Origin of the sequence: Novosphingobium cyanobacteriorum, from assembly GCF_029436685.1 — a bacterium.
GTDB lineage: Bacteria > Pseudomonadota > Alphaproteobacteria > Sphingomonadales > Sphingomonadaceae > Novosphingobium > Novosphingobium cyanobacteriorum.
Genome location: NZ_JAROCY010000003.1, coordinates 115,344 through 171,115, shown reverse-complemented (window position 1 = coordinate 171,115; position 55,772 = coordinate 115,344). Strand labels below are relative to the sequence as shown.

Genomic DNA, 55,772 nt, shown 5'->3' with positions numbered 1-55,772 from the left:
TCACCAAGTTCTCGGGCGGAGCAGGCCGGGCTGACAGTGGCGATCAGCCGATGCAGATGGCCGCGCAGATGGACGAGAGCAACCGGCAGCCGCCGCGCAACTGGGGTGGGGCCGACTACTGAGATTGTGAGCGCCGCAAGGCAAGGGCCCCGGCAATGCGAACTGCCGGGGCCCTCCTTTGTCCTTGATCGGCCGGATCAGTAGCCGCGGCGGTAGTCGCCATAGTCGCGCCCGTCATAGCCGCGACGCTCGTAGTAGTCGCGGTCATAGCGGTCGTCGCCGCGATAGCCGTCGTTGCGGTAGGCGCGGTCGTTCCGGTAATACCCGTTGTTGTAGTTGTAATACCGACCGTCGCGGTCATAGCGGTCGTTGCGATGGTTGTTGCCGCTTGATGCGATGATCGCGCCCAGCGCCAGCCCGATGATGCCCCCGGCGATCGCCGCGCCTGCGGTGTCACCACCGCTGCGGTGATGGCCGTAGTAATCGCGCGCCGATGCCGGCGTGGCGGTAGCCAGAGCCGTGGCGGCAAGCGTGGTTGCAAGGGCGGCCTTTTTGGCAAACGTGAACATGGTCAGTCTCCTGCGGCGGTCCGGAAAGGAGCAATTCCCCGTCCGATTCGCCGCCGTGCCTGATGGGATTAGGCCCGGTGGGCTGAATGCGGGTGGGATGAAACTGCCAGCTTCCGTTCAGGTTAATGAACCTGAGGATGAACAAGATCGCGTGTTCGCCAAACCGGATCTGATTGTCCGCGTGCAACGTAACAATGGCGTTTGAACTGACATGGAATCATGATCCGTTGGCCCTGCTCGTCCATGAGCGAGGGGAGATCGTGATGAAGATTCGAGACATTCAGGAGGCGCTGACCAAGGCCGGTTACCTTCCCGGCCCGATCGACGGCATCTGGGGCCGACAGACCGCCACCGCCGTGCGTGCGTTCCAGAAGGACAAGGGGCTGCAGGTCGATGGCGTGGTGGGGCCGCAGACGGCGGCCGCGCTGGCCGCGATTGGTCAGGCTGGCGCAGCGGCTGATCCGGGCAACTTGCCGCTGGTGTGGCTCGCGGAGGCATCGCGCCTGATCAACACGAAGGAGGATCCGGCCACGGGCAGGAGCAATCCGATCATCCTGGAATGGGCGGACGAACTGGGCGTGGACAGGATCTATACGACTGACGACATACCGTGGTGCGGCCTGTTCGTGGCGCACTGCATTGGCTCTACCCTGCCGGCAGAGCCGCTGCCCTCGGGCTTGCTGGCTGCGCGATCATGGAGCCGGTTCGGCATTCCGGTCGAGCCGACCCGCGGGGCGATCATGGTGTTCTATCGCAAGTCCCCCCAGAGCGGCCTTGGCCATGTCGGCTTCTACCTTGGCGAAGACGCGACGGCCTACTGCATCCTTGGTGGCAACCAGTCGAACAGCGTGTCGGTAACCTGGATTGCCAAGTCCCGCCTGATTGGCGCCCGCTGGCCTTCCACCTTCTCGCCACCGCTTTCGGGCAGGACCCAGCTTGCCAGCCGCACCGGCGACCTTTCGATCAACGAAGCCTGACCGCCAACGAAAAAGGCCCCCGCGGTGCGGGGGCCTCTGTCGGGTTCAGGCCGCTTCCTTCTTCCGCGACGCCTTCTTGCGCTCGTTCGGATCGAGGATCGCCTTGCGCAGGCGGATCGACTTCGGCGTCACTTCGACCATTTCGTCGTCGTCGATATAGGCGATGGCCTGTTCCAGCGTCATGATCTTCGGCGGGGTCAGGCGGATGGCGTCGTCCTTGCCGCTCGAACGGAAGTTCGTCAGCTGCTTGGACTTCATAGGGTTGACCTCGAGGTCTTCCGGCTTGGCGTTCTCGCCGATGATCATGCCTTCATACAGCGGCGTGCCCACACCCACGAACAGGATGCCGCGCTCTTCCAGCGGGCCGAGGGCATAGGCAACCGCTTCACCGGTACCGTTGGAGATCAGCACGCCGTTCTTGCGGCCTTCGATCTTGCCCTTGTGCGGGCCATACTTTTCGAACAGCCGGTTCATGATGCCGGTGCCGCGCGTGTCCGAAAGGAATTCGCCGTGGTAGCCGATCAGTCCGCGCGAAGGCGCCGAGAAGGTGATGCGCGTCTTGCCGCCGCCCGAAGGGCGCATGTCGGTCAGTTCCGCCTTGCGGATCGCCATCTTGTCCACGACCGTGCCCGAGTATTCGTCGTCCACGTCGATCATCACGGTTTCGTACGGCTCGAGCAGGCTGCCGTCCTCGTCCTTCTGGAACAGCACGCGCGGGCGGCTGATGCCGAGTTCGAAGCCTTCGCGACGCATCGTTTCGATCAGCACGCCCAGCTGCAGTTCGCCGCGGCCCGCCACTTCGAAGCTGTCCTTGTCGGCGCTTTCGGTGATGCGGATCGCCACGTTGGATTCCGCCTCGCGCTCCAGACGGTCGCGGATCATGCGGCTGGTCACCTTGCTGCCTTCGCGGCCGGCCATCGGGCTGTCGTTCACCGCAAAGCGCATCGACAGGGTCGGCGGATCAATCGGCTGGGCCTTGATCGGCACGGTCACTTCCGGCGCGGCGATGGTGTTCGACACGGTGGCGACGGTCATGCCGGCGATCGAGATGATGTCGCCCGCGAAGGCTTCGTCCACCGGCACGCGGTCCAGGCCACGGAAGGTAAGGATCTTGGAGGCGCGGCCGGTTTCGATGACCTTGCCATCCATGTCGAGCGCGCGGATCGGGTCGTTCACGCGGATCACGCCCGACTGGACGCGCCCGGTCAGCACGCGACCGAGGAAGTTGTCACGGTCCAGCAGCGTGGCGAGGAACGAGAACGGCGCTTCGGCATCGAGGTTCGGCGGCGGCACGTGATCGACGATCAGCTGGAACATCGGATCCAGCGTGCCTTCGCGCGCGTCGGGGTCGGTGCTGGCATAGCCATTGCGGCCCGAAGCGTAGAGCACCGGGAATTCCAGCTGGTCGTCATTGGCGTCGAGCGTGACGAACAGGTCGAACACTTCGTCGAGCACTTCCTGGATGCGCTGGTCGGGGCGGTCCACCTTGTTGACCACCACGATCGGGCGCAGGCCCAGCGCCAGCGCCTTGCCGGTGACGAACTTGGTCTGCGGCATCGCGCCTTCCGAGCTGTCGACCAGCAGGATAACGCCGTCCACCATGCTCAGGATGCGCTCCACCTCGCCGCCGAAGTCGGCGTGGCCGGGGGTGTCGACGATGTTGATGCGCACGCCGTTCCATTCGATCGAGGTCGGCTTGGCAAGGATGGTGATCCCGCGTTCCTTTTCCAGATCGTTGGAATCCATCGCGCGCTCTTCCACGCGCTGGTTGTCGCGGAAGGTGCCGGACTGGCGGAAGAGCTGGTCGACGAGCGTGGTCTTGCCATGGTCGACGTGGGCGATGATCGCGATATTGCGCTGCTGGGCGGACATGAAACTCGGCTTTCAGTTGGTTCTTGCAAGGCGCGCGCCTTGCGGAGCACGGGGGACAGCCACTGCGGTCCCGATACGGGCGCGCGCTTACCCGGAATTGTGCGCTGCGGCAAGGAAAGTCTCGTCAGCACCAATTTGGCGCGGTTGTGGCGCTTGTGCCACACTGGTCAGGGTTCCCTTTACAAACCCGGTAATTGCGCATTGTACCGCACCGGGTGGAAACCTAGTGTCGGCGTCATAAAAGACGAGGGGATCGCAGAACAAGGCATGGGCACCGGATGGGGTCGCAGCCTTGGGCCTGCCCCGAGTGGACCAAAGGGTACGTTACCAGTCATGACCAAGCTCGACGTCAGCCGCCTTGCCGGCACCCGCGCCATCCTCCTCGCGGGGGCCTGCACCGCCGCCGTGGCGCTCCCCGCCCTGGCTCATGCGCAGGAACAGGCGGCCCCCGCGTTCGAACAGGCCACGGCCGCCGCCGATTCACCTTCCGGCTCTGCCGACAGCGGCGCCGGCAACGAGATCATCGTTACCGCGACAAAGCGTGAGCAGACGCTTCAGGACGTCCCCGTGGCGGTCACCGTCACCACCGCGCAGACGCTCGAGCGCGCGCAGATCCGTGACATCAAGGACCTGACCAGCGTGGTCCCCTCGCTCCGGGTCAACCAGCTGCAGTCCAGCGCCAACACCAACTTCATCATCCGCGGCTTCGGCAACGGCGCCAACAACGCGGGCATCGAACCCTCGGTCGGCGTCTTCGTTGATGGCGTCTACCGTTCGCGCTCTGCCGCGCAGATCGGCGATTTTCCCGATGTGCAGCGGATCGAGGTGCTGCGCGGGCCGCAGTCCACCCTGTTCGGCAAGAACGCCTCGGTCGGCGTCATCTCCATCCTCACGGCCAAGCCGCAGTTCGATTGGGGCGGCAACATCGAAGGCAGCTATGGCAACTACAACGCCTTCGTCGGCAAGGGCGTGGTTACCGGCCCGATCAGCGACAAGCTGGCCTTCAGCCTGGCCGGCGGGTACAACAAGCGCGACGGCTACAACACCGATCTGGGCACCGGGAACAAGACCAACGAGCGCAACCGCTGGTTCGCCCGCGGGCAGTTGCTGTGGGAACCGCAGGCCGCGCTGCGCGTGCGCCTGATCGCCGATTACAGCAAGATCGACGAGAACTGCTGCGCGGTGGTCAACCTTGTGCCGTCAAACGCGACGCTTGCGGTGCGCGGTCTTGGCGGGGCGGTCAACACGCCCGGCCAGCGCTTTGACAACGTGGTCTATTCCAACTTCGATTCGACCAACAAGATCAAGAACTGGGGCTTTTCCGGCCAGGTCGATTATGATTACGGCCCGTTCACGCTCACTTCGATCACCGCCTATCGCGGGGTGGATGCGCTGACCAACCAGGACAGCGATTTCTCCAGCGCGGACCTGCTCGGGCGCAACCTGCAGGACCAGAAGATCCGCACCTTCACGCAGGAACTGCGCGTGGCCACCAACATGGAAGGACCGCTCAATTTCCTCGTCGGTGCGTACTACTTCAATGAAAAGATCGACCAGAAGAACCTGATCGACTGGGGCAGCCAGGCGCGGCCCTATGCCAGCCTGCTGATCAACTCCGTCACCAACGGCACGCAGACGCTCGGCTCGCTGGAACAGACCGTCAGCGCGCTGACCGGACAGAACTATGTCGGCCAGTTCTTCGTGCAGGGGCAGGGGTTGAACGAGAAGTACCGGCTGAAGGACGACGCCTTCTCGGTGTTCGGACAGGCCGATTTCAAGATTGGTGACCGCATCACCATCACCGGCGGCCTGAACTACACGCACGATACCAAGCGCTATGGTGCTACCGCCGTTTCCAGCGACGTGTTCTCTGGCCTGGATCTGACGCAGATCGGCGGCGTGGCGCTGCAGCGCGGCTTTGTGGCGCGGGCGTTGGGCACGGAAGACCCTGCCGCCATCGCCGCTTTCGCGCAGGCCAATCCGGTGGTGTTCGGCCAGATCAGCGCGCTGGCGCAGAACTTCGCCACTGTGAACCAGGGCCTGACCACGCAGGCCGCGGCGGCTGACGCCAATCCGTTGACCGTGGGCAACCCGCTGCTGGCGCTGCGCCCGTTCCAGTTCTTCCCGCCGTTCCTTGGACTGCCCAACAGCGTGGAGCCGGGCCGCACCAGCGATGGCAAGCTGACCTGGGTCGCCCGCGTCGCCTTTGACGTGAACGACAAGATCAACCTCTACGCCAGCTATGCCACCGGCTTCAAGGCAAGCTCGGTCAACCTCAGCCGTGACAGCCGCCCGTTCGAAAGCAGCGCCGTCGCGCTCGAAGGGGCCGGCCTGCTTCAGGTGAACCAGACCTACGGCACGCGTTATGCGAAGCCCGAGAACTCGCGCGTCTATGAAATCGGCCTGAAGGCGGATTGGGGCGTGGCCACGGCCAATGTCGCCGCGTTCCAGCAGTCGATCACCGGGTTCCAGTCCAACGTCTTCACCGGCAAGGGCTTCGTGCTTGCCAACGCGGGCAAGGAAACCGTGAAGGGTATCGAGTTCGAAGGTTCGGTGAAGCCGGCCAAGGGTCTGATGTTCACCGCCGCCTTCACCTATCTCGACGCCAAGTACGACAGCTTCGTGGTCTCGGCAGTGGGCGATCTTTCCGGCACTCGCCCGGCCGGCATCCCGGAGCTGGCCACCACGCTCAGCGCCACCTGGGATCAGGAAATCGCCCATTCCGGCCATCACCTGATCCTGCGCGGCGATTACCACTATGAATCGCCCAACCAGCTGGAAGAGGGTCTGCCTGGCTATCTCGATGCGTTTGCTGCCGATGGCGGCCGCTCTGCTGCCATCGCCGCTGCCGCGCCGTTCCGTGCAGAGGTGAACGAGGTCAACGCATCGATCACCTGGGCCATGCCCAACGGGCTGGAGCTGACCGCGTGGGGCCGCAACATCACCAACGATCGCTGGCTGGTGAACATTTTCGACACCCCGGCACAGCCTTATTCGATCTCGGGATATACCAACCAGCCCCGCACCTGGGGCGGTTCGATCCGCTATCGCTTCTGATCGGCATCAGCCGCATCGGATGGAGGAGGGGGCCCCTGCGGCCCCCTTTTTCTTGCGTGAAACCATGTTTCGTGGCTCAATCCTCGTCGACAGCGCGTTGCGGATGCAGGTGCGGTCCAATGCAGGGGGATAGATCATGGAATGGATGTTGATGCCCTATCGGCGCTATGCCGATTTCTCCGGTCGTTCGCGCCGCAAGGAATACTGGATGTTCGCGCTGCTCTCGATGATCGTGGCGTTCGTTTCAGTCATGCTGATGTTCGCTGGCGGCATGGGTTCCGATGGCACCGCTCCGGGCGGGACGTTCTGGCTCGGCACCTTGCTAATCGTGGTCTGGGGCCTTGGCAGTATTGTCCCGAGCATCGCGGTGCAGGTGCGGCGGTTCCATGATCAGGGGCGGTCCGGCTGGATGGTCCTGCTGGGCTTCATCCCTTATGTCGGCGGCATCATCGTGCTGGTGTTCATGTGTCTTGAAGGAACGCGAGGCCCCAACCAGTATGGCCCCGATCCCAAGAACCCGGCACAGTCAGACGTCTTCGCCTGATTCATTCAGTCTGACAGGAGCCCGCCCGATGGAATGGATGATCCTGCCCTATCGCCGCTACGCCGAATTCACCGGGCGTTCGCGGCGCAAGGAATACTGGATGTTCGCGCTGTTCTATCTGCTGGTGATGATCGCGCTGAATGCGGTGTTCGGCACCAACCAGGTCGAACGCGGCACCGGATCGTTCGTCTATGGCACCCGGCTGGTCGGGGCGGGCAGCTGGGCCGGCGGGCTGTTCTGGCTCGCCAGCCTGGTCCCCGGCCTTGCCGTGTCGGTGCGGCGCCTGCACGATCAGGATCGCACCGGCTGGCTCCTGCTGCTGTGGCTGATCCCGTTCCTCGGCTGGTTCGCGCTGCTGGTGTTCATGTGTCTCGAAGGTACGCGCGGCCAGAACCGCTATGGGCCGGATCCAAAAGATCCGGCCAACGCTGAGGTGTTCCGCTAAAGCTCGCGAAGCACCCGCGCCGGGCGGGTTCGCAGCACGGCTGCCGATCCGCCCAGCGCCAGCGCCAGCACCAGCGCGATTCCCGCCGTCAGCACGCCTGCGATGCGCCCCCAGCCGGGCAGCCAGTCGAATTCGAACAGCTGCGTCACCACGCCCCACGCCACGCCAAGTCCCAGCGCCAGCGACAGCGCCGCCAGCACCGCGCAGAGCAGCGCATATTCCGCCAGCAGCACGCCCAGCACCTGCCGCGATCCCGCGCCCAGCACGCGCAGCACCGCGCTGTCATAACTGCGCGCCTCGCGCGCGGCGGCGATCGCGCCGGCCAGCACCGCCATGCCTGCCAGCACCGCCACCGATGCGGCGGCCAGCACCGCCGTGCCCATCTGCGAAAGGATGTCGCGCGCCTGGCTCAGCACCGGCCCGACCTCGATCACCGAGCTTGAGGGCAGGGCGCGCACCAGTCCTGACAGGATCGCCCGGCGCACCGGCGCGGTCTTCGCCCCCGCAGGCAGCTCGATGGTCGCGGCAAGGTTGTGCGGTGCGTCGGCCAGCGCATTGGGGCTGAACACCAGCACATAGTTGAAGCCCATCGTCTCCCAGTCGATCCGACGGAAGCTGGCGATGGTCGCGCTGCGCTCCACGCCCAGCAGCGTGATGGAGATGCGGTCGCCCAGTCTCAGGCCCAGAACCTGCGCCAGCGTCTCGTCCACCGAAACCAGCGGCGGCCCGGCGTAGTCTTTGGGCCACCACTGCCCCGCCGTCACCACGTTGCCCTCGGGCACCGCGTCGGCATAGGTCAGGCCCCGGTCCCCTTTCAGTGCCCAGGCGTCGTCCGGGATGGAAACCAGGTCCGCCACCCGCGTCATCCGGTCCGCCGGGCCAAATGCGGTGATCGCCCCGCGCAACGCCGGCACCGCGCGCACCTGTGCCCCCGGTGCGGCGCGATCCACCAGCGCGCGGAACTCGCCTTCGCGCGCCTTGGGCAGGTCCAGCACGAAGTAATCGGGCGCGCGCGCCGGCACGCTGCGCGCGATATTGGCGTCGAGGCTGGTTTCCACCGCCGCCAGCAGCACGAAGGCGGACAGGGCAAAGCCCAGCGCCAGCACCAGCGCGCCGGTCTGTGCGCCCGGCCGATGCAGGTTGCGCAGCGCCATGCGCAGCAGCGGGCGGCGCGGCGCGGGCAGCCGCGCGGCGGCGCGGGTCACGCCCCAGCCGACCAGCCACAGCAGCCCGAACAGCGCCGCCGACCCGCCAAGGAACCCTGCCGCCAGCAAGGGCTGCGGCGATGTGCCGATCGCCAGCGCCGCAATTCCGCCCAGGCCCAGCACCACCGGGACCGCACCCGTCCGCCAGCGCCGCGTGCCGCGCGAAACGCCCGCACGCATCAGCGCCATCGCGGGCGTCTCGCGCGCGGCCAGCAGCGGCGGCGCGGCAAAGGTCAGCGCGATCAAGGCGCCATAGGCCGCCGCCAGCGCCAGCGCGGATGCATCGAACACGAAGCCCGCCTCCACCGGCAACAGCCCCTGCAGCGCCCGCGCGATCAGCGGGGTCGATCCCACGCCGATGGCCAGCCCGATGGCGATCCCCGCTGCCGATGCGGCGGCGATCTGCAGCAGGAATATCCGCGCCACGTCTGCGCTGGTCGCGCCCAATATCTTCAGCGTGGCAATGCTCCCGCGCCGCGCCTCCAGATAGCTGGAAACCCCGTTGCCAATGCCGATCCCGGCAATGGACAGCGCCGCCAGCGCCACCAGTGTCAGGAACTGGCCCATCCGCGAAACAAAGCGGTCCAGCCCGGGCGAGGCGCGGTCCCGCGTGCGCGTGCCAAAGCCGCCATCCGGGAACTGCGCCTTGAACGCATCGGCCACCGTGGCGGGTTCGGCCTGCGCGGGCAGGCGCAAGCGGTACTTCCACCGCGCCATCGATCCGGTCTGCACCAGCCCGCTGGCCGCCAGCGCCTCCTGGCTGACGATCACCGTCGGCCCCAGGGCAAAGCCTTCGCCCAGCCGGTCGGGCTCGTCGGCAATCACGCCCGCCACGGTCAGCACGGCGTTGCCCACCTGCAGCCGGTCGCCCGTCTTCACCTCCAGCCGGTCCGCCACGCCCGGCGCGATCCAGGCCGCCATGCCCTGTGGCGCCCCTGCGCTGCTGCGGCCTTCAAGCTTCAGCGCGCCATACAGCGGCCAGCGTGCGTCCACTGCCTTCAGCTCCACCGGCGTTGCCGCATCGCCCTGCACCTGGCGCGCCATCGCCTGCAGCCGCAGCCCTGCCGACACCGTGCCCAGCCGGTCCATCGCCGCGCGCTCCGGCCCACTTGCGGCGCGTCCGGCCAGCGAAAGCTCCACATCGCCGCCCAGCATCACCCGCCCGCGCGCCACCAGCTCGCGCTCGATAGCGCCGGTCAGCGTGCCGATGGCTGATAGCGCCGCCGTGCCCAGCACCAGGCAGGCCAGCAGCAGGCGCAGGCCACGAAAGCGCCAGTCCAGCCCGCGCCGCGCCAGCGCCCATGCAGTGCCCCAGGTCACGCCGCCTCGTCCGAAACGATCCGCCCGTCGGCCAGCCGCACGATCCGCCCACAGCGCCGCGCCAGCGCCTCGTCATGCGTCACCATCACCAGCGCCGCCCCCGCCTGCGCCGTGCGTGCAAACAGCAGCTCCGCCACCGCCTCGCCCGTGGCATGGTCCAGGTTGCCGGTGGGTTCGTCGGCAAACAGGATTTGCGGGGCAGGGGCCAGCGCGCGGGCGATCGCCACCCGCTGCTGCTCTCCGCCGGAAAGCTGCGCCGGATAGTGGTGCAGCCGGTGCGCCAGCCCCACCGCCGCCAATTCCGCCTCGGCCCTGCCACGTGCATCGGCCAACCCGGCCAGTTCCAGCGGGGTGCCCACGTTCTCCAGCGCGGTCATCGTCGGCAGCAGGTGGAAGGCCTGCAGCACGATGCCGATCCGCCCGCGCCGCGCCAGCGCCAGCGCATCTTCTGACAGCGCGGTGAAATCCTGCCCCGCCACATTCAGCTGCCCGCCGCTCGCCCGCTCCAGCCCTGAAAGCACCGCCAGCAGCGAGGATTTGCCCGATCCCGATGGGCCCAGCAGCGCCACGGTCTCGCCCGCGCCCACCTGCAGGCTCACCCCGCGCAGGATATCCACCCGCCCGTCGCCAGAGCCGAGCGTCAGGGTCAGGTCCTGCGCGCTGATGATGGTGGAGGAGGATAGGGGCGAAGCGGGAAGGGGATCACTTGTCACGACGGTGATCTGGCATAGATTGGTTGCCCCCCGCAACCTGCCCGACCGGAACCTCCATGCGCTTTCTCGCCGTCTCCCTGTTGCTGCTCCTCGCCGCCTGCTCTGGCGAAAAGGCGCCTGCGCCGCTCGCCACACGCAGCGCTGGCGCAGAATCGCCGGCCAAGGCGCCCGTGATCCTCGCCTTCGGGGACAGCCTCTATGCGGGCTATGGATTGAAACCGACTGAAAGCTACCCCAGCCGCCTTGAAGTGGCACTGAACGCGGCTGAGGTGCCCGTGCGCGTGGTCAACGCAGGCGTTTCGGGAGACACCACGGCGGCGGCCCGCGCGCGCCTTGCCTTCACGCTCGATGGCCAGCCGGTAAAGCCCGCGCTGGTCATGGTCGGCCTTGGCGGCAACGACATGCTGCGCGGCCTGCCGCCTGCGGAAACGCGCGCCAACATGGCGGCCATCGCGCAGGAACTGAAGCGGCGGAACATCCCCTTCATGCTCACCGGCATGCTCGCCGCGCCCAACATGGGGAAGGATTATGTCAGCCAGTTCAACACGATCTGGCCTGATCTTGCGAAGGAATACCAGGTCCCGCTGGTGCCCTTCTTCCTTCAGCCGGTGTTCGGCAACGATGCCCTGCTGCTCGAAGATCACATCCACCCCAACCCGCAGGGCGTGGACCGCATCGTGGCGGCCACGCAGGATAGCGTGTCGAAGGCTCTGAAGGCTGCCACAAATCCTTGAATCCCGCTCGACACGAACGGTTTTTCTTTTTTTACAACAACCAAACCGCTGATGCGGAGCTTGTCGAAGCATCACAGCGCAACCTTCGAACCGCAGAGCTAAACCCGCGTCACCGCACCGTCCTCAACCCGCCACACCGCAGCCTCGCCGGCAATCTCGGCAAAGGCGGCAATCTCGGTCCCGGTCATCCACACCTGCGCACCGCTTGCGCCCAGCCTTTCATACAGGGCCGCGCGGCGCAGCGGATCAAGGTGCGCGGCGATCTCGTCAAGCAGCAGCAGTCGGGGCCGCTCCCCGGCGGTAAGGCTGGCGTGGGCCAGGACGATGGAGATCAGCAGCGCCTTCTGCTCGCCGGTGGAACAGTCCGCTGCGGGCGCATCCTTGGCGGCCAGCTTCACTGAAAGGTCATCGCGGTGCGGGCCGATCAGCGTGCGGCCCGCGGCGCGATCACGCCTGCGTCCCTGCTTCAGCGCGGCACGCAGGGCATCCTCGCCCTCGGGAACCTCGCTTGCGTATTCAAGCGCGGGGCGGGCAAAGGGCTGCTGCGGCAGGATTTCCACCACCCGGCGCAGCTGGCCCACCAGCGCCCGGCGCGCTGCTGCCATGGCCGATCCGGTGCCCGCCAGCTGCGTTTCCAGCGCATCCAGCCAGGCCGGGTCCGGCTCGGTCAGATCGCCCAGCAGGCGGTTGCGTTCGCGCAGCGCGGTTTCATAGCGGGTGGCATTGCGCGCATGCGCCGGGTCCACCGCCAGCACCAGCCGGTCAAGGAAGCGCCGCCGCCCGCCTGCGCCCTCGGCAAAGATGCGGTCCATCGCCGGGGTCAGCCAGGTGACCGAAAGCCACTCCGCCAGCCGCGTCGCCGGGCCTTCCGCACCGTTGATGCGCACGGTGCGGCGGTTGGGCGCCTCGGGCGTGGTGGCGGTGCCGATCGAAACGTCACCGTTTTCCATCTCCGCCGCCACGGCAAAGCTGCCGTTGCCGCTGCGCCCGGCCATTTCCGCTGGTGCCGCCCGGCGCAGGCCCCGGCCGGGCGCAAGCAGGCTGATCGCCTCCAGCACGTTGGTCTTGCCCGCGCCGTTTTCCCCCACCAGCACGTTGAATCCGCGCATGGAGTCGAGCCGTGTGGCGGCATGGTTGCGAAAATCGCGCAAGGTCAGGCGGGTGAGAGCCACCGCGCGGCGTTAGTGCCTTTTGCGCGCGTGTGCAAAAGAGGTTCTGCCGCCTAACGGGGACTGCAGCGCATTGAGAAATGTTTCTCGCAGAGAGCGCAGAGGGAAAGGGGAGCGCAGAGAGCTTCTTGGTGCCGCAGGCAATTGACGAAAGTTATCACTGCTTGGTGGTTTCCCGCGGCTGCGGCACAGGCACGTCGGCTCTGCGCTCCCCCTTCTTCTCTGCGTCTCTGCGAGAAACTGCAATTCTATCCAGCCCCGCGCTCCAGCAACCCGTGCTTGCGCAGGCAGTGGCGCAACTGGTCATAGGTGAGGCCCAGCGCCTTGGCCGTCTGCCGCTGGTTGTATCGGTTGCGGCCCAGGTGGTGTTCCAGGATCGCCTTCTCGTGCGCGTCCACCGCGCTGCGCAGGTCTTCCACCGCGTCGAAATCCGCGCGCGCCGGCACGCTGGCAAGCACCGTCGGCGCACTCGCATCGGCGGGGCGGATCGAGGCGGCGGGCTTCCACGGGCTTTCGAACGGATCGAACTGCACATGGCCGATGGGCGCGTTCCAGTCGTCCCAGCGATAGACCGCACGCTCCACCACGTTGCGCAGTTCGCGCACGTTGCCGGGCCAGGCATAGTCCTCCATCGCCTGCGCCACGTGGGGGGCAAAGCCGGGCCAGGAATCCCAGTGCAGTTCCGCCGCCATGCGCCGCCCGAAATAATCGGCCAGCACGCCCACGTCGCCTTCGCGCACGCGCAGTGGCGGCAGGGTGATCACCTCGAAGCTCAGGCGGTCGAGCAGGTCGGGCCGGAACCGGCCCTGTTCGGCCATCTTCGGCAGGTCTTCGTTGGTTGCCGCCACGATGCGCACATCCACGCGGATCGGCTTGTTCGCGCCGATGCGCGAAACCTCGCCATATTCCACCGCGCGCAGCAGGCGTTCCTGCGCCCCCATGGAAAGCGTGCCCAATTCGTCCAGGAACAGCGTCCCCTTGTCGGCCTCTTCGAACCGCCCCACGCGGGCGCGCGTCGCGCCGGTAAACGCCCCGGCCTCATGCCCGAACAGCTCCGCCTCGATCAGCGTCTCGGGCAGGGCGGCGCAGTTCATGGTGACGAGCGGTTCCTGCCAGCGGGTGGACAGGCGGTGCAGGCGTTCGGCGATCAGCTCCTTGCCGGTGCCGCGTTCGCCGATCACGAGAACGGGGCGGCGCATCGGCGCGGCGCGGCTGGCGCGCTCCACCGCGTCGAGAAAAGCGCCGGACTGGCCAATGAACTGAACTTCCCTGTCCATGTGCGCGCCCCATTTCCCGCGTCGACAGGCAGTATATGGCGCAAATGCCAAGATTTGGCAAATTTCCCCAACCCGGTGTGAATTGCGCCAAGTTCAGTGCGAAAAATCCTTGGAAATCTGCTCCCGGCGAATTTGGCACGCGCCTTGCTGAAAGGTGAACATCACATTCCAGGGGGCGAAAGAAACGGCCCGCACCGGAGAAACCACGATGTACACCGCCTCCTTCTTTTCGACCAAGCTGGGCCGCGCCGCGCTGATCAGCATCCTGGCGATGGCGGCGATGAACTGCTTCGCGCTGACCCAGCAGCTCAATGCCGCGCCGCAGGTCTATGCCTCGACCGCGGCGATCACCGGGGAGCTGGCGTGACCGTGGTGGACCTTTCCCCCATCGACGGCGCGCCGCGCCCCTCGCGCTTCGACGCGCAGCTTGACCGGCTGCGCCGTCCGGCCTCATCTTCCGACGCAGGCGGCCAGCCGCGTTCCACCTTTACCAACGGAGTCAACCTGATGGGCATCTTCTCGCGGACCCGCGATATCATTGCCGCCAATTTCAACGACTTGCTGGACAAGGCGGACGACCCGGCGAAGATGATCCGGATGATCATCATGGAAATGGAAGAGACGCTGGTCGAAGTCCGCGCCTCGGCCGCGCGCACCATCGCCGATCAGAAGGAAATGCTGCGCCACGTGGCCAAGCTGGAACGGCTGCAGGCCGATTGGGCGGACAAGGCCCAGCTGGCGCTGTCGAAGGACCGCGAGGACCTGGCCCGCGCCGCGCTGGTGGAAAAGAACAAGGCCGGCGACATGGCCGAGCAGCTGCGCAGCGAAGTGGCCGTGCTCGACGATTCGATGCGCGCCTATGAGGCGGACATCGAAAAGCTGCAGACCCGCCTGCGCGAAGCCCGCAGCCGCCAGACCGCCATTGCCGCCCGCCTGGAAAGCGCCGAGAACCGCGTGCGCCTGCGCAGCCTGCTCACCAGCGAGCGCGTGGACGAGGCGCTGGCCCGCTTCGACCAGCTGGAACGCCGCGTCGATCATGCCGAAGGCCGTGCCGATGCGCTGGGCCTGGCCGAAGGCGGCCAGCCGACCCTGGCGGACGAGATTGCCGCGCTGGCCGGGCAGGACAAGGTTGACGAGGAACTCGCCGCCATGAAGCGTGCGCTGAACAAGGAGGGCTGAGATGATGGAAGACGTCCTCGTTCCCATCGGCGTCGTCGGCATGCTCTTCGTCGGGCTGCCCTGGCTGATCCTGCACTACATCACCAATTGGAAGACCGCGCCCACCCTGACCAGCGGTGACGAAGCCCTGCTCGAAGAGCTTTACCAGCTCGCCAAGCGGCTCGACGAGCGCATGGACACGGTCGAGCGGCTGGTCGCCTCCGACAATCCCGAATTCCGCCCCGCGCGCATGGTCCCCGACCGCGCCACCGACAACGTCAAGCTGGCCGAGCTGGACCGCCTGGTCGCCGAGCAGAAGGAGTTCCGCAAGTGACACAGCAGCTTACGCCACAGCGCACCCGCTTCTATCGTGACAAGGTCAACGGCAAGTTCATGGGCGTCTGCGCGGGGATTGCCGATTACACCGGGGTCGATGCCCTGTGGGTACGGCTCGGTTTCCTGATCCTCGGCTTCTCGATGGGCTGGCCCTTCCTGATCTACTTCGCGCTTGGCCTGCTGGCCGACAAGAAGCCGCCGCATCTCTATTCCGATCGCGCCGAGCAGAAGTTCTGGCAGGGCGTGCGGCAGAGCCCGTCGCGCACCGCCCGCGAAGTCCGCGCCCAGTTCCGCGATATCGATCGCCGCCTGGCAGAGGTTGAACAGTTCTACGTCACCGGCAACCCGCGCCTTTCGGCCGAGATCGAAAAGCTGCGCTGATACCCGGAAATCCGGGGTTTGAATGGGGGAAATCCGATGAATCCTGACACACTCTTTGTGCTGATCCCGCTGGCGCCGTTCATCATCGGCGGGCTGGCGATCTGGACCAAGCACCAGCGCAAGATGGCTGAGCTTCAGCTTGCCGCCACGGCTGAAAAGGCCGCGCAGTACGCCGCCCAGAACCAGCAGCTGGAAGACCGGGTGCGCGTGCTGGAACGCATCGTCACCGACAAGGGCTATGATGTCGCCACCCAGATCGAGGCGCTGCGCGATGCGCGCCGGATCGAGGAGCCGCGCATCGGCAACCAGCCGCAAGGCCACGCCTGAACCACATCGAAGCATCGAAGAATAAAGGGGATACCCGATGCCATTCGACATCTCGCCCGCGATGATCGGCGTGCCCGCCATCGCCATCACCATCGGCTGGGTGGTCAACACCTGGCTCCGCGTCCGCCACGGCTACCCGCTGGAAAATTCCTGGGGCAAGCCGGTCTATCCCAGGACCGATGATGCCGCGCAGCAGCGCATGGCCCTGCTCACGCAGGAAAACGCCCAGCTTCGCGCCGAACTCGGCTCGGTAAAGGACCGCCTCGCCAATGTTGAGCGCATCGTCACCGACAGCGGCTTCGGCCTGACCCAGCAGATCGAGGCGCTGCGCCGGGGCGAGGGGAGGGCGCAGTGAATTGGGGCTCACCAGAGTTTGTCCTGGTCATCATCGCGCTCTCCACGTCTGGCTGGCTGGTCAACAACTGGATCCGCGCCCGCCATGGCTATGCGCTGGAAGATGAATGGGGCGGCAAGACGGCGCGTTCGGACGAGGAAGGTGCGATCAAGGCGCTGCGGGCGGAGAACGACGTGCTGCGCCAGCAGCTGCAGACCGTGCAGGATCGCCTGGCCAACGTGGAGCGGATCGTCACCGACAGCAGCTATGGCCTGAACGAACAGATCGAAGCGCTGCGTCTTGTCGAAGGGAGGGCGCAATGACCACCGCGCTCACCATCGCCCTGTGTGCGCTGGTGCTGCTGGCGATCACCGCCATGGGCATGACGCTCGAGGCCTACAAGCGCCGCATCGAATTCCGCGAGCGCGAGCTGGAACTGCTCACCGCCCAATCGGCCGAGCGCGCCGCGCGCCACGTGGCGGCAGCGGAGCGGCTGGAACAGCGGGTGCGCGTGCTGGAACGCATCGCCATGGACAACGCCAGCGCCGGCAATCCCATGCTCGCGCGGGAAATCGAATCGCTCCGCCTGCAGGCGGCCAACTGAAAGACCCTTCCCGATGAGTCCGTGGACAGCCATCGTCGTCATTGTTGCCATCGTCGTGTACGCCAACCTCCGTCGCAACCGCGACGCCGCCCGCTGGCAAGGGGGTGGCTCGCCCGCCTCGCCCGAACTCGAACGCGAAGTGATCGAACTGCGCCGCCGCGTCGAAACGCTCGAACGCATCCTCACCGACAGCCGTGGCAGCACCGATCTCGCCCGCGAGATCGAATCGCTGCGCGATCGCTGAGAAAGGACCGCCAAGATGCCCGCTATCGCTCTCTCGCTTGCCGCCTTCGCCGCCGTCGTGGTTGTCGCGCTCGCCGCGTTGCGGGCGTGGGACGGCTGGCTGGCGCTGCGCCGCCATGAACTTGATCGCGCCATGCCCGATGCGGTCAGCCGCATAGACCTGGCCGACATGCGTGAACGCCTGCGCAAGCTGGAAGCCATCGCCGCGGGGATCGACCTGTGAAGGACGGCGCGCAAGGTGCCGCCAAGGCCGGCATTGGCCTCGGCAGCGCGCTGGCGGTGGCGATCTCGTGGAGTGTCAACAAGTCGATCGTCTGGGCCGCGATCCACGGCGTGCTCTCCTGGCTCTATGTGCTCTACTACGCCTTCACCCGCCCCGGCGGCCTTTCGGGCTGATGCGCGTGCAGGCGATGGACGCGCCTGATCGCGGTCGCTAGATGCGGGCCATGCGCACGCTGGACGATATCCTCGAAGAGTACGAATTCCTCGATGGCGACGAACGCTATCGCCTGCTGATCGAGCTGGGACGCGAGCTTGAGCCAATGCCCGATGCCTTGAAGACCGACGCCACGTTGGTGCGCGGCTGCTCGGCCAGCGTCTGGGTCTATCCGGTGGAGGAAGCGTCCACCGAAAAGGGAAGGGGGCGGCTGCACTTCCTGGCCGACAGCAACGCCGCGATCACCAAGGGCATCGTCGCGCTCGTGCTCGCCGCGGTGCAGGATAGGCCCGCCGCCGAAGTGGCCGAGGCCGACATTGCCGAACGCCTTGCCCCGTTCGATCTGAAGAACCAGCTTTCGTCCAACCGCACGCAGGGCGTGCCCAACATGATCGCGCTGGTGCGCCAGCATGCCGCGCGCCTTGCCGCGCAGGCAAGCTGAACGGGCGGCGGGCCGTGCGCCTGTTCTGGTCTGCGCTCGGTTTGCTTTTCGTCGCCATCGGCGCGGTGGGCGCGTTCCTGCCGCTGCTGCCCACGGTACCGTTCCTGCTGCTGGCGCTGTTCTGCTTTGCGAAGGGCAACCCGCAGTGGGAAGCGCGCCTGCTCGCGCACCCCAAATGGGGCCCGCCGCTGCTCGAATGGCGCACCCGCCGCGCCATTCCCCGCCGCGCCAAGAAGGCCGCGCTTGTCACCATGACCGTCTCGGTGATCGTCACCGCGCTCACCGCCGGCTGGCCCTGGGTGCTGATCCCGGTGGGCGTGATGGCGCTGTCCGGCACCTGGATCTGGACGCGCGCGGAATAAGTCAGCCGCGCCGCCGCATCCATGCGGCCACGCCGAACGCCAGCAACAGGGCCACGCCCCCGCCAAACAGCACTGCGCCTGCCGAAAGGCGCACCGCGGTGTCACCCACGCCATAAAACGCCGGATGCCACGTCACCGCCATCCCGTCGCAGACGATCACCGTTCCGATCGTCAGCGCGCAGCCCGGCACCACCTGTTCCGATGAAAGCCCTGCCAGCGTCCGCAGCGCCAGCACGAAAGGCAGGGTGCCCGGCACCGTCAGGACAAAGGCGATCACCCCCGCGCTGCCGCCCAGCATCCCGGCGCTGGAAAGCGCCTGCACCAGCAGCGCGCCGGAATACCACAAGGCCAAGGCTGCCACGATCATCACGATAGACTGGCGCAGGCTCAGGCGGGCGGGAAAGGCATTGTCTTCCATGACGATCTCCGAATCTGTAGCGACCGCTACATTGTATAGTCTGTAGCACCTGCTACAAGTCCTCGCATGGCTCCCAACCCGGAAAAGCGTGAAGCGCTCGAAGCGCGCCTTGCCGCGCATGTGCTGGCCCACGGCCTCGGCCAGACCAGCCTGCGCCAGCTGGCCGCCGCCGCCGGCACCAGCGATCGGATGCTGCTCTATTACTATGCCGACAAGGCGGCGCTGCTGGGCGCTGTGCTCACGCGCCTGGCAGCAGACATGGCCAACGGCCTTGCTGCCGCTCTGCCGGCAGGGGACCGCCTGCCCGCTGCCGACCTGCTCGCCCGCGTCGGCGCGCTGGCGGCGCAACCCGGCTTCCGTCCTTACATGAGCCTCTGGGCAGAGATTGCCGCAGAGGCGGGCCGGGGTGCGCAGCCCTTCGCCATGATCGCCACCACCATCGCCGGTGGCTTCGTCTATTGGGTGGACGAACGCCTGGCCGAGCCCGACCCGGTGCGCCGCCGCGATCTGGCCGCGCTGCTGATCGCGGTGATCGATGGCGCCGCGTTGCTGGCTCCGCTGGGCGACGGGGCCATCGCCACCCGGGCCATGGGTGCCTTGCAGGGGCTGCTTGCGGCGAGCTGATATTGTTCTTCTTTTGTTCTTATGGCATCCTGCGTTCATGCCGGATTCGCCCATCATCACCCTCTCGGTCGCCCGCGAAAGCGGCTTCGATCATGCGGTCACGCTGGTACAGGCGGTGGCCTGGCCGCTCGCCCTGCTGGTCGTCGCGCTGCTGTTCCGCGCGCAGATCGTGGCGCTGGCGCATCGGCTGGACGAGCTGCGCTGGGGAGACAAGGCCGCCCGCTTCACCCGCCGGCTCGATCGCATCGAACGGGCCGCCGGCCCTCCGGCTGACAGGGACAGCGCTCTTGCGCTCACCGGCGATCACGCGCGCTTCCTGCAACTGCTGGAAATGTCGCCCGCCGCCGCCGTGCTCGATGCCTGGGCCCGCGTCGAACAGGCGCGTGGCCGACTGATCCTGCAGGGGAAGGGCGAAGCCGCGCTGAACCGCCGCACCCGCACCGCGCTGGCAGACCTCGCCGCCCTGCGTGACCAGGCCGCCCACGGCCACCCCGTCACCATCCCCGACGCCCTCCGCTTCCGCACCCTCGCCAAGCGCGCGGTGAACGAGATCAACCTGCTTTAGGCGTCGATGGCCTCGCGCAGCACGGCGATGCCCTTTTCGCGCTGCACTTTCAGTTCCTGCTTCAGCACGGCCGGATCGCGGGCGAAGATGAAGCCGAAGCTTACGCCGCCTTCCTTGCCTTCGGTGGCGTGGTGCAGCTTGTGCGCCTGCACCAGCCGTTTGGCATAGCCGCGCTTGGGCACGTAGCGGAACCAGCGCTGGTGGACCAGGCCATCATGGACCAGCGTGTAGATCACGCCATAGCACAGCACGCCCACGCCCACCCATGTGCCCGGCGCCCAGGCCGCGTCGCCCAGCACCAACGGGCTGCCGATCATGAAGAACGAGATGGAAATCGCCGCGCCGACAACGGCATAGAGGTCGTTCTTCTCGAAGAACCCGTCATGCCGTTCGTGGTGGTCGCGGTGCCAGTTCCACCCGAACCCGTGCATCACGTACTTGTGGCTGGACCAAGCCACCCCTTCCATGAACAGGACTGTGGCGATCACGATAAGCAGTTCGATCATTCCGGTTTCCCTCGGCGCGCTGTGACCGCACCGCTGAACCCCCACCCCTACCCCTCCCCGGCGGGGAGGAGCAGCGAGACTTGCCGAACCGAAGGTCCGCCAGTCGCAGCGGGGAGGGGGCTCCACGCTCTCGGCCGCAGAACCCGTTCTCCATCCCCTGATACACCGTTGCGCGCCCCTGCGCGACCCATCCCGTTCGGGCAATAAAATTGCGCGGCCAAACCGCCCAACGCCTTGAAAACCACGCGCGGCAGGCCTAGTCCGCAGGCCATGTCGAACGCTGCCCCCCGCACCCTCTACCAGAAGATCTGGGACGCCCACGTTGTCGAAGCGCGCGATGACGGCACCTGCCTCATCTACATCGATCGCCACCTCGTCCACGAGGTCACCAGCCCGCAGGCGTTCGAGGCGCTGCGCGTCTCGGGCCGCAAGGTGCGTCGCCCCGATCTGACGCTGGCGGTGCCGGATCACAATCTGCCCACCACCGCGCGGCGTGATGCCGCGGGCAACCGCATTCCCATCGCCGATCCGGAAAGCGCGCAGCAGCTTGCTGCGCTTGAGCGCAACGCGCCCGAATTCGGCGTGCGCCTGATCGGCGATGCCGATCGCGAACAGGGCATTGTCCACGTCGTCGGGCCGGAGCAGGGCTTTTCGCTGCCCGGCGCCACCATCGTCTGTGGTGACAGCCACACCGCCTGCCATGGCGGCCTCGGCGCGCTGGCCTTCGGCATCGGCACCAGCGAGGTCGAGCACGTGCTCGCCACGCAGACCCTGCTGCTCAAGCGGTCGAAGGCGATGGAAGTCCGCGTGGAAGGCACGCTGGTCCCCGGCGTTTCGGCCAAGGACGTGGTGCTGCACATCACCGGCGTGCTCGGCGCGTCGGGCGGCACCGGCTATGTCATCGAATATACCGGCAGCGTGATCCGCGATCTGTCGATCGAAGGCCGCCTCACCGTGTCGAACATGGCGATCGAACACGGCGCCCGCGCCGGCCTGATCGCGCCCGATGAGAAGACCTTTGCCTATGTGCAGGGCCGCCCCTTCGCGCCCAAGGGAGAGGACTGGGACAAGGCGCTGGCCTGGTGGAAGAGCCTCGCCACCGATCCGGGCGCGCAGTATGACAAGGTCGTGGTGATCGACGCGGCTGACATCGCGCCTTCGGTTACCTGGGGCACCAGCCCGGAAGACGTGCTGCCGATCACCGGCCTCGTCCCCGCGCCCGAAAGCTTTGCCGATGCCTCGAAGCAGGACGCCGCGCGCAAGTCGCTCCACTACATGGGGCTGCAGCCCGGCCAGCGGCTGGATTCGGTGGAGATCCAGAACGTGTTCATCGGATCGTGCACCAACAGCCGGATCGAGGACATGCGCGCCGCCGCCGCCGTGCTGAAGGGCCGGAAGAAGGCGGACAACGTGCGCTGGGCCATCGTCGTCCCCGGTTCGGGGCTGGTGAAGGAACAGGCCGAGGCCGAGGGGCTCGACAAGGTCTTCCTCGAAGCCGGCTTCGAATGGCGCGAACCCGGCTGTTCGGCCTGCCTTGGCATGAACCCTGACAAGGTGCCTGCGGGCGAACGCTGCGCCTCCACCAGCAACCGCAACTTTGTCGGCCGCCAGGGCCCCGGCGCGCGCACTCACCTCGTCAGCCCGGCAATGGCGGCGGCGGCGGCAGTCACCGGCCGCCTCACGGACGTGCGCGAACTGGTGTGATCGGCACCCGCGATCCGGGGCGCAAGTCCGCCTTCGCCCCGGTCGTCTCGCCCGATACGCGCGTCCTCGTCCTCGGCAGCCTGCCGGGGGAGGCGAGCCTTGCCGCGGGCCGGTATTATGCGCATCCCGCCAACCTGTTCTGGCGGCTGGTGGGTGGGGTGATCCAGCGGCCTGACTTGCCGGAAATCGCATACGATCAACGTCTTGCCGTGGTTCTTTTACACGGGATCGGTCTGTGGGACACGGTCCGATCCGCCCATCGCAAGGGCAGCCTCGATGCCGCGCTGCGCGATGTGGACCCCGCCCCGCTGGCCGCTCGCGTCGCCTCGCTGCCCATGCTGAAAGCAGTGGCGTTCAACGGCGCGGCTTCGGCGAAAATCGGGGCGAAACAGCTGCCTGGCCATCCCGATCTGGAACGGGTGCAATTGCCCTCCAGCAGCCCGGCTCATGCCCGCATGACAGCGGCGGAAAAGCAGGCGCATTGGAATTCCTTGCGGAAATTCCTGCTCTGAACCTTGCATTTGCGACGCGGCCCGCCAATTCTGGCAGCCAGAGACAAGGAGCGTTTCGTGAGCAAGAAGACCGAAAAGAGCACCTGGACCGGTACCGCGGCGCTGGCCGGCGCGGCGATCGGATCGGCCGCCGTGGCCGCCGCGCTGCTCTATGCCTCGCGCCGCAAGGAACGCGCCGAGAAGCCGGCGACCCCGGTTGCCGACGTACCCGAGACCGACTGATCAGGGCGTTTTGGCCGGGGTTCAATCGACTTCAACCCCGTCTCAACCGGTTTCAGCCCCCTGTCAGTCCTTCTCAATGTACCTTGCGAAAGGGCTTTCGCGAGCTATAGCGGCGGCATGGAACCGGTGAACCAGATCGAAGGCCGCGCCTATCCGTTCGGCCAGAAGAACGTCGATACCGACGTCATCATCCCTGCCCATTGGCTGAAGACCATCACCCGTGAAGGGCTGGGTCGGGGCGCGTTCGAATCGATCCGCAAGGATCCGGACAACCTGTTTGACAGCGCCGAGTTTTCCGGCTCGCCCATCCTTGTAGCGGGGGACAACTTCGGCTGTGGATCGAGCCGCGAACACGCAGCCTGGGCCCTGCTGGACCTGGGCGTAAAGGCGGTGATCGCGCCGAGTTTCTCGGATATCTTCTCGGGCAACGCGTTCAAGAACGGCATCCTCACCGTGGTTCTGCCGCAGGCTGCGGTGGACCGCCTGGTGGAAGTGGCACGCACTGACCCCATTCACATTGATCTTGAAAATCAGACGGTTACCACTCCGTTTCAGGATCGCTTCAGCTTCGAGATCGATCCGTTCCGCAAGCATTGCCTGCTCAACGGGCTTGACGAGGTTGGCCTGACCATGGCCCGTGACGCCCAGATCGCCGCATTCGAAGGCACGGTGCGCGAAGAGCGGCCGTTCCTTGCCAACGGCGTTCTCGCCGCAGCTTAAGTGATCGGTTAAATCGGGGCTTTCCCCAGCGGGCATAACCGCTTAACCAAGGGCGTCCAAACGGGCGCCCTTTGCGTTTGCGCCCACCAGAACGCGGGAGAAAGATCGATGAAGGCCTTGCGCAGCCACGCCGCCGGCGGCCCCGAAACGTTGACGCTGGACGACCTGCCCGATCCCGTTGCGGGGCCGGGCGAGGTGGTGATCCGCGTCCACGCCTGTTCCATCAACTTTCCCGATGCGCTGGTCATCCGGGATCTCTATCAGTTCAGGCCGGAACGCCCGTTTGCGCCCGGCAGCGAACTTTCCGGTGTGATCGAGACGGTGGGCGAAGGCGTTTCGGGCTGGAAGGTTGGGGACCGGGTGATCGGGATGATCGGCCACGGTGGCCTTGCCGAGAAGGTCGTCATGCCGAGCAACCGGCTCTATCCGCTGCCCGAAGGGGTGGATTATGAAACCGGCGCATCGCTTCTGATGACCTATGGCACCACGATCCACGGGCTGAAGGACCGCGGCCATATCAAGGCGGGCGAGACCGTGTTGGTGCTCGGCGCCGCAGGCGGGGTCGGCCTTTCTGCGGTGGAACTTGCCAAGGCCTTTGGCGCGCGGGTGATCGCGGCGGTTTCCAGCGAGGAGAAGGCGCAGATCGTGCGCGATGCCGGCGCGGACGACGTGGTCATCTATGGCCGCCCGCCGTTCGACAAGGCGCAGAGCAAGGCACTGGCCGACCAGTTCAAGGCCGCCTGCGGGCCGAATGGCGCAGATATCGTCTATGACATCGTTGGTGGTGATTATTCCGAACCCGCGCTGCGCGCCATCGCGTGGGAAGGGCGCTTCCTGGTGGTGGGCTTCCCCGCCGGCATTGCCAAGCTGCCCCTGAACCTGACGCTGCTGAAATCCTGCGACGTTTGCGGTGTGTTCTGGGGCGCATGGACCCAGCGCGAACCGCAGGCATTCGCGGCGGAAGTGCAGGAACTGTTCGCCCTGCTCAAGGCCGGCAGGATCAGGCCGCTCGTCTCGGCGCGCTATCCGCTGGCCGATGCGGGGCAGGCCATTGCCCTGCTGGAAAACCGGCAGGCGACTGGCAAGGTTGTGGTGACGATGGGGTGAGCGCGGAAAGGGATTAGCTGTCGCGTTTGGCGCCAGCACCCTTCGACAGGCTCAGGGTGAGCGGTGTTGGGATTGGTCGTTGGACATACAAAACCGCTCGTGGTGAGCTTGTCGAACCACCACCGCGCTACTTCTCGTCCGAACCATAGGCCGGGATCGCCAGCTTCCACCGGATCGCCGCGCCGCGCAGCCCGAAGCCGGCCAAGGCCGCCACAGGCCAGGCGATCTCGCGCGGCACGCCCGCGATGTGGCCCAGCGCGCACAGCGATGCCGAAAGCGCGGCTGCCGTCACATACAGTTCCGGTCGCATCAGGATCGATGGGCGCCCGGCGAGGACATCGCGGATCACCCCGCCGACGCAGCCGGTGATCACGCCCATCATCGCCGCAGGCACGGGCGCCACGCCATATCCCAGCGCCTTGGCGGTGCCGAGCACGGCATAGGCGCCCAATCCTGCGGCATCGAGCCATTCCAGAACCGCGCCTTCCCACCAGCGGCGGGGGGTGAACCATGCCACCAGCGCCACGCCCAGGCACACCGGCGCCACCCACGGATCGCGCACCCAGAACACCGGCGCGCCGATCAGCAGATCGCGCACCGAACCGCCGCCCACGCCGGTCACCACCGCGAAGAACGCCATCGTCACCAGCGTCTGCCGCAGCCGCGCCGCCAGCAATGCGCCCGTCAATGCGAACACGGCAATGCCGCCGAGGTCGATCAGCGCCAGCGCGGCGGGCAGGGCGGGGGCAGGCAGCGGCACGGGCAGGGGAAGCGGCATATTCGCTCCATAGCACAGGTTCTTAGCGCATTCGTAACCACCCCCGTTGCAGAATCGGCAAGAGTTTGCGGCGGACCGATGGACCCATGCGCAGGTTGTTGAAGGGATGGGGAAGCGAGGCTGGCACGCCCGGCAGCACCCCCGTGCCAGATGCCCCGGCCGATCTGCTGGCGACGCTGGAAACCGCGGAATGCTGGTTCTTTTCCACCGATGCGCAGGGCCTGATCACCTATATCTCCGCACCTGCCTGCGCCCGCATGGGCGTGGCCCCGGCAACACTGGTGGGCCAGGCCTTTGCCACGGTATTCGAAATTGATGCAGAGGCCGCAGGCGAACGGTCCGATCGGCCGCTGGCCTTCCAGATGAGCGGGCGCAGCCGCATTGCCGATCTGGTGCTGCGCCTTGCCCATGCACGTAGCCCCGCCGATGCGCGGCCCGCGTGGTGGTCAGTCTCGGCCGCGCCGGTGCTCGATCCGTCGGGCACGTTCCACGGCCATCGCGGCGTGGCGCGCGATGTGACCGCCGATTACACCCGCAGGCGCGAGGATTCCCGCGCGGCGGAGTTTGACGCGCTGACCGGCCTGGCCAACCGCCACCGCATGACCCGGCGGATCGACCAGGTGCTGGCGGCCTACATGCCCTCTGGCCGCCCCGCGGCGCTGATGATGCTCGATCTCGACCGGTTCAAGCTGGTGAACGATACGCTGGGCCACAACGCGGGTGACGAACTGCTGCGGCAGGTGGCGCAGCGGCTGACCGGGCTGATCGGTGCGCGCGGCGAAGTGGCGCGGCTGGGCGGTGACGAGTTCCAGGTGCTGCTGCCCGATCTGGATGACCGGGGCAAGCTGGGCGAACTGGCGCAGAAGATCATCGCCGTCGTCTCGCAGCCCTATGCCATCGATGGCAAGCAGGCGAGCGTCGGCACATCGGTGGGCGTTGCGGTGGCCCCGTTCGACGCGCAGGAGCGCGATGCGCTGGTCCACGCGGCCGATCTTGCGCTCTATGCCGCCAAGAACGGCGGGCGCGGCGCCTTCCGCTTCTACAGCGCGGACCTGCGCGACGAGAAGGAGGAGCGCGCGCTGATCGAGGCCGATCTCGCCACCGCGCTCGCCGCCGCCGAAGCCGGCGATCCTGCGCTGGGGATGCAGTATCAGCCGGTGGTGCGCACGGCTGACAACGTGGTGGTGGGTTTCGAGGCGCTGATGCGCTGGGACCATCCGCATCGCGGCGCGCTGGATCCCGACCTGTTCATCCCCATTGCCGAGGAAACCGGCCTGATCGAGCGGCTGGGCGCATGGGGCCTGCGCCGCGCCTGCGCCGATGCCGCGCTGTGGCCCGCCTTCGTGCGGGTGGGGGTGAACGTTTCGGCCGTGCAGTTCGGCCGGCCGGGTTTTGCCGCGATGGTGGCCGATGTTCTGGCCGAAACCGGCCTTGCGCCCGAACGGCTGGAGCTGGAGCTGACCGAAGCCATCTTCGCCGGCGATGACGAGGCGGTGGAAGCGGTGTTTGCCGAGCTGAAGGCGCTGGGCGTGCGGCTGGCGCTCGACGATTTCGGCACGGGCTATTCCTCGCTGGGATACCTGCGTTCGGCTCCGTTTGACCGGTTGAAGGTGGACCGCAGCTTTGTCGAGACCGCCACCGTCAAGAACCAGAACAGCGAGAAGATCATCGCCGCGATCATCGGCCTGGCCGATGCGCTGGGCATGGAGACCACGGTGGAGGGGGTCGAGGCGTTCGACCAGCTGAAAGTGGTCTGCGCGCGCGGTGCCCGCTTCGTGCAGGGCTTCCTGTTCTCGCCGCCGCTGGACCAGGACACGATCCTGCTGCGCCTGCAGGATGAAAGCTTCCGCATCGAACCTTCAGGGCCAGATCGGCACCGGCCAGAGCGCCGATCCGTGTTCCGCCGGATCGGCGTGATTCACGAAGACCACCGCTATGATGCGCTGCTGCGCGATCTTTCCGCCACCGGCGCGCGGGTGGACGGGCTGGTGGGCGTGCCCGAAGGGGTGGGGCTGGTGCTGGACATGGGGGCGGGGCAACTGGCCGTCGCCACCGTGGTGCGCAGCGCCGATGCCTCGATCGGGGTAGAGTTCGAAACGCCGCTGGTGTCCGATGGCGCGGGCGGCCTCGTCACCCGCCACCGCGTGCCTCCGCGCACGCTGGCGAAGCTGGGCAGAGCCGAAGCGCCAAGCACCCCGCGCCAGTTCCTCGAAGTGCATGTGCCACGGGGCAAGGTGGCTTAGAATTTCGCGCAAGGACGCGAAGACGCGAAGATATTGTCTTTCTTCTTCGCGTCTTGGCGCAAAACCAAAAAGGCCGCCCGGTTTCCCGAGCGGCCCCATTCCGGTCCGTGGATGGCGGACAATGGAATGTAACTTGGAATCACATGTGAATCGGCTTGCCGGTCACGGCCATGGCCGCTTCCTTGATCGCTTCCGAATGAGTCGGGTGTGCGTGACAGGTATAGGCGATGTCCTCGCTTGTCGCCCCAAATTCCATGGCCTGTGCCGCCTGTGCGATCATCGTACCCGCCACGCTGGCAATGGCCCATACGCCCAGCACGCGGTCGGTCTTGGCGTCGGAGATGATCTTCACGAAGCCGTCGGGCTCGTGGTTGGTCTTGGCACGGCTATTGGCCAGCATCGGGAACTTGCCGACCTTGATGTCGCCCTTTTCCTTCGCCGCTTCCTCGGTCAGGCCCACGCCCGCGAATTCGGGGAAGGTATAGACCACGCCGGGGATCACATCGTGATTCACGATGCCGGTCAGTCCGGCGATGTTCTCGGCCACGGCGATGCCTTCGTCCTCGGCCTTGTGCGCCAGCATCGGGCCGGGGATCACGTCGCCGATGGCCCACACGCCCGGAACCGTGGTGGCGAAATCGTGGTCGGTCTCGATCTGGCCGCGCTTGTTCAGCGCGAGGCCGATCTTGTCGAGGCCGAGGCCATCGACGTTCGGGCGGCGGCCGATGGCCACCAGCACGCAATCGGCTTCCAGCGTTTCCGCCGCACCGCCGGCTGCGGGTTCAAGCGTCAGCGTCGCCTTCCCATCCTTGACCACCGCGCCGGTGACCTTGGTGGAAAGCTTCAGCTCCATGCCCTGCTTCTTGAAGATCTTGGCGGCTTCCTTGCGCACGTCGCCGTCCATGCCGGGCAGCAGTTGGTCGAGGAATTCCACCACGGTGACCTTCGCGCCGAGGCGGCGCCACACCGAGCCGAGCTCCAGCCCGATCACGCCGCCGCCGATCACGACCATGTTGGCAGGCACACGATCCAGCGCCAGCGCGCCGGTGCTGTCCACGATCACGCCGGCGTCGTTATCGACCGGCACGCCGGGCAGGGGGGTGACGCTGGAACCCGTGGCGATCACCACGTTCCTGGCGGTCACGGTCTGGCCAGCCACGTCCACGCTGTGCGCGTCCTTGAAGCTGGCATAGCCCTTCAGCCAGGTGACCTTGTTCTTCTTGAACAGGAACTCGATGCCGCCGGTCAGGCTCTTCACCGAATCCAGCTTCTGCGCCTGCATCGCGCCAAGGTCGAGCTCGACCGGGCCTGTCTTGATGCCATAGTGGGCGAAAGTGCCGTTCACCGCCTCGTCGAACTTTTCTGACCCGTGCAGCAGCGCCTTGGAAGGAATGCACCCGACGTTGAGGCACGTGCCGCCCAGCGTCTCGCGCCCTTCGGCGCAGGCCACCTTCAGCCCCAGCTGCGCCGCGCGGATCGCCGCGACATAGCCGCCGGGTCCGGCACCGATGACAAGGACGTCGTAATCGTATTCAGCCATTGTTTGGCTCCTTCAGATCCTCCCCTGAAAGGGAGGTGGCAGCCCGCAGGGCTGACGGAGGGGTAATGGGGTTGGCGCCGCGCCAAGCCTTGCCCCACCACCGCCTGCGGCGGTCCCCCTCCCCTTTCAGGGGAGGATGCAATGTCAAAGATCGATCAGCAGGCGGGTCGGATCCTCGATCGCTTCCTTGATCGTCTTCAGTGCCGTCACCGCCTCGCGACCGTCAATGATGCGATGGTCGTAGCTGAGCGCGATGTACATCATCGGGCGCACCACGATCTCGCCATTGCGGACGACCGGGCGGTCCTCGATGCGGTGCAGGCCCAGCACCGCCGACTGCGGCGGGTTGATGATCGGGGTGGACATCAGCCCGCCGAACACGCCGCCGTTGCTGATGGTGAAGGTGCCGCCGGCCATGTCGGCCATGGTCAGCGTGCCGTCGCGCGCGGCCTTGCCATAGTTGGCGATGGCCTTTTCGATATCGGCAAAGCTCATCTTGTCGACATCGCGCACCACCGGCACAACGAGGCCATTGGGGGCCGAGACGGCGACCGAGATGTCGACGTAGTCGAAGTAGACGATCTCATCGCCCTGCATCTGCGCGTTGACGGCGGGAATGTCCTTCAGCGCCAGCACCGATGCCTTGGCGAAGAAGCTCATGAGGCCCAGCTTCACGCCGTGCTTCTTCTCGAACACGTCCTTGTACTTGTTGCGCGCTTCCATCACCGCGCTCATGTCCACGTCGTTGAACGTGGTCAGCAGCGCGGCGGTTTCCTGCGCGCTCTTCAGCCGCTTGGCGATGGTCTGGCGCAGGCGCGTCATCTTCACGCGCTCTTCGTTGCGGCCGGCCACGGGCGCGGCGGCGGCAGCCGGAGCGGCAGCCACGGCGGCAGGCGCGGGGTTGGCGGCCTTGGCCTGCGCCGCAGCCATCACGTCTTCCTTGGTCAGGCGGCCGTCCTTGCCGGTACCCTTCACGGTCGAAGGATCGATGCCGTATTCCAGCACCGCGCGGCGCACGGCGGGCGAGAGGACGGCCGGGTCACCGGCTTCGGCAGCGGGCGCGGGCGCGGGCGCGGGGGCCGCAGCGGGGGCAGGGGCAGCCTCGGTGCGGGGCGCGGGCTCCTGCGCGCCGGCCACGACCACGCCGTCCTCGATAACCGCGATCAGCGCGCCCACGTTCACCGTGTCGCCTTCGTTGACCATCAGCTGGCCCAGCACGCCGGCGGCGGGGGCGGGCACGTCAACGGCGACCTTGTCGGTCTCCAGGCTGACGATCGGCTCGTCCAGCTTCACCGCGTCACCCGGCTTCTTCAGCCACTGGCCGACGGTCGCTTCGCTCACGCTTTCACCCAGCGTCGGAACCTTGACTTCGATGGACATGGGTTGGTCTTCCTTGGGGAGATTGGGTTGCCGTGTGGGCTAAGGCGCTGCCTCAGCCCTTCTTCTTGCGGCGGATTTCGCCACGCACGGAAAGGGACAGGGCATCGGCCACCAGCGCGGCCTGCTCGGCGGCGTGCCGCTTGGCAAGGCCCGTGGCGGGCGAGGCGGCTGCGGCGCGGCCGGCATAGCGGGCGCGGCCCACCTTGCTCTTCGCGGCCTTCAGCGATTCCTCGATCAGCGGCTCCACGAAGAACCAGGAACCGTTGTTCTTGGGCTCTTCCTGGCACCACACCACTTCTTCAAGGTTGACCATGCGGGCCAGACGCAGGGCCAGCGGCTCGCCGGGGAAGGGGTAGAGCTGTTCAAGGCGGATGATCTGCGTGTCGGTGATGCCGGCGGCATCGCGCGCCTCGATCAGGTCATACGCCACCTTGCCGCTGCACAGGATGACCTTGCGGGTGTCCTGGTCCTGCGCGCCGTTGGTGTCGCTCAGGATGCGCATGAAGTGCCCGTCGCCCACAAAGTCGCTGGCGACCGACTTTGCCAACGGGTGGCGCAGCAGGCTCTTGGGCGTCATGATGATCAGCGGCTTGCGGAAAGGCCGGTGCATCTGGCGGCGCAACACGTGGAAGTAGTTGGCCGGCGTGGTGATGTTGCACACCTGGATGTTGTCTTCGGCGCAGAGCTGCAGGTAGCGTTCCAGGCGGGCGGAGGAGTGCTCCGGACCCTGTCCTTCATAGCCGTGCGGCAAAAGCATGACGAGGCCATTGGCGCGCAGCCACTTGGCTTCCGACGCGGCAATGTACTGGTCGATCATGATCTGCGCGCCGTTGGCGAAATCGCCGAACTGCGCTTCCCACAGCACCAGCGTCTTGGGATCGGCGCTGGCATAGCCGTATTCGAAGCCCAGCACGCCGTATTCGGAAAGCGGGCTGTCATGCACCTCGAACCGGCCGTGGGGCAGGGTGGTGAGCGGGATGTACTTGTGTTCGTCGGTCTGGTCCACCCACACCGAATGGCGCTGGCTGAAGGTGCCGCGGCCGCTGTCCTGCCCCGAAAGGCGCACGTTGAAGCCTTCGGTCACCAGGCTGCCATAGGCGAGTGCCTCGCCGGTCGCCCAGTCGAAGCCCGCGCCGCTGGAGAACATCTCGCGCTTGGCGTCAAGCACGCGGCCCAGCGTCTTGTGGATGGTCAGTCCCTCGGGCACCGTGGTCAGCACACGGCCCAGGCTGTCGAACAGCTTCTGGTCGATGCCGGTGGGCACGTTGCGCCGTGCGGTCACCGGGTCAGCCGGCTTGTTCAGCCCGCTCCAGCGCCCGCCGAACCAGTCGGCCTCGTTCGCCTTGTAGCTCTTGGCCGCTTCGAACTCGGTTTCCAGCGTGGCGACGAAGTGGTCCTCCACCTCGCCCTTGTAATCCTTGTCGATCACGCCCTGCTGCACCAGCCGCTCTGCATAGAGCGTCGAAACTCCGGGATGCTGGCGGATGCGCTGATACATCAGCGGCTGGGTAAAGCCTGGCTCGTCGCCTTCGTTGTGGCCAAAGCGGCGATAGCACCACATGTCCACCACGATATCGCGACCGAACTGCTGGCGGTAATCGATCGCCAGCTTGCAGGCAAAGGTCACCGCTTCCGGATCGTCGCCGTTCACGTGGATGATCGGCGCCTGCACGCCCTTGGCCACGTCTGATGGGTATGGGGAGCCGCGGCTGAACTGGGGCGATGTGGTGAAGCCGATCTGGTTGTTGATCACAAAGTGGATGCAACCGCCGGTGTTGTAGCCCTTCACGCCGGAAAAGCCGAAGCATTCCCACACGATGCCCTGGCCGGCAAAGGCCGCGTCGCCGTGAATCAGGATGGGCAGCACCTGCTTGTGCTTGCCGGGGCCGATATCGTCGCGGAAAACCTGCTGCGCGCGCGCCTTGCCCAGCACCACCGGGTCCACCGTTTCGAGGTGGCTGGGGTTGGGCTGCAGGCTCATGTGCACCTTGATGCCGTCGAATTCGCGATCGGTGCTGGTGCCCAGGTGATACTTCACGTCGCCCGAACCGCCCACGTCCTCGGGGTTTGCGGTGCCGCCCGAAAATTCGTGGAAGATCACGCGGTACGGCTTGGCCAGCACGTTGGCGAGCACGTTCAGGCGGCCACGGTGGGCCATGCCATAGATGATCTCGCGCACGCCCTTCTGGCCGCCATACTTGATCACCGCTTCCAGCGCGGGGATCATCGATTCACCGCCATCCAGGCCGAACCGCTTGGTGCCGACGTACTTCTTGCCGAGGAACTTCTCGTACTGTTCGCCGCGCACCACGGCGGCAAGGATCGCCTTCTTGCCGTTGGGGGTGAAGTCGATGTTCTTGTCGCCGCCCTCGATGCGGTCCTGGATGAACTTGCGCTCCTCCACGTCGGAGATGTGCATGTATTCGAAGCCGACCTTGCCGCAATAGTTCTTGCGCAGGATCGCCACGACCTCGTTCATCGTGGCCCATTGCAGGCCCAGCACGCCGCCCATGAACACCTTGCGGTTCAGGTCACCGGCCAGGAACCCGTGGTATTCGGGCGAAAGGTCGGCCGGCAGGTCCTGCTTCGAAAGGCCCAGCGGGTCGAGATCGGCGGCCAGATGCCCGCGCACGCGATAGGTGCGCACGATCAGCATGGCGCGGATCGAATCCATCGCCGCCGCTTCCAGCGCCGCTTCATCCAGTGCGGGCGCGCCGGGCTTCTTCGCAGCCTTGGCGATTTCCAGCTTCAGCGCCATCGGGTCGAGCGCGCGGGTCAGGTCGTCGCCCGCCGCCGCGTCCATGATCGGCCACCGCTTGCTGGCCCACGAAGGGCCCTGCTGCGGCGCGTCCTGCGTCGGATCGATCTCGAACTCGTGCATTTCCTGACCCATGGCCATCAAACTCCTGTCGCCCCAGGGGAGGGGTGGGGCTCCCGGAAAATATATCGCCCGCGCCGTGGCGCGATGGCGGTTGGTACTGTTGCGGGCCGGCAAACGTTCCCGCGATAATTCGTCAACCATCGCCGGCGCACGCATGCGCGGCTTTAACGATGAACCTGCAATGCCCCGCTTCGCAGCGGGTAGGTAGAAAGCCGGAGCGCCCGGGCGGCACGACCATGCGCGCCGCCCGGTGCTTCTACGGCATCAGGCCAGCGAGGGATCGATGCCCTTGCAGGCAACCAGCAGTTCCTTCACGGCGTCGACCGAGACCTGCAGGTTCGCCTTCGCGGTGTCGTCCAGCGCGATTTCGATCACCTTTTCCACGCCACCGGCGCCGATCATCACCGGCACGCCGACATAGAGGCCGTCAACGCCATAGGCGCTGTCGACATAGGCGGCGCAAGGCAGGATGCGCTTCTGGTCGTTGAGGTAGGCTTCGGCCATGGCGATGCCCGAGGCGGCCGGGGCATAGAACGCCGAACCGGTCTTGAGCAGGCCGACGATCTCGCCGCCGCCCGAACGGGTGCGCTGCACGATCGCGTCGATCTTTTCGGCGGTGGACAGGCCCATCTTGACCAGGTCGGTCACCGGGATGCCCGCGACGGTCGAATATTCGACCACCGGCACCATGGTGTCGCCATGGCCGCCGAGCACGAACGAGTTCACGTCGCGCACCGAAACGCCGAATTCCCAGGCGAGGAAGGTGCTGAAGCGCGCCGAGTCGAGCACGCCTGCCATGCCGACGACCTTGTTGGTCGGCAGGCCGGAGAATTCGCGCAGCGCCCAGACCATCGCGTCGAGCGGGTTAGTGATGCAGATCACGAAGGCGTCTGGCGCGTTGTCGCGGATGCCTTCGCCAACCGCCTTCATCACCTTCAGGTTGATGCCAAGCAGGTCGTCACGGCTCATGCCGGGCTTGCGCGCCACGCCGGCGGTGACGATGATCACGTCCGCGCCTGCGATGTCCTTGTAATCGTTGGTGCCGATGATCTTGGCGTCAAAGCCTTCCACCGGGCCGCACTGCGACAGGTCGAGCGCCTTGCCCTGGGGTACGCCTTCCACGACGTCGAACAGCACGATGTCGCCCAGTTCCTTCTGGGCGGCGAGGTGGGCCAGCGTACCACCAATGTTGCCGGCGCCGATCAGCGCGATCTTCTTGCGAGCCATGCTTTACGGTCCTTTCCCGTAATCCGCGGGACAAGAGTTCAAGCCACCGCACGATGGCCCCTCACGCGTCCCGCATGACGGGAAGGAAACCGGGCGGTTGGGCGCGCCCTAGGCCCCTCTGGCGGGGATGGCAAGCTGGAAAAACCGCCTATTTCCGCCTTTTTTCGATAACAGTTCGCAATAGCATTAAGGGGACTGGAAGAACCCTTGTCACTCTTCTGCCGCTCTCCACCCGTGCTGGCCACGGCTGTCGAGCGTCGTTTGGCAAGCATGGGCTGGCGGGGCAAGTCCCGCGCGCTCAGCGTCCGCGCTGAAGCCGCAGGGCCACGCCCCGGTCAAGCGTGCGGCACACGCCCATCCAATGCCGCGCCTTGTCGAGATCGCCCGATGCGCGGGCGGATTCCGCCTCCTGTCCGGCGCGCTCGGCGGCGGCAAATCCGTGTTCCGCGAAATAGCGCAGCGCGGCGGCAAGGGTTGCATCGTCGCTGGCCCAGTGCCCCGGCCGGCGCGCCACCACGTTGTCATTTGCCGCGCGCCGCTTGGCCAGCCCGTACCGCACCTGTGGCGGCTGCACCAGACAGGGCGAGATCCGGCCATAGCGGGGGGCAAAACGTACCATCGGGGCGATTTCTCCGTGTTGGCATGGGTGCGCCTCGGCGCGCTCCGTGCCAGCCCCTTCTATGTCAGGCGTGTGAACGTCACGTGTGCCGTTAGGGTAAAGAAGAAAATAAGGGTATTTTACCAGAAGGTTAAATCACGCACCCGGCTGCGCGATCCACTTGCCCGCGTTCTCGTACGCGGGATTCACCGTGCTTCCGCCCGGCAATCCGCCTGCCTTGTACACCGCATCGCCACCCCGTTCCTGCACTTCGGAAGAGAAAGCGGGAGCCGTCGCGTGGGGCAGGGGCGCCTGCCCGAACGAAGCAGTGGCCGGTGCCGCCGCGCTGGTGCGCAGCGCCTCGAGCCGGCCGGATTCGAACGCCTTTTCCAGCTGCACCGGATCGGCCACATCGGCCGGCGTCGGCGTCCAGGTGCGCGGGTGCGGCGCGGCGATCGGCTCGCCTCCGGCATAGACCTGCGTGAACGCGGCAGGCCGTCCCGCCGCGCCGCCCCAGCGATAGAAGCGGTGCGCGCCGATCGTGCCGATGAAGCTAAGGCTGTCCGCCCAATAAGGATGCACTGCACTGGTGTGGTAATGCGTGGCCAGGCCCACCGGCGCGAACACATATCCGGCCAGCGCATCGGCGGCCACGCGCCGGGCGCGGTCCCAGAACTGGCGCACCGGCCGCCGCGCCAGCGATCCGTCGCAGGCAAAGCTGAACTGGCAGCCGGGCCGCTCGCTGCCCTGATAGACCACGCCGCACACCGTCTTCGGGTAGGCCGGATGGCTCACCCGGTTCAGCACCACCTGCGCCACCGCGCGCTGGCCCGGATCGGGCTCGCTCGCCGCTTCGTAATAGATCGCGGCGGTCAGGCACTGCAGCGCCCGCCACTGGTCCTCGCCGCTGCCACGCGCCATCAGCGGGCGGGCCGAAGGTCCGATCAGGTCCCCAGCGGGTCTTTCCTCGTCGTCGCGCCGCGCAACGCTCGCCCATGCCTTCGCGGCTTCCTCGGGCGTCAGCAGCCCGCTGTCATCGGCGGAGACATAGTAGAACGCAGAACCGGGAAAGCTCTCGCCCGCCTGCTCGAACGGTTGCAGCCCGGCCGCGCGGCCCTGCGCCCGCGCGGCGTCAATGCCACCCGGCGTGCCCCAGCCGATCGCGCCCAGCGATGCCGCCAGCAGGCCCAGCGCGGCGATTCCGCCCGCGCGCTGGCGCCACGCCTGCGGCTTCTGCAGCTTTCGGCGCAACGAAACCATGTCGCGACGGCGGATGCGCGCTTCGAAATCGCGCGGGCGCTCGCTGTCCGGCACGGGCGCGGTCACGCTCTCGCGCGGGGGCGGCACGGCCCCCGGCGGCAGCATCACCGGCCTGTATTGGATCTCCAGCGGCACCTTGTCCTCGCGCACGTGCAGGTCTGCACTTCTGCGCTACGCCCCTTCCGGCCCGCCCGCACCCGCACAAATCCGCCCGTCCCGATACGGCACAACCCCCTGCCATCGGGTTAAGGTGCCGGATTGGTTCGTGCGCGGCTGCAAGAAAATCTGGTTCGCGCAGAGGGCGCAGAGTTCGCAGAGAGAAATGAAAGCCTGCGGCGCAGCCGCCATCCGCTCTGCTCTTTCTTGCCACTTCTCTGCGTCCTCTGCGCTCTCTGCGCGAACCCCATTCCAAACCCCTCTTGCCCCAAGGTGCAAACCTCGCTAACCGCGCCGCCGACGCCACCGGTGCCCTCGAAAGGGGGCTAAGAGGGAATCCGGAAAACCAAGACCGGAGCTGCCCCCGCAACTGTGTCCGGAGAGCGCCCCGTCCACATGCCACTGGCGAAAAGCCGGGAAGGCGGGCGGGGGGCGATGACCCGGGCGAGCCAGGAAACCTGCCGGTGTGTGGTCGTTCCGCGGCCGGGCGGGGTGTACCGGGCGCAAGCTGGTGAGTCTTCGTGCCTTTGGCCCCGCGAAGCTCCCGCCATGGACGGCAAGTATCGTCCATGGGCCGGGAGTATCGTTTGTGTTCTCGATTTCGCACCCGAATTCTGCCCACCCCCGGCCCCTCCCGCATTCGGGAGGGGAGCGAGACCTGGCGCGCGCAGCGCGTCTGGTCGCAGCGGGGTGGGCCATGTCGGCCACGATAATGGCGGTCCCCGCGCTGGCGGAAGAGGCCGCGCCGGCAGACCAGATCACCGTCGTCGCCACCGGCAGCAAGATCCGGCTCGACCAAACGGGCCAGCCGATCACCGTGATCACTGCCGATGAACTCGATCGCCTGCAGGGCCCCGATCTCACCCGCGCGCTGCAGCAGGTGCCCGGCCTCGTGCTCAGCCGCAACGGCGGCCTGGGATCGTTCACCGGCGTGCGCCTGCGTGGTGCCGAAGCCGAACAGGTCCTCGTGCTGATCGACGGCGTCCGCGTGGAAGACGTCTCGGCCCCTTCGGGCGGGTTCGATTTCGGCACGCTGACCGCCGGCGGCGTGGGCCGCATCGATGTGCTGCGCGGCGCCAACTCGGTCGTCTGGGGCAGCGCCGCGATCGGCGGCGTCATCGCGGTGCAGAGCCGCGAACTGAACGGCGTGGACGCCTCGGTCGAAGGCGGCAGCGGCAACAGCTGGTCGGCAGACGGCAACGCCGGCCTTGTGCGCGATGGCTATGCGCTCACCCTCAACGGCGGCTACGACCGCACCGACGGGCTCACCTCGGCCGCCGCCAATGGCGCGGAAAAGGACGGCTTCCGCCAGTGGCGCGTCGGCGGCAGGGGCCGCGTGAACCTCACGCCCGCGCTCTCGCTCACCGCCGTTGGCCGCTATGCCGATAGCCGGACCGACATCGACGGCTTTCCGGCGCCCACCTTCACCTTTGCCGATACCCCGGAATACCAGGTCACCCGCCAGGCGTCCGGCCGCCTCGGCGCACATTATGAAACCGCTGCGCTCACGCTGGACGCCGGCTATGCTCTGTCAGACACCAAGCGCGATTATTACGATCCCACCTTCGGCACTGATCCGTCCTATGGCTATCGCGCCCGATCGGAACGCGCGGACCTCACCGGCCGGGTTGCACTGCCGGCCCGCTTCGCGCTCGATTTCGGCACCGATACGGAACGCACCCGCTATTCGGGCAGCTTCGATGCGGAGCAGAAGGCGCGTCTTTCCTCCGGCCACGCCATGCTCGGCTGGTATGGCAACGCCGCCTCGCTCGCTGCGGGCCTGCGCTATGACGATCACAGCCGCTTCGGTCACGCCTGGACCTTCGGCGCCAACGGCAGCGTGAAGCTGCCCGCCAACCTGCGCCTGCGCGCCTCCTATGGCGAAGGGTTCAAGGCGCCCACGCTGTTCCAGCTGCTCTCGAACTATGGCAACGCCGCGCTCGTGCCCGAACGCGCCAGAAGCTATGACGCCGGCCTTGAATGGACGATCCCCACCGTCCACGCCGCGCTCACCGTCTTCCGCCGCGACAGCCGCAACCTGATCGCCTATGTCTCGTGCTTCGGCGTCACCACCGGCATCTGCACCAATCGCCCGTTCGGCACTTATGACAACATCGGCAAGGCCCGTGCCGAAGGCGTCGAGGCGGAGCTTGATCTCACGCCGGTCCCGGCGCTGCAGGTCCGCTTTGCCTATACCTACACCCGCGCGCGCAACCTCACGATTGGTGATGCCAACAACGGCAACGACCTTGCCCGTCGCCCGCGCCACGCGCTGACCACCACGCTTGACTGGACAACGCCGCTCCACGGCCTCACCCTCGGGGTCGACATGCGCGTCCAGTCCGACAGCTTCGACAACGCATCGAACGCCACGCGTCTCGATGGCGGCAGCATGGCCACGCTGCGCGCCAGCCTGCCCGTGGCGGAAAAGGTCGAAGTGTTCGGCCGTGTCGAAAACCTGTTCGACAGCCGCGCGCAGACCGCCGCCGGCTATGGCGTGCCCGGCCGCGCCGCCTTTGGCGGAATCCGTGTCCGCTACTGATCCTGATCTGACCTGCTTCGGCATGCCGAAGAAGGGGGACCGCCGCACGACCCCGCGGCGAGGGGTGGTATTCCCCACGCTTGCCATGCTCCTCTCCGCCTGCGTTCCTCAAACGCAGGCGGAGGTCCCCCGTCCCCATACCACCATCGTCAGTCTGAACCCCTGCGCCGATGCCATCCTTGCCGAGGTCGCCGATCCGGGCCAGGTCCTCGCCATCTCGCACTACAGCGCCGATCCGCGCTCGGCCTCGATGCCCGCGCAGCAGGCGCGACGGTATCGCATTACGCGCGGCACGGTCGAGGAGGTCGTCGCCCTCCACCCCGACGTCGTCATCGACAGCAGCTTCATCGCGCCCGCCACCGCCGGGGCTTATGCCCGGCTCGGCCTGCGGCTTGAGACCGTCGGCACCGCCAACACCATCGACGATGCCCGCTCGCAGGTTCGCCAGCTTGCCGCACTTGCCGGGCATCCCGAACGTGGCGAGGCGCTGATCGCACGCATCGATGCCGCGCTCGCCGCCGCCTCGCCCGCTCCCGGCTCTGTCCCGGTCCCTGCGGTCATGTGGGAATCGGGCGGCATGGTTCCGGGTGACCAGACCCTGATCGCAGACCTCATGCGCCGCACCGGCTTCACCAATGCCAGCGCCGCCAAGGGCTATGGCCAGGCCGATATCCTCCCGCTCGAACGCCTGCTGGCCGATCCTCCGCGCGTGATCTTCACGACCGCCGCGGGCGAGGGCGCCCACGATGCCGACCGCATGCTCACCCACCCCGCGCTCGCCACGCTGAAAGGCGTGCAGCGCGCCCGCTTCGCCCCGAACCTGCTCTACTGCGCCGGTCCCACCTTGATCCGTGCCACAAGGCGCCTCGCTGAAGTCCGCAACCAGCTATCACCCCTCCCGCTTGCGGGAGGGGTCGGGGGAGGGCCTGTTCCGTCATGGGCGGCAGCCCGATGACACGCCCGGTCCCGCTCCTCCTCACCCTGCTCCTGCTCGCCCTCCCGCTCTCCCTCCTTGCCGGGCAGGTGTGGATCGCGCCCTTTGCTCCGCCGGTGAAGAACGCCATCCCCATCCTGATGGAACTGCGCCTGCCGCGCGCGGTGCTGGCGCTGGTGCTCGGCGCCGGGCTGGGCGCATGTGGTGCGGCGATGCAGGGCTATCTGCGCAACCCGCTGGCCGATCCCGGCCTGTTCGGCATCGCGCCGATGGCGGCGCTGGGTGCGGTGCTGTCGTTCTACACCGGCTATGCGGTGCAGCCCTTCGCCCTGCCGCTGTTCGCGCTGACCGGCGCGGCGCTGGGCATGCTGCTGCTCGCGCTCATTGCCGGGCGCGCCGCCTCGGTCGTGCTGTTCACGCTGGCCGGGATGATGCTCGCCAGCCTCTCGGGCGCGCTCACCAGCCTCGCCATCTCGCTTTCGCCCAATCCCTTCGCGCTCAGCGAGATCGTCACCTGGCTGATGGGCGCGCTGGAAAACCGCGGTTGGGATGAAGTGTGGATCGCCCTTCCGCCCACGCTGCTCGGCCTGCTCCTGCTTGCCCGCGCCGGCCGCGCGCTCGATGCGCTCACCCTGGGCGAGGCTGCCGCCCGCTCGCTCGGCGTCGATCCGGTGCGGCTGCAATGGCTGATGGTCATGGCCTGCGGGCTCATCGTCGGTTCGGGCGTGGCAGTGGCGGGGATCATCGGCTTCGTCGGCCTGATGGTGCCGCACATGGTCCGCCCGTTCACCAGCCAGCGCCCCTCCGCGCTGCTCGTGCCCAGCGCGCTCACCGGGGCGCTGCTGCTGCTGCTGGCCGATTGCCTGTGCCGTGTGCTCCCGCTCACCGGGGGCGAGCTGCGCCTCGGCATCGCGCTAAGCCTCATGGGCGCGCCATTCTTCCTGCGCCTGCTGCTGCGCATGCGGAGCACGCTGGCATGACACTGGCAACAGAGAACCTTGCCGTGCCGGGTCGCCTCCATGGTGTCAGCCTGTCGCTGCGGGCCGGAGAAGTCACGGCGATCCTCGGCCCCAACGGCGCAGGCAAGTCCACGCTGCTTTCCGCGCTCGCCGGCCTGCTGCCCGGTCCGGTCAGCCTTGATGGCAACCTGCTCGGTCAGCTTCCCGCCAGCGTGCGCGCGCAGACGATCGGTTACCTGCCGCAATCAGGCGAAGTCGCCTGGAACCTCAGCGTGGAAAGCCTTGCCGCGCTCGGCCGCCTGCCACACCGCACCGCCCCGGCACAGGATGCGCAGGCCATCGATGCCGCGCTCGCCGCACTCGATCTCGATGACTTGCGCCATCGTCCCGTTGCAGAGCTTTCCGGAGGCGAACGCGCCCGCGCATTGCTGGCCCGCGTCCTTGCCGGAACGCCGCGCTGGATCCTGGCTGATGAACCGCTCGCCAGCCTCGATCTCGCACACCAGCAGGCACTGCTCCACCGCTTCCGCGCACTCGCGCAACGCGGGCAGGGTATCGTGCTGGTCCTGCATGATCTGGCGCAGGCGATGAACCACGCAGATCGCGTGATCGTGCTGGACCGGGGCTTCGTCGTGGCCGATGGCCTGCCCGACGACGTTCTCGATCCCGTGCTGATTGAACAGGTCTGGGGCCTCCAGGCGCAATGGCTGGGCGAACCCGGCCACCGCGCGCTGGCTTGTTGAGAACCTGCCTGCGCGAAATTGCTCACCCCGCTGCGACTAGGTTCGCCTCCGGCTCACCAAGTCTCGCGCCCCTCCCGCAAGCGGTAGGGGGCTGGCGTATATTCTCCCCTCCCGCTTGCGGGAGGGGGCGGGGGTGGGCTTGTTTCCTAACCTACCTGTCCAGCCCCAGCTGCTCCAGCATCGGCCCCACCTGCGGCTCGCGCCCGCGGAATTTCAGCCACACCTGGTCCAGCGGCTCGCGATCGCCCTTGGCCAGCACCAGCTCGCGGAAACGCTGGCCGTTGGCGCGGGTCATGCCGCCATGCTCCAAGAACCACTGATAGGCGTCCGCCTCCAGCATCTTGGTCCATTCATAGGCATAATAACCCGCCGCATATCCGCCGCCGAACACATGGCGGAAGCTGGTCACGCGATAGCGCGTCGGCACCATGTCCACCGGCAGGCCGGTTTCCTTCAGCGCCTGCGCCTCGAATGCGTCCACGTCCTGCGGGGTCTGGCCCGGGGCCAGCACGTGCGCTTTCATGTCCAGCTGCATCGCCGCAAGCGCGCTCGCGGTGTCGAACGCCTTGTCGAACTTGCCCGCCGCCACGATCTTCGCCGCCAGTGCCGGCGGCATCGGCGCGCCGGTCTTCCAGTGCTTGGCATAATGCGCCAGCACGCTCGGCTCGAACGCCCAGTGCTCGTTGAACTGCGAAGGGAATTCCACGAAGTCGCGCGCATCGGTGGTGCTCGCCACGCGCGGGTATCCGCCTGCGGCAAACAGGCCGTGCAGCGCGTGGCCGAATTCATGGAACAGCGTGATCACATCGTCGTCGGTCGCCAGCGCCGGCTGGCCGGGCGCGGGCGGGGCAATGTTCAGCACGTTATAGACCACCGGCTTGGTGCCGAACAGCGGGCTGCCGGGCACCACCGTGTCCATCCACGCGCCGCCCTGCTTGGTGTCGCGCTGGAACGGGTCGATCAGGAACAGGCCCAGCGTGCTGCCATCCTCTTCGTGCACTTCATACACGCGCATTTCGGGCCGCCAGCCCTTCAGGTCCTCCCGCCGGTGGAAGGTGATGCCGTAAAGCTGGGTCGCGGCATGGAACACGCCGTCCTCCAGCACGCGCCACGTTTCGAAATACGGCTTCGCCTCGCTGGAATCGAAGGCGAACTTCTTCTTGCGCACATCCTCGGCATAGCGCTTCCAGTCCCACGGCCTCGGCTCGAACTTGCCACCCTTGGCCTTGATCGCCGCGCGGATGTCCACCGCATCGCGCGCCACGGCCTTGGCCGTGGGTGCATCCAGCGCGTCGAGGAACGCGGTCACCTTGTCAGGGCTGCGCGCCATCTGGTCCTGCAGGTTCCATGCGGCGTAGCTGGGATAGCCCAGCAGCTTCGCCTTTTCCGCGCGCAGCGCCAGCACTTGCGCCGTGATCGTGCGGGTGTCGTTGGCGTCGCCCTTGGTGGCGCGGGTCCACCCGGCCATGAACACCTTTTCGCGCAGCGCCCGGTCGGCCAGCGCGTCTGCCTGCGGCTGTACCGTGGTGTTGGTCACGCCCAACAGCCACTTGCCGGTCAGCCCGCGCGCCTTGGCCGCTTCGGCCGCTGCCGCGATCTCGGCGGTGGAAAGCCCGGCCAGCGCCTGGGGGTTGTCGACCACCACCGCCGCATCCTTGGTCGCGGCGGTCAGCTTCTGGCCGAATGCGCTGGAAAGCGTGGCCAGCTGCGTGTCGATCTGCGCCAGCTTCGCCTTGTCGGCCTGGTTCAGCAGCGCGCCCTTCAGCACGAAGTCCTGGTAATACATCTCCAGCACGCGGTCCTGCTCGGGCGTCAGGCCCAGCGTTGCGCGTGCATCGTGCAGCGCCTTGATCCGCGCAAACAGCGCGCCGTTCAGGTAGAACTCGCTGTCCCACGCGGCCGTCATCGCTGCGGTCGTGGTCTCCACCGCGTCCAGCGCATCGCTGGTGTCCGCTGCATGAACCGCGCTGAACGCGCGCTGCGCCCGCTTCAGCACCTGGCGTGATGTCTCCAGCGCCTCGATCGTGTTGGCAAAGGTCGGCGCTTCGGCATTGGCGGTGATCGCCGCCACTTCGGCCCGCGCGATAACGATGCCTTCCTCGTGCCCGGCCTGATAGTCCGCCGGGGTATAGGCGTTGAAGTCCGGCAGCTCGAACGGCAGCGCGCTCGGCTTGGCAAAGGCGCTCGTGCCCGTCGGGATGGCCGGGGCGGGGGCAGGGGCGGGCGCTGCGGTCGGCACCGGGGTGGTTTGTACTTGCGTCATCTGGCCGGCGCATCCGGCAAGGCTCGATCCCGCCAGCAGCATGGCCGCCGCACGGATGGCATTCGTCTCAAATCGCATGAATCGCATGGTCCCGGTCTTGGTCGCAAGGCGCGTCGAGGTGTCAGAATATAGTCACTATTGCAACCACCTTTCACGTTGCTGAACGGACTTGGGAACAGTGCTCCTCCCATCCCCTTCAGGGGAGGGGATCGAGGGGTGGGGGTATCCGACGCGCGCTACTTGTCAGACCATGATCCATTTCGCGCAGAGACACGAAGACGCGAAGGGCTTCTGTTCGCGCTGCAGGCTTCGGATATCTGGCCGAGGCAGCGTTCAGATGGCCGCTTCGCCGCTGAAACATCGCCTTTGCGTCTTCGCGTCTTCGCGCGAAACAGGTTCATTCTTCTTTCTCGGCGCCCTCTGCGCGAAACCAACTTCCTGAAGTCCATCACCATGATGGCCTGACAGGCGTGATCTTTAATAACAGACACGTCTGTTATCTAAATTTCCTTTCCTACAGGCGGAGTTTCTGCTATGTTCCAATCATGAATGGCGCATTTCAGCCACTTTTTTCTGCTTTTTCGACCTTGTGGGGGTGGTTCGGCCGCAAATCGGATTTAACCCATTGTACAGTGTCAACTGTGTCAACCTAGCCCCGCAACTCCCGCTTGCGCATGGCGCTCATACCTCTATGAAAAGTTCACGGATATGAACTGGAGAGGCGCCTGATGGCCAAAATCAAGACCACCCATGTCGGCAGCCTGCCGCGCGGCGACGAGTTGACCCCGCTGCTGCTGGCGCGCGACAAGGGCGAGCCCTACGACGCCGCCGAATTTGATGCCAAGGTCTCCGCTGCGGTGGACGAGGCGGTGCGGCAGCAGGTTGAGGCCGGTGTCTCGATCGTCTCGGATGGCGAGCTGGGGAAGGTGGGGTACTCCACCTACATGATCGAGCGCCTGTCCGGCTTTGGCGGGCACATCGATCGCAAGCCCGCGGCGGACCTTGCCGAAGTGCCGAACCTCGCCAAGAAGCTCTCTGCGATCATGGGCAGCCAGGAATTCGTCCGCGCCTCGTGCATCGCCCCGGTGCGCAAGGTCACGCTGCAGCCGCTGCACGATGATATCCGCCGCTTCAAGGCCGCGCTGGCAAAGCACGCCGCGCCGGATACCGAGGCGTTCATGAACGCGGCCTCGCCGGGCCTGATCACCGCATTCCAGGTCAACCGTCATTATCCCAGCCACGAAGCCTATCTTGCCGATCTCGCCGATGCTATGCGCGAAGAGTACGAGACAATCGTGTCCGAAGGGTTCTACCTCCAGCTCGATTGCCCCGACCTGGCGATGAGCCGCCACACCGGCTACCAGGACCTTTCCGAGGAGGACTTCCTCAAGGTCGCCGCCGCCAACGTGGAGGCGCTGAACGCCGCCACCGCCAACATCCCGCCCGAACGGATGCGGATGCACATCTGCTGGGGCAATTACGAAGGCCCGCACGATCACGATATCCCGCTCGAACGCGTGATCGACATCGTGCTCAAGGCGCGGCCCGCCACCGTGCTGTTCGAAGCCGCCAACCCGCGGCACGAACACGAATGGAAGGTGTGGAAGGACGCGAAGCTGCCCGATCACAAGATCCTCGCGCCCGGCCTCATCGACACCTGCTCGAACTACATCGAGCACCCGGAGCTGATCGCCCAGCGCATCGAACGCTTCGCCGAATTCGTCGGGCCCGACCGCGTTGTCGCCAGCACGGACTGCGGCTTCGGCACCTTCGCCGGCTATGGCAAGCTTGATCCCATCGTCACCTGGCGCAAGCTCAAGGCCCTGCGCGAAGGGGCGGATATTGCGGGCGCCCGCCTGTGATCGAGGACGCCGAACGCCGCGCCATCGAGCACGAATGCGCCCGCCTCGTCGCACTCTACGCCAATCTGAATGACGAGGCGCGGTGGGGCGAGGTGGCCGCGCTCTATGCCGAGGACGGGGTGATGTATCGCCCCACCGCGCCCGATCAGGGCGTTGTTGGGCGCGAAGCGATCCTTTCCGCGTTCAAGGCCCGCCCGCCGCGCACCACCCGCCATGTCTGTTCCAACGTGGTGATCGATGTGGAAGGCCCCGCCACCGCGCGCGGCACCAGCGCGATGCTGCTGTTCACCGCGGCGGACGCGCCACCGCTGGTCGGATCGTTCCACGATCGCTTCTGCCTCACGGCCGAGGGCTGGCGCTTTGCCGAGCGGCGCGGCAGCCTGATCTTCACGTGAGCAGCCAGCCGCCCTCCAACCCGGTCAAGTCGGCGATGCGCACGCTCGACGTGATCGAGTATGTCGTCGCCCACCGCCAAGGCGCGGTGGCGCAGGAGATCGCCGGCGCTCTGGGCATCCCGGTGTCCAGCCTGTCCTACCTGCTCGCCACGCTCGCCGACCGCGAATACCTTGTGCGTGAAGGGCGGCGCTACCTGCCGGGGCCGGGGCTGGAACGGCTGCGCGTGGCGCCCGCCGCGCTGACGCTCGAAGACCGCGTCCGCCCGCTGGTCCGCGCGCTGAAGGGTGAACTGAACGAGACCGCATCGTTCATGGTGCGCGAAGGCTGGGAGATCGAGGCGCTGGTCACCGAGGCGGGCGAACAGGCGCTGCGCTATGCGGTGGAGCCCGGCATGCGCCGCCCGATGCACGCGCTCGCTTCGGGCAAGGTGATCCTCGCCGCGATTTCGGAAGACCTGCTGACGCACTACTTTGCCGAAAGCAGCCGTGGCGCGCTTACGCCCAATACCCGCGTGACCGAGGCCGATCTGCGCGCCGATGTCGCCACCATCCGCGCACTGGGATATTGCATCGCCCGTGAAGAGGCGACGCAGGGCATCGTGGGCACCGGCGTGGCCGTGGTGCGCGATGGCGCGGTGCTGGGTTCGTTCAGCGTGGCCGTGCCCACCGTCCGCTTCGACGCGGCCCTGCAGGAGCGCACCCTCAACGCCCTCCGCCGCGCCGCCGAGGCGCTGGGCTGAACGCGATGGTTATCGTTTCATCAGTGACGAATTGCGCTGGACCTTTAAAAAGATGTGAATAGGCTGCCCCAATCAAGACCTGGGGGGACTGACGCATGAAGAAGATTGCATTGGGGGCATCGCTCGTCGCACTGGCGGCTGCGGGATATGTGCTGGCTGCCGGCGGCGGCGCCGGCAGCGGCGGCGCGGCGCGGCTGATCACCCTGGCCAGCGGCGGCAGCGCAGCCAAGCCGGGCGCGCCTGCCGTGGCGGCAACGCCCGCACCCTCAGGCCGTCTGATCGCGGCGGCAGCGGGCAAGGGCATTCCCGACAGCTACATCTGCGTGTTCAAGAAGGGCGAGGTCAGCCCCAGCGGCGCACGTGGCGCGGCTGCCGAGGCGGCGCGGCGCGGCGGTGGCTCGCTCGGCCATGTCTATACCACGGCGCTGCAGGGCTTCTCCATCTCCATCCCGGCGCAGGCCGCGCAGGTGCTGATGGACAAGAACCCCAACATCGCCTGGTGTGAACAGGACCAGGAAATCGTGCTGATCGACGGCGTTTCGGCCACCGCGGGCAACACCGGCGGCACCACCACCCAGCCGGTGGAAAGCACCCCTCCGGGCATCACCGCGGTCAATGGCGGGGCCTATATCGGCACCAACCGCGCCTTCGTGATCGACACCGGCATCGACCTGACCCACCCGGATCTCAATGTCGAGCCGGTCAACTGCAACGGGGGCAGCTGCAACTTCGTGACCCGCGAAACATCGCCGCAGGACCTGAACGGCCACGGCACCCACGTTTCGGGCACGATCGCGGCGAAGGCCGGCAACGGCATCGGCGTAGTCGGCGTGGCCGCCGGTGCGCGGGTGATCGCGGTGCGCGTGCTGAACAAGCGCGGCAGCGGTTCCAACTCCGACGTGATCGCGGGCGTGGACTATGTCAGCCGGGTCGGGCGCGCGGGCGATGTGGCCAACATGAGCCTCGGCGGCTCGCTCTCCACCGCGCTGGACACGGCGGTGCTCAATGCATCGGCGGTGGTGAAGTTCGCGCTGGCCGCTGGCAACGAAACCGACGACGCCAACAACCACTCGCCCGGCCGCGTCAATGGGCCCAACATCTACACGATCGCGGCGATGAGCTGGAACGCCACCAGCAGGACCGGCACCTGGGCCAGCTTCTCCAACTACAACACCTCGATCGTGGACTACATCGAACCGGGAGTGAGCATCCTGTCGACCTGGCTCAACGGCGGGTACAACACGATCTCCGGCACTTCGATGGCCACGCCGCACATGGCCGGCATCCTGTTGACGGGCGCACCCAAGGCGGGCGGCACGGTGACACGCACCGGCACCAGCGAGGTCTATACGATCGGCACCCGCTGAACCGCGCAGGCAGCCTGAAAAAGGGAAGGGGGCCGATCGGCCCCCTTCTTCGTTGTGGCATTGGTGCGTGGGTTCAGGCGTCGGCCTGCTTCATGCCTTCGGTGATCTTGGTCGTTTCGGCGCGGGTGGAATCCGGGCCGGTGTTGCGCTTGTAGATGCCGCCCAGGCCCGCGCCGCGGTTGAACAGGTCGGGATCGCCTTCGCGCTGCTCCAGCCCGAACAGCGGGAACAGACCGGGGTGACGGCCAAGGCCGCCGTAGAGATCGAGGCAGCGTTCGATCCATGGGCGCAGCGGATCGTCATTGGCCAGCACGGGCGTCTTGCACACCGAGGCGGTGAACAGGATGCCGCCCAGGATGCGGTAATCGGCATAGTTGGGCGATGACCCGCCCAGCCAATCATGCTGGCCCAGCGCGGCGCGCAGCGGTTCAAGCGCGGCGGAGATGCCCGGCAGGCGCTGTTCACGGCCAGCCTGGATATCCTCCAGCTTGCGGCCCAGCATCTTTTCGCGGCTGTGGGTGATGTATTCGTGATCCGCCGGGACCGAAAGATCGCGGTAGTCGGCACAGAAGCAGCGCATCCACGGACCCACCGCTGCACCCCAGAACCAGTGGTCCAGCGCCTTCAGCGTGGCGGCGACGCTTTCATGCGGGACAAGCGCCGGACGGTCCGGATACTTCGCATCAAGGTATTCGACGATGCCCCAGCTATCGAGGACCCATTCGCCATCGTCGACAATGGCGGGCAGGCGCTCGGTCTTGCCGCCGGTGCGTTCGAGAATGCCGGTGAACCCGCCGGGCACGACATCGAGATCGAAGCCCTTGTGCTTCAGCGCATATTTGGTGGCCCATACGAACGGACTGATCGTCGCACCAGTGCTGAGCGCAAGGTCATAGAAGGTGATCGTGTTGTTGGCAGCCATGGGAATCCTCTCGTTTCTGGTTGCACCCAATCTGCCAGATATTGTTAGCAACACAAACTAAATTTGTGCGCGGGGGTGGCGGCCGAGGGGACAAGAGGATTTCGCGCGAAGACGCAAAGACGCGAAGGATTTGGTTCGCGCAGAGAGCACAGAGAAGGAAGGGGGAAAGGGAAGGGGGCGGCTGCGCCGCAGGCTGTCATTCGATTTGCAATCTTTTCCTCGCTGCGTCCTCTGCGATCTCTGCGCGAAAATCAAAGAGGCTGACTCGCAGCCAACAGCAGGAAAACAAACCGGTGAGGCAAGAAAGCGCCGGCCCCGTCGGGAGTGGGACCGGCGCTCGCCCTGCCGCTGTCACCCGACAGAGCAGAACTATACCTTGGTGTTACTTCTTGGTGCGCCAGCCCTCGGCGTAGCTGTCGCGCGCCACTTCGGAGTAGGGCACGGGGCTGACCACGGCCTTGATCTCGGTCTGCACGTGGGGTTCCACGGTCGGCTTGGTGGTGCCGCCGTTGGGTTCGCCCCACAGCAGGCTGACTTCGGTGCCCGGCGTCTCGAAGCCCGGCTCCATCATGGCGAGGGTGAGGAACTTGCCTTCGTTGGCGGTGTAGCCGATCCAGGTGGAAAGGCCGGCCAGCTTGCCATCCACCAGCACCTGATCGAACGGGTGCATGGAATAGACCGCGCTGGGATATTCCATGAACTTGGCACGATCGCCCTTGCTGAGCGCCGAGGACTGCACGCGCATCACGTCCTCGTTGTCGAGCGCGAGGGTGACCTTGGTGCGGTGCTTGCCCGCAGCGGCCATCTTTTCCAGCGCGGCGCGGCCGATGAACTCGTGATCGAACTTCACGAAGGGGCCGTAACCGAGATCCCACGGCGTGGTGTAGTAGCCCTCGATGGTTTCGGGCACATAGCTGCCGCCGACCGAGCACTTCGCCTCATAGGAATTGGCGGTCAGCCACTCGCGATAGGGCTGGAGCGCCTCGCCGGTGTAGATCGCCGGGAAGGGGGAGGGAATCCAGCCCGATTCCAGCGTGTTCGAGGAATAGGCGCGGCCGCCGACCAGCGCCATCTGGAACTCCTTGCCGGCCTCCACCAGCGCGGCGTGGACCGCGCCATAATCTTCCCACGGGCCCATCAGTTCAAAGCCCGGCTGCCCGGCCATGCCATGGCGCAGCGCGCGCACGGTCTTGCCGCCGATGGTCATGCGGGTCATGTGGAAGAACTTCAGCTCGGGGGCGGGTTTGCCGGTGGCCTTCTCGATGATCTTCATCGCGTTGGGGCCCTGCACCTGGAAGCGGTAGTTGTTGCGCTTGCCGTCGGTGCGCATCGCCCAGCGCTCGTCGCGCTCAACGGTCACGTTCCAGTCACCGGTGGCGGCGTGGTATTCCACCCATTCGATGGTGGGGGCACGGCCGACGAGGTTGAACTCGTTCTCGTCAAGGTAGAACAGGATCACGTCACCGATGACATAGCCATCCGGGGTGACGGGCACGAACTGCTTGGCGCGGTCCGGCTGGAAGTTCCTGAAGCTGTTGATGCCGAGGTATTCGAGCATCTTGAAGGCATCAGGCCCGCGCACGGCCAGGTCCACCATGTGGTAGGACTGGTTGTAGAGCACGGCGCTGTGCGCCCAGGCCCACTGTTCGGCGCGCCAGTTGGAATATTCGGCGGGAACGCCGGGATAGACATTCGGCCCAACCTGCTGGTTGCGGACGAAATCGACGAGGTTGCCCTGCGACTGGACGACGCTTTCGAGCGACTGGGACATGTCTTCAAACTCTCCCTTGGACTGCTTGGCCTTTCCATGGCGCATTTTCGCGCTCGTGAAAAGTTCGATATGCTGAATAACAGAAAAATCGTATGTGTCACATACAAATTTGATGTCGCAGCGATGTGCATCCGCCCAAGCGTCGAACCACCACCCCCAGCCCCTCTCCAGCGGGGAGGGGAGCGAGACTGGCCGAACCGAAGTGGGCTGCCTGGTCGCAGCGGGATGGGTGGTCCCGTCTCGCAAGGGAGGCCCAAACGAAAAAGGCCGGCACCCTTGCGGGAGCCGGCCTTTTTCAGTGCCCGAAGCGGGGATCAGCCTTCGGCGTGTTCGGCCAGGACGGTGAGGCCCTTGGCGGTCACTTCGGCGAAGCCGCCCTGCACCTGGATTTCCTCAGGCGCGGCGCCCGCGGTGCGATAAAGCTTGATCGCCCCGTCCTTCACCGTGGACATGAACGGCGCGTGGCCTTCCAGCACGCCGAATTCCCCGTCGGTGCCGGGAACGACGACCATGTGGACCTCTTCCGAACGGACGAGGCGGGCCGGGGTGACGAGTTCGAAGTGAAGGGACATGGATCAAACTCCCCTCCGCTTGCCGGAGGTCAAATCTCTCCCCTCCCACGGGGCGGGAGGGGCTGGGGGAGGGCTTGCTTGTTCAAGGGGAGGGTGCCCAACAGGCCCTCCCCCGCCCCCTCCCGCCAGCGGGAGGGGGGATTGAAGCGCCCCCGGCCCAAACGGGCGGGGCGCATCGCATTACGCCTCGGCAGCCAGCTTCTTGGCCTTTTCGACCGCTTCGTCGATGCCGCCGACCATGTAGAACGCGGCTTCGGGAAGGTGATCGTATTCGCCGTCGACCACCGCCTTGAACGAGCGCACGGTGTCTTCCACCTGCACGAACTTGCCGGGGATGCCGGTGAAGACTTCGGCCACGTGGAACGGCTGCGACAGGAAGCGCTGGATCTTGCGGGCGCGGGCGACGGTGAGCTTATCTTCTTCCGAAAGCTCGTCCATGCCCAGGATCGCGATGATGTCCTGCAGCGACTTGTACTTCTGCAGCGTTTCCTGAACGCGGCGGGCGGTTTCGTAGTGCTCCTGGCCGACGACGGCGGGCGAGAGCACGCGCGAGGTCGAATCGAGCGGGTCAACCGCCGGGTAGATGCCGAGTTCCGAGATCGCGCGGTTCAGCGTGGTCGTCGCGTCAAGGTGCGCGAACGAGGTGGCCGGCGCCGGGTCGGTAAGGTCGTCCGCGGGCACGTAGATCGCCTGCACCGAGGTGATCGAACCCTTGGTGGTGGAGGTGATGCGTTCCTGCAGCTGGCCCATGTCGGTGGCGAGGGTCGGCTGGTAGCCCACCGCCGAAGGAATACGGCCGAGCAGCGCCGACACTTCCGAACCCGCCTGGGTGAAGCGGAAGATGTTGTCGACGAAGAACAGCACGTCCTGGCCTTCCTGGTCGCGGAAGTATTCCGCCATGGTCAGGCCCGAAAGAGCGACGCGAGCGCGGGCACCCGGGGGCTCGTTCATCTGGCCGAACACGAGCGCCACTTTCGAACCATCGGGGGTCGGGTTGCCGTCGGCATCCTTGGCGATAACGCCGGCGTCGAGGAATTCGTGATAGAGGTCGTTGCCTTCGCGGGTGCGTTCACCCACGCCGGCGAACACTGACACGCCGCCGTGGCCCTTGGCGATGTTGTTGATCAGTTCCTGGATCAGCACGGTCTTGCCCACACCGGCGCCGCCGAACAGGCCGATCTTGCCGCCGCGTGCATAGGGGGCGAGAAGATCGATGACCTTGATGCCGGTGACGAGGATCGCGGCTTCGGTCGACTGGTCGATGAATTCCGGAGCCTTGGCGTGGATCGGGGCGGTCTGCTCAGCGCCGACCGGGCCACGCTCGTCGATCGGCTCACCGATGACGTTCATGATGCGGCCCAGCGTCTTGGGGCCGACCGGCACCGAGATCTGCGCGCCGGTGTTGGTCACCGGCTGGCCACGGGTGAGACCGTCGGTCGAGTCCATCGCGATGGTGCGGACGGTGCTTTCGCCGAGGTGCTGCGCCACTTCGAGAACAAGGCGGTTGCCGTTGTTGTCGGTTTCAAGCGCGGAGAGGATCGCGGGCAGTTCGCCTTCGAAGGTCACGTCGACGACGGCGCCGATGACCTGGCTGATCTTGCCGGTGGAGGTGAGCACGGTGGCCATGGTTGTTTCCTTGCCTTCTATGTCGTCGTCAGAGCGCTTCTGCGCCCGCGATGATCTCGATGAGTTCGGTGGTGATCGCGGCCTGGCGGCTGCGGTTGTACTGGATGGTCAGCTTGTTGATCAGCTCGCCCGCGTTGCGCGTCGCGTTGTCCATCGCAGTCATCGAGGCGCCCTGTTCGGAAGCCTCGCGCTCCAGCAGCGCGCCGAAGATCTGCGTGGTGACATAGCGCGGCAGCAGTTCCTCGAGGATTTCCTCCTCGCCCGGCTCGTATTCCACAACCGCGCCGGTATCGGCCTGGGTGGTGGGGGCGGGCACGGGGATCAGCTGCGTGGTCACCGGATCCTGCGACAGCGCCGACTTGAACTTGGGCGCGACGAGGTGGGCGACATCGAACTTGCCGGCCTCGAACATATCGAGCAGCTGATGCGCAATCTTGCTGGCTTCGTCGAAGCCGGGGGTGCGCACCGTGCTGGTGTCGAAGTTCTCGGCGATCGCCTTGGGATAGTCGCGGCGGATCGGCGCGCGGCCCTTCTTGCCGACGAGGTAGAAGGTCACGTCCTTGCCCTCTGCGGCAAGGGCGCGGGCCTGGGCCTTGGCTTCCTTGACGATGTTCGAGTTCAGGCCGCCGCACAGACCCTTGTCGGTGTTGACCACGACAAGGAGGTGGCGCTGGGTCGAGCCGGTGCCGCGCATCAGCAGCGGGGCATTGTCCTGCCCGGCGACCTTGGCGGCTAGGCTGCCCATCACTTCGGCCAGGCGGCTGGCATAGGGGCGCGCGGCTTCGGCCGCAGCCTGCGCCTTGCGCAGCTTGGCCGCCGCGACCATCTGCTTGGCCTTGGTGATCTTCTGGGTCGATTTGACCGAGTTGATCCGGCCCTTGAGTTCCTTCAGCGAGGCCATGACGGCTCCCTTATCCGTCACCCCGCCGCGCTGGGCGGGGTGGCGTTGACTTCAAAGACTTAGGCGAACTGCTTGGCGAAGGCGTCGAGCGCCGCGACCAGCTTCTTCTTGGCGTCGTCGCCAAGGTCCTTGGTGTCGCGGATCAGGCCGAGCAGGTCGGCATGGCTCGTGCGCAGGAAGCTGAGCAGTTCGGCTTCGTATTCGTTCACGCGGTTCACCGGGATGGCGTCGAGATAGCCATTGGTGCCGGCGAAGATCACGCAGGTCTGCTCTTCGAAGCCGAGCGGCGAGAACTGCGGCTGCTTCAGCAGCTCGGTCAGGCGCGCACCGCGGTTGAGCAGCTTCTGCGTCGAAGCGTCGAGGTCCGAACCGAACTGGGCGAAGGCCGCCATTTCGCGGTACTGCGCCAGCTCCAGCTTGATCGAGCCGGCCACCTTCTTCATCGCCTTGGTCTGGGCCGAGGAGCCCACGCGCGACACCGACAGACCGACGTTGATCGCCGGACGGATGCCCTGGTAGAACAGGCCGGTTTCAAGGAAGATCTGGCCGTCGGTGATCGAGATCACGTTGGTCGGGATGTAGGCCGAAACGTCACCCGCCTGGGTTTCGATGATCGGCAGCGCGGTGAGCGAACCGGCGCCGTTGTCGTCGTTCATCTTCGCAGCGCGCTCCAGCAGACGGCTGTGGAGATAGAACACGTCGCCCGGATAGGCTTCGCGGCCCGGCGGGCGGCGGAGCAGCAGCGACATCTGGCGATAGGCGACGGCCTGCTTGGAAAGGTCGTCATACACGATCACGGCGTGCATGCCGTTGTCGCGGAAGAATTCGCCCATGGTCGCACCGGTATAGGGCGCGAGGTACTGCAGCGGCGCGGGTTCCGAAGCGGTGGCGGCGATCACGATGGAGTATTCCATCGCGCCGTTTTCTTCCAGCTGGCGCACGATCTGCGCCACGGTGGAGCGCTTCTGGCCCACGGCGACGTAGATGCAGTAGAGCTTCTTGGATTCGTCGGTGCCGGCGTTGACGGCCTTCTGGTTGATGAAGGTGTCGATCGCGACGGCGGTCTTGCCGGTCTGGCGGTCACCGATGATCAGTTCGCGCTGGCCGCGGCCGACGGGCACGAGCGCGTCGATCGCCTTGAGGCCGGTCTGCACGGGTTCATGCACCGACTTGCGCGGGATGATGCCCGGCGCCTTCACTTCCACGCGGGTGCGGGTGGCGTCCACGAT

At 66.6% G+C, this 55,772-nt stretch carries 57 protein-coding genes and 1 riboswitch (2 of these 58 cut by a window edge); of the genes, 35 read left to right on the top strand and 22 right to left on the bottom strand.

All coding sequences use genetic code 11. The features are described 5' to 3' along the window. Positions 1-122, top strand: partial view of a hemerythrin domain-containing protein gene (locus POM99_RS04090; protein WP_277275532.1) — the 3' portion only. Its footprint begins 511 nt before the window's first position; only the last 122 of its 633 coding nucleotides appear in the window; its start codon lies off the left edge, out of view; the stop codon is at positions 120-122. Positions 123-197: 75 nt separating this feature from the next. On the opposite strand, the gene POM99_RS04085 is transcribed toward POM99_RS04090, so the two are convergent. After that, positions 198-569, bottom strand: a complete 372-nt coding sequence (locus POM99_RS04085; RefSeq protein ID WP_277275531.1) for a hypothetical protein — start codon at positions 567-569, stop codon at positions 198-200. 263 nt (positions 570-832) lie between these two features. Here POM99_RS04085 and POM99_RS04080 point away from each other — a divergent pair, with 263 nt between their 5' ends. Further along, on the top strand, positions 833-1,546 hold the full coding sequence (locus POM99_RS04080) for an NlpC/P60 family protein (RefSeq protein WP_277275530.1): 714 nt from the start codon (positions 833-835) through the stop codon (positions 1,544-1,546). Between the two features lie 45 nt (positions 1,547-1,591). Here POM99_RS04080 and typA read toward each other — a convergent pair whose 3' ends face one another. Continuing rightward, entirely contained in the window at positions 1,592-3,418 is a 1,827-nt protein-coding gene (typA, locus tag POM99_RS04075) for a translational GTPase TypA (RefSeq protein ID WP_277275529.1), read from the bottom strand. 333 nt (positions 3,419-3,751) lie between these two features. On the opposite strand from typA, the gene POM99_RS04070 reads away from it, so the two are divergent. The 3 genes from POM99_RS04070 (at position 3,752) to POM99_RS04060 (ending at position 7,464) form a co-directional block, all read left to right on the top strand. Continuing rightward, entirely contained in the window at positions 3,752-6,475 is a 2,724-nt protein-coding gene (locus POM99_RS04070) for a TonB-dependent receptor (protein WP_277275528.1), read from the top strand. 136 nt (positions 6,476-6,611) lie between these two features. Beyond that, positions 6,612-7,019, top strand: coding sequence for a DUF805 domain-containing protein (locus POM99_RS04065; protein ID WP_277275527.1), 408 nt, complete (start codon positions 6,612-6,614; stop codon positions 7,017-7,019). Between the two features lie 28 nt (positions 7,020-7,047). Beyond that, positions 7,048-7,464, top strand: a complete 417-nt coding sequence (locus tag POM99_RS04060) for a DUF805 domain-containing protein (protein ID WP_277275526.1) — start codon at positions 7,048-7,050, stop codon at positions 7,462-7,464. Here the strand turns inward: POM99_RS04060 and POM99_RS04055 are convergent. Continuing rightward, positions 7,461-9,989 carry an ABC transporter permease gene (locus POM99_RS04055; RefSeq protein WP_277275525.1) on the bottom strand — a complete coding sequence of 843 codons (2,529 nt, stop codon included), beginning with the start codon at positions 9,987-9,989 and terminating at the stop codon, positions 7,461-7,463. The two genes, POM99_RS04060 and POM99_RS04055, sit on opposite strands and share 4 nt — an antisense overlap. Next, positions 9,986-10,702: an ABC transporter ATP-binding protein gene (locus tag POM99_RS04050; protein WP_277275524.1), complete on the bottom strand. Its 717-nt coding sequence runs from the start codon at positions 10,700-10,702 to the stop codon at positions 9,986-9,988. The genes POM99_RS04055 and POM99_RS04050 overlap by 4 nt, the downstream gene beginning before the upstream one ends. 56 nt (positions 10,703-10,758) lie before the next feature. Here POM99_RS04050 and POM99_RS04045 point away from each other — a divergent pair, with 56 nt between their 5' ends. Beyond that, a complete protein-coding gene (locus tag POM99_RS04045; RefSeq protein WP_277275523.1) occupies positions 10,759-11,436 on the top strand; it encodes an arylesterase in 678 nt (225 codons plus the stop codon). 98 nt (positions 11,437-11,534) lie between these two features. On the opposite strand, the gene recF is transcribed toward POM99_RS04045, so the two are convergent. Together recF and pspF are read right to left on the bottom strand one after the other, a co-directional pair. Beyond that, positions 11,535-12,608, bottom strand: coding sequence for a DNA replication/repair protein RecF (gene recF, locus POM99_RS04040; RefSeq protein ID WP_277275522.1), 1,074 nt, complete (start codon positions 12,606-12,608; stop codon positions 11,535-11,537). Between the two features lie 245 nt (positions 12,609-12,853). After that, a complete protein-coding gene (pspF, locus tag POM99_RS04035) occupies positions 12,854-13,882 on the bottom strand; it encodes a phage shock protein operon transcriptional activator (protein ID WP_277275521.1) in 1,029 nt (342 codons plus the stop codon). Positions 13,883-14,090: 208 nt separating this feature from the next. Between pspF and POM99_RS04030 the strand changes: the two genes are divergently transcribed. The 13 genes from POM99_RS04030 to POM99_RS03970 are packed head-to-tail and all read left to right on the top strand — an operon-like array spanning position 14,091 to position 18,505. Next, on the top strand, positions 14,091-14,249 hold the full coding sequence (locus POM99_RS04030; protein WP_277275520.1) for a hypothetical protein: 159 nt from the start codon (positions 14,091-14,093) through the stop codon (positions 14,247-14,249). Beyond that, the gene (gene pspA, locus POM99_RS04025; protein ID WP_277275519.1) at positions 14,246-15,061 is read left to right on the top strand and encodes a phage shock protein PspA; all 816 of its coding nucleotides are present in this window, start codon (positions 14,246-14,248) and stop codon (positions 15,059-15,061) included. The genes POM99_RS04030 and pspA overlap by 4 nt, the downstream gene beginning before the upstream one ends. 4 nt (positions 15,062-15,065) lie before the next feature. After that, positions 15,066-15,374: an envelope stress response membrane protein PspB gene (gene pspB, locus POM99_RS04020; protein ID WP_277275701.1), complete on the top strand. Its 309-nt coding sequence runs from the start codon at positions 15,066-15,068 to the stop codon at positions 15,372-15,374. Continuing rightward, positions 15,371-15,757 carry an envelope stress response membrane protein PspC gene (pspC, locus tag POM99_RS04015; RefSeq protein ID WP_277275518.1) on the top strand — a complete coding sequence of 129 codons (387 nt, stop codon included), beginning with the start codon at positions 15,371-15,373 and terminating at the stop codon, positions 15,755-15,757. Before pspB ends, pspC begins: the two co-directional genes overlap by 4 nt. Positions 15,758-15,793: 36 nt before the next feature. Next, positions 15,794-16,084, top strand: a complete 291-nt coding sequence (locus tag POM99_RS04010; RefSeq protein ID WP_277275517.1) for a hypothetical protein — start codon at positions 15,794-15,796, stop codon at positions 16,082-16,084. Positions 16,085-16,121: 37 nt separating this feature from the next. Beyond that, positions 16,122-16,439 (top strand): hypothetical protein, encoded by a 318-nt coding sequence (locus tag POM99_RS04005; protein WP_277275516.1) that lies wholly within the window; start codon positions 16,122-16,124, stop codon positions 16,437-16,439. Continuing rightward, positions 16,436-16,741, top strand: coding sequence for a hypothetical protein (locus POM99_RS04000; RefSeq protein WP_277275515.1), 306 nt, complete (start codon positions 16,436-16,438; stop codon positions 16,739-16,741). The genes POM99_RS04005 and POM99_RS04000 overlap by 4 nt, the downstream gene beginning before the upstream one ends. Further along, positions 16,738-17,022, top strand: coding sequence for a hypothetical protein (locus POM99_RS03995; protein ID WP_277275514.1), 285 nt, complete (start codon positions 16,738-16,740; stop codon positions 17,020-17,022). Before POM99_RS04000 ends, POM99_RS03995 begins: the two co-directional genes overlap by 4 nt. A gap of 13 nt (positions 17,023-17,035) precedes the next feature. Continuing rightward, positions 17,036-17,266 (top strand): hypothetical protein, encoded by a 231-nt coding sequence (locus tag POM99_RS03990; RefSeq protein WP_277275513.1) that lies wholly within the window; start codon positions 17,036-17,038, stop codon positions 17,264-17,266. A 15-nt stretch (positions 17,267-17,281) separates the two neighbouring features. After that, positions 17,282-17,488: a hypothetical protein gene (locus tag POM99_RS03985; RefSeq protein WP_277275512.1), complete on the top strand. Its 207-nt coding sequence runs from the start codon at positions 17,282-17,284 to the stop codon at positions 17,486-17,488. Then, a complete protein-coding gene (locus POM99_RS03980; protein WP_277275511.1) occupies positions 17,485-17,661 on the top strand; it encodes a hypothetical protein in 177 nt (58 codons plus the stop codon). Before POM99_RS03985 ends, POM99_RS03980 begins: the two co-directional genes overlap by 4 nt. A 50-nt stretch (positions 17,662-17,711) precedes the next feature. Further along, on the top strand, positions 17,712-18,143 hold the full coding sequence (locus POM99_RS03975; protein ID WP_277275510.1) for a SufE family protein: 432 nt from the start codon (positions 17,712-17,714) through the stop codon (positions 18,141-18,143). A gap of 14 nt (positions 18,144-18,157) precedes the next feature. Continuing rightward, entirely contained in the window at positions 18,158-18,505 is a 348-nt protein-coding gene (locus POM99_RS03970) for a YbaN family protein (protein ID WP_277275509.1), read from the top strand. A gap of 1 nt (position 18,506) precedes the next feature. Here the strand turns inward: POM99_RS03970 and POM99_RS03965 are convergent, their stop codons facing one another. After that, entirely contained in the window at positions 18,507-18,923 is a 417-nt protein-coding gene (locus POM99_RS03965; protein WP_277275508.1) for a hypothetical protein, read from the bottom strand. A gap of 66 nt (positions 18,924-18,989) precedes the next feature. Here POM99_RS03965 and POM99_RS03960 point away from each other — a divergent pair, with 66 nt between their 5' ends. Then, a complete protein-coding gene (locus POM99_RS03960; protein ID WP_277275507.1) occupies positions 18,990-19,547 on the top strand; it encodes a TetR/AcrR family transcriptional regulator in 558 nt (185 codons plus the stop codon). A 37-nt stretch (positions 19,548-19,584) separates the two neighbouring features. Continuing rightward, complete coding sequence (locus POM99_RS03955) at positions 19,585-20,112, top strand: hypothetical protein (RefSeq protein WP_277275506.1); 528 nt, start codon at positions 19,585-19,587, stop codon at positions 20,110-20,112. On the opposite strand, the gene POM99_RS03950 is transcribed toward POM99_RS03955, so the two are convergent. Continuing rightward, on the bottom strand, positions 20,109-20,618 hold the full coding sequence (locus POM99_RS03950) for a sterol desaturase family protein (protein WP_277275505.1): 510 nt from the start codon (positions 20,616-20,618) through the stop codon (positions 20,109-20,111). The two genes, POM99_RS03955 and POM99_RS03950, sit on opposite strands and share 4 nt — an antisense overlap. 270 nt (positions 20,619-20,888) lie before the next feature. Here POM99_RS03950 and leuC point away from each other — a divergent pair, with 270 nt between their 5' ends. From leuC to POM99_RS03925, 5 genes are all read left to right on the top strand, one after another. Then, a complete protein-coding gene (gene leuC, locus POM99_RS03945) occupies positions 20,889-22,322 on the top strand; it encodes a 3-isopropylmalate dehydratase large subunit (RefSeq protein WP_277275504.1) in 1,434 nt (477 codons plus the stop codon). Further along, a complete protein-coding gene (locus tag POM99_RS03940; protein ID WP_277275503.1) occupies positions 22,319-22,834 on the top strand; it encodes a DNA-deoxyinosine glycosylase in 516 nt (171 codons plus the stop codon). Before leuC ends, POM99_RS03940 begins: the two co-directional genes overlap by 4 nt. 57 nt (positions 22,835-22,891) lie before the next feature. Further along, positions 22,892-23,056, top strand: a complete 165-nt coding sequence (locus POM99_RS03935) for a hypothetical protein (protein WP_277275502.1) — start codon at positions 22,892-22,894, stop codon at positions 23,054-23,056. A 117-nt stretch (positions 23,057-23,173) separates the two neighbouring features. Then, entirely contained in the window at positions 23,174-23,776 is a 603-nt protein-coding gene (leuD, locus tag POM99_RS03930; protein WP_277275501.1) for a 3-isopropylmalate dehydratase small subunit, read from the top strand. Positions 23,777-23,884: 108 nt separating this feature from the next. Beyond that, positions 23,885-24,883 (top strand): NADPH:quinone oxidoreductase family protein, encoded by a 999-nt coding sequence (locus tag POM99_RS03925; RefSeq protein WP_277275500.1) that lies wholly within the window; start codon positions 23,885-23,887, stop codon positions 24,881-24,883. A 127-nt stretch (positions 24,884-25,010) separates the two neighbouring features. On the opposite strand, the gene POM99_RS03920 is transcribed toward POM99_RS03925, so the two are convergent. Beyond that, a complete protein-coding gene (locus POM99_RS03920; protein ID WP_277275499.1) occupies positions 25,011-25,661 on the bottom strand; it encodes a trimeric intracellular cation channel family protein in 651 nt (216 codons plus the stop codon). An 86-nt stretch (positions 25,662-25,747) separates the two neighbouring features. Here POM99_RS03920 and POM99_RS03915 point away from each other — a divergent pair, with 86 nt between their 5' ends. Next, positions 25,748-27,904 carry a putative bifunctional diguanylate cyclase/phosphodiesterase gene (locus POM99_RS03915; protein WP_277275498.1) on the top strand — a complete coding sequence of 719 codons (2,157 nt, stop codon included), beginning with the start codon at positions 25,748-25,750 and terminating at the stop codon, positions 27,902-27,904. Between the two features lie 139 nt (positions 27,905-28,043). On the opposite strand, the gene lpdA is transcribed toward POM99_RS03915, so the two are convergent. The 6 genes from lpdA to POM99_RS03885 all read right to left on the bottom strand — a co-directional run bounded on the left by lpdA (position 28,044) and on the right by POM99_RS03885 (position 36,940). Then, positions 28,044-29,444 carry a dihydrolipoyl dehydrogenase gene (lpdA, locus tag POM99_RS03910; protein ID WP_277275497.1) on the bottom strand — a complete coding sequence of 467 codons (1,401 nt, stop codon included), beginning with the start codon at positions 29,442-29,444 and terminating at the stop codon, positions 28,044-28,046. Positions 29,445-29,588: 144 nt separating this feature from the next. Beyond that, complete coding sequence (gene odhB / locus POM99_RS03905; protein ID WP_277275496.1) at positions 29,589-30,824, bottom strand: 2-oxoglutarate dehydrogenase complex dihydrolipoyllysine-residue succinyltransferase; 1,236 nt, start codon at positions 30,822-30,824, stop codon at positions 29,589-29,591. Between the two features lie 52 nt (positions 30,825-30,876). Then, the gene (locus tag POM99_RS03900; protein WP_277275699.1) at positions 30,877-33,717 is read right to left on the bottom strand and encodes a 2-oxoglutarate dehydrogenase E1 component; all 2,841 of its coding nucleotides are present in this window, start codon (positions 33,715-33,717) and stop codon (positions 30,877-30,879) included. A gap of 252 nt (positions 33,718-33,969) precedes the next feature. Then, positions 33,970-34,932: a malate dehydrogenase gene (gene mdh / locus POM99_RS03895; RefSeq protein ID WP_277275495.1), complete on the bottom strand. Its 963-nt coding sequence runs from the start codon at positions 34,930-34,932 to the stop codon at positions 33,970-33,972. A gap of 298 nt (positions 34,933-35,230) precedes the next feature. Continuing rightward, the gene (locus tag POM99_RS03890; RefSeq protein WP_277275494.1) at positions 35,231-35,551 is read right to left on the bottom strand and encodes a hypothetical protein; all 321 of its coding nucleotides are present in this window, start codon (positions 35,549-35,551) and stop codon (positions 35,231-35,233) included. A gap of 135 nt (positions 35,552-35,686) precedes the next feature. Next, on the bottom strand, positions 35,687-36,940 hold the full coding sequence (locus POM99_RS03885) for a cell wall hydrolase (protein ID WP_277275493.1): 1,254 nt from the start codon (positions 36,938-36,940) through the stop codon (positions 35,687-35,689). A 296-nt stretch (positions 36,941-37,236) separates the two neighbouring features. Further along, a riboswitch (cobalamin riboswitch) is annotated at positions 37,237-37,425 on the top strand. Between the two features lie 218 nt (positions 37,426-37,643). On the opposite strand from POM99_RS03885, the gene POM99_RS03880 reads away from it, so the two are divergent. From POM99_RS03880 to POM99_RS03865, 4 genes are read left to right on the top strand one after another with little or no spacing between them, the layout of a single operon-like run. Further along, entirely contained in the window at positions 37,644-39,488 is a 1,845-nt protein-coding gene (locus POM99_RS03880) for a TonB-dependent receptor plug domain-containing protein (protein WP_277275492.1), read from the top strand. Then, a complete protein-coding gene (locus tag POM99_RS03875; RefSeq protein ID WP_277275491.1) occupies positions 39,475-40,443 on the top strand; it encodes an ABC transporter substrate-binding protein in 969 nt (322 codons plus the stop codon). Before POM99_RS03880 ends, POM99_RS03875 begins: the two co-directional genes overlap by 14 nt. After that, entirely contained in the window at positions 40,440-41,402 is a 963-nt protein-coding gene (locus POM99_RS03870) for a FecCD family ABC transporter permease (protein WP_277275490.1), read from the top strand. The genes POM99_RS03875 and POM99_RS03870 overlap by 4 nt, the downstream gene beginning before the upstream one ends. Then, complete coding sequence (locus tag POM99_RS03865) at positions 41,399-42,124, top strand: ABC transporter ATP-binding protein (protein WP_277275489.1); 726 nt, start codon at positions 41,399-41,401, stop codon at positions 42,122-42,124. Before POM99_RS03870 ends, POM99_RS03865 begins: the two co-directional genes overlap by 4 nt. Before the next feature lie 151 nt (positions 42,125-42,275). On the opposite strand, the gene POM99_RS03860 is transcribed toward POM99_RS03865, so the two are convergent. Further along, positions 42,276-44,465, bottom strand: coding sequence for a M3 family metallopeptidase (locus tag POM99_RS03860; RefSeq protein WP_277275488.1), 2,190 nt, complete (start codon positions 44,463-44,465; stop codon positions 42,276-42,278). Positions 44,466-45,115: 650 nt separating this feature from the next. Here POM99_RS03860 and POM99_RS03855 point away from each other — a divergent pair. From POM99_RS03855 to POM99_RS03840, 4 genes are all read left to right on the top strand, one after another. Continuing rightward, entirely contained in the window at positions 45,116-46,249 is a 1,134-nt protein-coding gene (locus tag POM99_RS03855) for a cobalamin-independent methionine synthase II family protein (protein WP_277275487.1), read from the top strand. Next, on the top strand, positions 46,246-46,644 hold the full coding sequence (locus POM99_RS03850) for a nuclear transport factor 2 family protein (RefSeq protein ID WP_277275486.1): 399 nt from the start codon (positions 46,246-46,248) through the stop codon (positions 46,642-46,644). Before POM99_RS03855 ends, POM99_RS03850 begins: the two co-directional genes overlap by 4 nt. Then, positions 46,641-47,384, top strand: a complete 744-nt coding sequence (locus tag POM99_RS03845) for an IclR family transcriptional regulator (RefSeq protein ID WP_277275485.1) — start codon at positions 46,641-46,643, stop codon at positions 47,382-47,384. Before POM99_RS03850 ends, POM99_RS03845 begins: the two co-directional genes overlap by 4 nt. Before the next feature lie 95 nt (positions 47,385-47,479). After that, a complete protein-coding gene (locus POM99_RS03840; RefSeq protein WP_277275484.1) occupies positions 47,480-48,751 on the top strand; it encodes a S8 family serine peptidase in 1,272 nt (423 codons plus the stop codon). 73 nt (positions 48,752-48,824) lie between these two features. On the opposite strand, the gene POM99_RS03835 is transcribed toward POM99_RS03840, so the two are convergent. The 6 genes from POM99_RS03835 to atpA all read right to left on the bottom strand — a co-directional run. Then, positions 48,825-49,673 carry a beta-etherase gene (locus tag POM99_RS03835; RefSeq protein WP_277275483.1) on the bottom strand — a complete coding sequence of 283 codons (849 nt, stop codon included), beginning with the start codon at positions 49,671-49,673 and terminating at the stop codon, positions 48,825-48,827. Between the two features lie 382 nt (positions 49,674-50,055). After that, positions 50,056-51,444, bottom strand: a complete 1,389-nt coding sequence (gene desA / locus POM99_RS03830) for a syringate O-demethylase (protein ID WP_277275482.1) — start codon at positions 51,442-51,444, stop codon at positions 50,056-50,058. A gap of 314 nt (positions 51,445-51,758) precedes the next feature. Beyond that, positions 51,759-52,016, bottom strand: a complete 258-nt coding sequence (locus POM99_RS03825; protein WP_277275481.1) for an ATP synthase F1 subunit epsilon — start codon at positions 52,014-52,016, stop codon at positions 51,759-51,761. Positions 52,017-52,196: 180 nt separating this feature from the next. Then, on the bottom strand, positions 52,197-53,642 hold the full coding sequence (gene atpD, locus POM99_RS03820) for a F0F1 ATP synthase subunit beta (protein ID WP_277275480.1): 1,446 nt from the start codon (positions 53,640-53,642) through the stop codon (positions 52,197-52,199). A gap of 28 nt (positions 53,643-53,670) precedes the next feature. Further along, positions 53,671-54,543, bottom strand: coding sequence for a F0F1 ATP synthase subunit gamma (locus tag POM99_RS03815; RefSeq protein WP_277275479.1), 873 nt, complete (start codon positions 54,541-54,543; stop codon positions 53,671-53,673). 59 nt (positions 54,544-54,602) lie between these two features. Continuing rightward, a protein-coding gene (gene atpA, locus POM99_RS03810) for a F0F1 ATP synthase subunit alpha (RefSeq protein WP_277275478.1) crosses the window boundary here: on the bottom strand, positions 54,603-55,772 show its 3' portion. Its footprint extends 360 nt past the window's final position; the window shows 1,170 of its 1,530 coding nt (coding positions 361-1,530); its start codon lies beyond the right edge, outside the window; it ends in the stop codon at positions 54,603-54,605.

Excerpts from the sequence above, each read along its gene's own strand:
- POM99_RS04085 (WP_277275531.1), bottom strand. The coding sequence starts at position 569 with ATGTTCACGTTTGCCAAAAAGGCCGCCCTTGCAACCACGCTTGCCGCC.
- POM99_RS04080 (WP_277275530.1), top strand. The coding sequence starts at position 833 with ATGAAGATTCGAGACATTCAGGAGGCGCTGACCAAGGCCGGTTACCTT.
- typA (WP_277275529.1), bottom strand. The coding sequence starts at position 3,418 with ATGTCCGCCCAGCAGCGCAATATCGCGATCATCGCCCACGTCGACCAT.
- POM99_RS04070 (WP_277275528.1), top strand. The coding sequence starts at position 3,752 with ATGACCAAGCTCGACGTCAGCCGCCTTGCCGGCACCCGCGCCATCCTC.
- POM99_RS04065 (WP_277275527.1), top strand. The coding sequence starts at position 6,612 with ATGGAATGGATGTTGATGCCCTATCGGCGCTATGCCGATTTCTCCGGT.
- POM99_RS04060 (WP_277275526.1), top strand. The coding sequence starts at position 7,048 with ATGGAATGGATGATCCTGCCCTATCGCCGCTACGCCGAATTCACCGGG.
- POM99_RS04045 (WP_277275523.1), top strand. The coding sequence starts at position 10,759 with ATGCGCTTTCTCGCCGTCTCCCTGTTGCTGCTCCTCGCCGCCTGCTCT.
- pspF (WP_277275521.1), bottom strand. The coding sequence starts at position 13,882 with ATGGACAGGGAAGTTCAGTTCATTGGCCAGTCCGGCGCTTTTCTCGAC.
- POM99_RS04030 (WP_277275520.1), top strand. The coding sequence starts at position 14,091 with ATGTACACCGCCTCCTTCTTTTCGACCAAGCTGGGCCGCGCCGCGCTG.
- pspB (WP_277275701.1), top strand. The coding sequence starts at position 15,066 with ATGGAAGACGTCCTCGTTCCCATCGGCGTCGTCGGCATGCTCTTCGTC.
- POM99_RS04010 (WP_277275517.1), top strand. The coding sequence starts at position 15,794 with ATGAATCCTGACACACTCTTTGTGCTGATCCCGCTGGCGCCGTTCATC.
- POM99_RS04005 (WP_277275516.1), top strand. The coding sequence starts at position 16,122 with ATGCCATTCGACATCTCGCCCGCGATGATCGGCGTGCCCGCCATCGCC.
- POM99_RS03995 (WP_277275514.1), top strand. The coding sequence starts at position 16,738 with ATGACCACCGCGCTCACCATCGCCCTGTGTGCGCTGGTGCTGCTGGCG.
- POM99_RS03990 (WP_277275513.1), top strand. The coding sequence starts at position 17,036 with ATGAGTCCGTGGACAGCCATCGTCGTCATTGTTGCCATCGTCGTGTAC.
- POM99_RS03985 (WP_277275512.1), top strand. The coding sequence starts at position 17,282 with ATGCCCGCTATCGCTCTCTCGCTTGCCGCCTTCGCCGCCGTCGTGGTT.
- POM99_RS03975 (WP_277275510.1), top strand. The coding sequence starts at position 17,712 with ATGCGCACGCTGGACGATATCCTCGAAGAGTACGAATTCCTCGATGGC.
- POM99_RS03965 (WP_277275508.1), bottom strand. The coding sequence starts at position 18,923 with ATGGAAGACAATGCCTTTCCCGCCCGCCTGAGCCTGCGCCAGTCTATC.
- POM99_RS03960 (WP_277275507.1), top strand. The coding sequence starts at position 18,990 with ATGGCTCCCAACCCGGAAAAGCGTGAAGCGCTCGAAGCGCGCCTTGCC.
- POM99_RS03955 (WP_277275506.1), top strand. The coding sequence starts at position 19,585 with ATGCCGGATTCGCCCATCATCACCCTCTCGGTCGCCCGCGAAAGCGGC.
- POM99_RS03950 (WP_277275505.1), bottom strand. The coding sequence starts at position 20,618 with ATGATCGAACTGCTTATCGTGATCGCCACAGTCCTGTTCATGGAAGGG.
- leuC (WP_277275504.1), top strand. The coding sequence starts at position 20,889 with ATGTCGAACGCTGCCCCCCGCACCCTCTACCAGAAGATCTGGGACGCC.
- leuD (WP_277275501.1), top strand. The coding sequence starts at position 23,174 with ATGGAACCGGTGAACCAGATCGAAGGCCGCGCCTATCCGTTCGGCCAG.
- POM99_RS03925 (WP_277275500.1), top strand. The coding sequence starts at position 23,885 with ATGAAGGCCTTGCGCAGCCACGCCGCCGGCGGCCCCGAAACGTTGACG.
- POM99_RS03920 (WP_277275499.1), bottom strand. The coding sequence starts at position 25,661 with ATGCCGCTTCCCCTGCCCGTGCCGCTGCCTGCCCCCGCCCTGCCCGCC.
- POM99_RS03915 (WP_277275498.1), top strand. The coding sequence starts at position 25,748 with ATGCGCAGGTTGTTGAAGGGATGGGGAAGCGAGGCTGGCACGCCCGGC.
- lpdA (WP_277275497.1), bottom strand. The coding sequence starts at position 29,444 with ATGGCTGAATACGATTACGACGTCCTTGTCATCGGTGCCGGACCCGGC.
- odhB (WP_277275496.1), bottom strand. The coding sequence starts at position 30,824 with ATGTCCATCGAAGTCAAGGTTCCGACGCTGGGTGAAAGCGTGAGCGAA.
- POM99_RS03900 (WP_277275699.1), bottom strand. The coding sequence starts at position 33,717 with ATGGGTCAGGAAATGCACGAGTTCGAGATCGATCCGACGCAGGACGCG.
- mdh (WP_277275495.1), bottom strand. The coding sequence starts at position 34,932 with ATGGCTCGCAAGAAGATCGCGCTGATCGGCGCCGGCAACATTGGTGGT.
- POM99_RS03890 (WP_277275494.1), bottom strand. The coding sequence starts at position 35,551 with ATGGTACGTTTTGCCCCCCGCTATGGCCGGATCTCGCCCTGTCTGGTG.
- POM99_RS03880 (WP_277275492.1), top strand. The coding sequence starts at position 37,644 with ATGTCGGCCACGATAATGGCGGTCCCCGCGCTGGCGGAAGAGGCCGCG.
- POM99_RS03870 (WP_277275490.1), top strand. The coding sequence starts at position 40,440 with ATGACACGCCCGGTCCCGCTCCTCCTCACCCTGCTCCTGCTCGCCCTC.
- POM99_RS03865 (WP_277275489.1), top strand. The coding sequence starts at position 41,399 with ATGACACTGGCAACAGAGAACCTTGCCGTGCCGGGTCGCCTCCATGGT.
- POM99_RS03860 (WP_277275488.1), bottom strand. The coding sequence starts at position 44,465 with ATGCGATTTGAGACGAATGCCATCCGTGCGGCGGCCATGCTGCTGGCG.
- POM99_RS03855 (WP_277275487.1), top strand. The coding sequence starts at position 45,116 with ATGGCCAAAATCAAGACCACCCATGTCGGCAGCCTGCCGCGCGGCGAC.
- POM99_RS03840 (WP_277275484.1), top strand. The coding sequence starts at position 47,480 with ATGAAGAAGATTGCATTGGGGGCATCGCTCGTCGCACTGGCGGCTGCG.
- POM99_RS03835 (WP_277275483.1), bottom strand. The coding sequence starts at position 49,673 with ATGGCTGCCAACAACACGATCACCTTCTATGACCTTGCGCTCAGCACT.
- desA (WP_277275482.1), bottom strand. The coding sequence starts at position 51,444 with ATGTCCCAGTCGCTCGAAAGCGTCGTCCAGTCGCAGGGCAACCTCGTC.
- POM99_RS03825 (WP_277275481.1), bottom strand. The coding sequence starts at position 52,016 with ATGTCCCTTCACTTCGAACTCGTCACCCCGGCCCGCCTCGTCCGTTCG.
- atpD (WP_277275480.1), bottom strand. The coding sequence starts at position 53,642 with ATGGCCACCGTGCTCACCTCCACCGGCAAGATCAGCCAGGTCATCGGC.
- POM99_RS03815 (WP_277275479.1), bottom strand. The coding sequence starts at position 54,543 with ATGGCCTCGCTGAAGGAACTCAAGGGCCGGATCAACTCGGTCAAATCG.